The organism is Sphingorhabdus sp., from assembly GCF_041737645.1.
Classification (GTDB): domain Bacteria; phylum Pseudomonadota; class Alphaproteobacteria; order Sphingomonadales; family Sphingomonadaceae; genus Sphingorhabdus_B.
The window spans coordinates 1-56,115 of the sequence record NZ_JBGSRI010000052.1 but is presented as its reverse complement, the minus strand read 5'-3'; the positions used below and the strand labels follow the sequence as shown (position 1 = coordinate 56,115).

At 56.8% G+C, this 56,115-nt stretch carries 59 protein-coding genes and 1 tRNA gene (1 of these 60 only partly in view); 36 read left to right on the top strand and 24 right to left on the bottom strand.

What is annotated here, in order from left to right:
• The 6 genes in view from ACEW72_RS09625 to ACEW72_RS09600 are tightly spaced (at most 40 nt apart) and all read left to right on the top strand, a layout consistent with a single transcriptional unit that may run on beyond the window.
• Positions 1-184, top strand: partial view of an XrtA/PEP-CTERM system-associated ATPase gene (locus tag ACEW72_RS09625; protein ID WP_373476157.1) — the end only. The gene continues 968 nt to the left of window position 1, outside the view; the window shows 184 of its 1,152 coding nt (coding positions 969-1,152); its start codon lies off the left edge, out of view; it ends in the stop codon at positions 182-184.
• 40 nt (positions 185-224) lie between these two features.
• On the top strand, positions 225-1,073 hold the full coding sequence (locus ACEW72_RS09620) for an XrtA system polysaccharide deacetylase (RefSeq protein ID WP_373476156.1): 849 nt from the start codon (positions 225-227) through the stop codon (positions 1,071-1,073).
• Positions 1,070-2,140 (top strand): FemAB family XrtA/PEP-CTERM system-associated protein, encoded by a 1,071-nt coding sequence (locus ACEW72_RS09615; protein WP_373476155.1) that lies wholly within the window; start codon positions 1,070-1,072, stop codon positions 2,138-2,140. The genes ACEW72_RS09620 and ACEW72_RS09615 overlap by 4 nt, the downstream gene beginning before the upstream one ends.
• A complete protein-coding gene (locus tag ACEW72_RS09610; protein WP_373476177.1) occupies positions 2,137-3,348 on the top strand; it encodes a TIGR03087 family PEP-CTERM/XrtA system glycosyltransferase in 1,212 nt (403 codons plus the stop codon). Before ACEW72_RS09615 ends, ACEW72_RS09610 begins: the two co-directional genes overlap by 4 nt.
• Positions 3,345-4,874: an exosortase A gene (gene xrtA, locus ACEW72_RS09605; protein WP_373476154.1), complete on the top strand. Its 1,530-nt coding sequence runs from the start codon at positions 3,345-3,347 to the stop codon at positions 4,872-4,874. The genes ACEW72_RS09610 and xrtA overlap by 4 nt, the downstream gene beginning before the upstream one ends.
• A 10-nt stretch (positions 4,875-4,884) precedes the next feature.
• Positions 4,885-6,777, top strand: coding sequence for an XrtA/PEP-CTERM system amidotransferase (locus tag ACEW72_RS09600; RefSeq protein ID WP_373476153.1), 1,893 nt, complete (start codon positions 4,885-4,887; stop codon positions 6,775-6,777).
• 33 nt (positions 6,778-6,810) lie between these two features.
• Here the strand turns inward: ACEW72_RS09600 and truA are convergent, their stop codons facing one another.
• Together truA and fmt are read right to left on the bottom strand one after the other, a co-directional pair.
• Positions 6,811-7,563 carry a tRNA pseudouridine(38-40) synthase TruA gene (gene truA, locus ACEW72_RS09595; protein ID WP_373476152.1) on the bottom strand — a complete coding sequence of 251 codons (753 nt, stop codon included), beginning with the start codon at positions 7,561-7,563 and terminating at the stop codon, positions 6,811-6,813.
• A complete protein-coding gene (gene fmt, locus ACEW72_RS09590) occupies positions 7,560-8,468 on the bottom strand; it encodes a methionyl-tRNA formyltransferase (RefSeq protein ID WP_373476151.1) in 909 nt (302 codons plus the stop codon). The genes truA and fmt overlap by 4 nt, the downstream gene beginning before the upstream one ends.
• A 42-nt stretch (positions 8,469-8,510) precedes the next feature.
• Here fmt and recR point away from each other — a divergent pair, with 42 nt between their 5' ends.
• A complete protein-coding gene (gene recR / locus ACEW72_RS09585) occupies positions 8,511-9,107 on the top strand; it encodes a recombination mediator RecR (protein ID WP_373476150.1) in 597 nt (198 codons plus the stop codon).
• A gap of 31 nt (positions 9,108-9,138) precedes the next feature.
• Positions 9,139-9,693 (top strand): peptide deformylase, encoded by a 555-nt coding sequence (gene def / locus ACEW72_RS09580; RefSeq protein ID WP_373476149.1) that lies wholly within the window; start codon positions 9,139-9,141, stop codon positions 9,691-9,693.
• A 60-nt stretch (positions 9,694-9,753) separates the two neighbouring features.
• Here the strand turns inward: def and ACEW72_RS09575 are convergent, their stop codons facing one another.
• A complete protein-coding gene (locus tag ACEW72_RS09575) occupies positions 9,754-10,923 on the bottom strand; it encodes a penicillin-binding protein activator (protein WP_373476148.1) in 1,170 nt (389 codons plus the stop codon).
• Positions 10,924-10,953: 30 nt separating this feature from the next.
• Between ACEW72_RS09575 and rsmI the strand changes: the two genes are divergently transcribed.
• From rsmI to ACEW72_RS09555, 4 genes are read left to right on the top strand one after another with little or no spacing between them, the layout of a single operon-like run.
• On the top strand, positions 10,954-11,787 hold the full coding sequence (rsmI, locus tag ACEW72_RS09570; RefSeq protein WP_373476147.1) for a 16S rRNA (cytidine(1402)-2'-O)-methyltransferase: 834 nt from the start codon (positions 10,954-10,956) through the stop codon (positions 11,785-11,787).
• On the top strand, positions 11,784-12,134 hold the full coding sequence (locus ACEW72_RS09565) for a YraN family protein (protein WP_373476146.1): 351 nt from the start codon (positions 11,784-11,786) through the stop codon (positions 12,132-12,134). Before rsmI ends, ACEW72_RS09565 begins: the two co-directional genes overlap by 4 nt.
• 11 nt (positions 12,135-12,145) lie before the next feature.
• Positions 12,146-13,099, top strand: a complete 954-nt coding sequence (gshB, locus tag ACEW72_RS09560) for a glutathione synthase (protein WP_373476145.1) — start codon at positions 12,146-12,148, stop codon at positions 13,097-13,099.
• A gap of 7 nt (positions 13,100-13,106) precedes the next feature.
• Entirely contained in the window at positions 13,107-13,703 is a 597-nt protein-coding gene (locus ACEW72_RS09555) for a DedA family protein (RefSeq protein WP_373476144.1), read from the top strand.
• 63 nt (positions 13,704-13,766) lie between these two features.
• Here ACEW72_RS09555 and grpE read toward each other — a convergent pair whose 3' ends face one another.
• Both grpE and hrcA read right to left on the bottom strand, forming a co-directional pair.
• Positions 13,767-14,345, bottom strand: a complete 579-nt coding sequence (gene grpE / locus ACEW72_RS09550; RefSeq protein ID WP_373476143.1) for a nucleotide exchange factor GrpE — start codon at positions 14,343-14,345, stop codon at positions 13,767-13,769.
• Positions 14,346-14,459: 114 nt separating this feature from the next.
• Entirely contained in the window at positions 14,460-15,503 is a 1,044-nt protein-coding gene (gene hrcA / locus ACEW72_RS09545; RefSeq protein WP_373476142.1) for a heat-inducible transcriptional repressor HrcA, read from the bottom strand.
• An 81-nt stretch (positions 15,504-15,584) separates the two neighbouring features.
• On the opposite strand from hrcA, the gene rph reads away from it, so the two are divergent.
• The 5 genes from rph to ACEW72_RS09520 all read left to right on the top strand — a co-directional run bounded on the left by rph (position 15,585) and on the right by ACEW72_RS09520 (position 20,465).
• Positions 15,585-16,298 carry a ribonuclease PH gene (rph, locus tag ACEW72_RS09540; protein ID WP_373476141.1) on the top strand — a complete coding sequence of 238 codons (714 nt, stop codon included), beginning with the start codon at positions 15,585-15,587 and terminating at the stop codon, positions 16,296-16,298.
• A gap of 4 nt (positions 16,299-16,302) precedes the next feature.
• A complete protein-coding gene (gene rdgB / locus ACEW72_RS09535; protein ID WP_373476140.1) occupies positions 16,303-16,929 on the top strand; it encodes an RdgB/HAM1 family non-canonical purine NTP pyrophosphatase in 627 nt (208 codons plus the stop codon).
• Complete coding sequence (hemW, locus tag ACEW72_RS09530) at positions 16,926-18,086, top strand: radical SAM family heme chaperone HemW (RefSeq protein ID WP_373476139.1); 1,161 nt, start codon at positions 16,926-16,928, stop codon at positions 18,084-18,086. Before rdgB ends, hemW begins: the two co-directional genes overlap by 4 nt.
• Before the next feature lie 13 nt (positions 18,087-18,099).
• On the top strand, positions 18,100-18,993 hold the full coding sequence (locus ACEW72_RS09525) for a tyrosine recombinase XerC (protein ID WP_373476176.1): 894 nt from the start codon (positions 18,100-18,102) through the stop codon (positions 18,991-18,993).
• Positions 18,994-19,067: 74 nt separating this feature from the next.
• Positions 19,068-20,465 carry an MATE family efflux transporter gene (locus ACEW72_RS09520; RefSeq protein WP_373476138.1) on the top strand — a complete coding sequence of 466 codons (1,398 nt, stop codon included), beginning with the start codon at positions 19,068-19,070 and terminating at the stop codon, positions 20,463-20,465.
• Here the strand turns inward: ACEW72_RS09520 and ACEW72_RS09515 are convergent.
• Together ACEW72_RS09515 and ACEW72_RS09510 are read right to left on the bottom strand one after the other, a co-directional pair.
• A complete protein-coding gene (locus ACEW72_RS09515; protein WP_373476137.1) occupies positions 20,454-20,918 on the bottom strand; it encodes a vgr related protein in 465 nt (154 codons plus the stop codon). The two genes, ACEW72_RS09520 and ACEW72_RS09515, sit on opposite strands and share 12 nt — an antisense overlap.
• Before the next feature lie 2 nt (positions 20,919-20,920).
• Positions 20,921-21,394 (bottom strand): copper chaperone PCu(A)C, encoded by a 474-nt coding sequence (locus ACEW72_RS09510; protein WP_373476136.1) that lies wholly within the window; start codon positions 21,392-21,394, stop codon positions 20,921-20,923.
• 215 nt (positions 21,395-21,609) lie between these two features.
• Between ACEW72_RS09510 and dnaK the strand changes: the two genes are divergently transcribed.
• From dnaK to ACEW72_RS09495, 3 genes are all read left to right on the top strand, one after another.
• Positions 21,610-23,520, top strand: a complete 1,911-nt coding sequence (gene dnaK / locus ACEW72_RS09505; protein WP_373476135.1) for a molecular chaperone DnaK — start codon at positions 21,610-21,612, stop codon at positions 23,518-23,520.
• A gap of 67 nt (positions 23,521-23,587) precedes the next feature.
• Positions 23,588-24,709, top strand: coding sequence for a molecular chaperone DnaJ (gene dnaJ / locus ACEW72_RS09500; protein ID WP_373476134.1), 1,122 nt, complete (start codon positions 23,588-23,590; stop codon positions 24,707-24,709).
• A gap of 89 nt (positions 24,710-24,798) precedes the next feature.
• Entirely contained in the window at positions 24,799-25,689 is an 891-nt protein-coding gene (locus ACEW72_RS09495; RefSeq protein ID WP_373476133.1) for an MBL fold metallo-hydrolase, read from the top strand.
• A gap of 31 nt (positions 25,690-25,720) precedes the next feature.
• Here the strand turns inward: ACEW72_RS09495 and ACEW72_RS09490 are convergent, their stop codons facing one another.
• Positions 25,721-28,078, bottom strand: a complete 2,358-nt coding sequence (locus tag ACEW72_RS09490; RefSeq protein WP_373476175.1) for a patatin-like protein — start codon at positions 28,076-28,078, stop codon at positions 25,721-25,723.
• Between the two features lie 93 nt (positions 28,079-28,171).
• Between ACEW72_RS09490 and radA the strand changes: the two genes are divergently transcribed.
• The 4 genes from radA (at position 28,172) to ACEW72_RS09470 (ending at position 32,389) form a co-directional block, all read left to right on the top strand.
• Positions 28,172-29,536 (top strand): DNA repair protein RadA, encoded by a 1,365-nt coding sequence (gene radA / locus ACEW72_RS09485; RefSeq protein WP_373476132.1) that lies wholly within the window; start codon positions 28,172-28,174, stop codon positions 29,534-29,536.
• 122 nt (positions 29,537-29,658) lie between these two features.
• Positions 29,659-30,177: a CvpA family protein gene (locus ACEW72_RS09480; RefSeq protein WP_373476131.1), complete on the top strand. Its 519-nt coding sequence runs from the start codon at positions 29,659-29,661 to the stop codon at positions 30,175-30,177.
• Positions 30,177-30,608 carry an iron-sulfur cluster assembly scaffold protein gene (locus ACEW72_RS09475; protein ID WP_373476130.1) on the top strand — a complete coding sequence of 144 codons (432 nt, stop codon included), beginning with the start codon at positions 30,177-30,179 and terminating at the stop codon, positions 30,606-30,608. Before ACEW72_RS09480 ends, ACEW72_RS09475 begins: the two co-directional genes overlap by 1 nt.
• Positions 30,608-32,389: a monovalent cation:proton antiporter-2 (CPA2) family protein gene (locus ACEW72_RS09470; RefSeq protein WP_373476129.1), complete on the top strand. Its 1,782-nt coding sequence runs from the start codon at positions 30,608-30,610 to the stop codon at positions 32,387-32,389. The genes ACEW72_RS09475 and ACEW72_RS09470 overlap by 1 nt, the downstream gene beginning before the upstream one ends.
• On the opposite strand, the gene aroB is transcribed toward ACEW72_RS09470, so the two are convergent.
• Both aroB and ACEW72_RS09460 read right to left on the bottom strand, forming a co-directional pair.
• Positions 32,386-33,504, bottom strand: coding sequence for a 3-dehydroquinate synthase (aroB, locus tag ACEW72_RS09465; RefSeq protein ID WP_373476128.1), 1,119 nt, complete (start codon positions 33,502-33,504; stop codon positions 32,386-32,388). The two genes, ACEW72_RS09470 and aroB, sit on opposite strands and share 4 nt — an antisense overlap.
• Positions 33,501-34,040, bottom strand: coding sequence for a shikimate kinase (locus tag ACEW72_RS09460; RefSeq protein WP_373476174.1), 540 nt, complete (start codon positions 34,038-34,040; stop codon positions 33,501-33,503). The genes aroB and ACEW72_RS09460 overlap by 4 nt, the downstream gene beginning before the upstream one ends.
• A 190-nt stretch (positions 34,041-34,230) precedes the next feature.
• Here ACEW72_RS09460 and ACEW72_RS09455 point away from each other — a divergent pair, with 190 nt between their 5' ends.
• From ACEW72_RS09455 to ACEW72_RS09440, 4 genes are all read left to right on the top strand, one after another.
• Positions 34,231-36,003 (top strand): hypothetical protein, encoded by a 1,773-nt coding sequence (locus tag ACEW72_RS09455; protein WP_373476127.1) that lies wholly within the window; start codon positions 34,231-34,233, stop codon positions 36,001-36,003.
• An 11-nt stretch (positions 36,004-36,014) separates the two neighbouring features.
• Positions 36,015-36,941, top strand: a complete 927-nt coding sequence (locus ACEW72_RS09450; RefSeq protein ID WP_373476126.1) for a tyrosine recombinase — start codon at positions 36,015-36,017, stop codon at positions 36,939-36,941.
• The gene (locus tag ACEW72_RS09445; RefSeq protein WP_373476125.1) at positions 36,938-37,882 is read left to right on the top strand and encodes an acetyl-CoA carboxylase carboxyltransferase subunit alpha; all 945 of its coding nucleotides are present in this window, start codon (positions 36,938-36,940) and stop codon (positions 37,880-37,882) included. Before ACEW72_RS09450 ends, ACEW72_RS09445 begins: the two co-directional genes overlap by 4 nt.
• 90 nt (positions 37,883-37,972) lie before the next feature.
• A complete protein-coding gene (locus ACEW72_RS09440; RefSeq protein ID WP_373476124.1) occupies positions 37,973-39,469 on the top strand; it encodes a M48 family metalloprotease in 1,497 nt (498 codons plus the stop codon).
• 81 nt (positions 39,470-39,550) lie between these two features.
• On the opposite strand, the gene ACEW72_RS09435 is transcribed toward ACEW72_RS09440, so the two are convergent.
• The gene (locus ACEW72_RS09435; protein ID WP_143774979.1) at positions 39,551-39,709 is read right to left on the bottom strand and encodes a Flp family type IVb pilin; all 159 of its coding nucleotides are present in this window, start codon (positions 39,707-39,709) and stop codon (positions 39,551-39,553) included.
• 113 nt (positions 39,710-39,822) lie between these two features.
• Positions 39,823-39,996, bottom strand: coding sequence for a Flp family type IVb pilin (locus ACEW72_RS09430; protein WP_158899786.1), 174 nt, complete (start codon positions 39,994-39,996; stop codon positions 39,823-39,825).
• Positions 39,997-40,080: 84 nt separating this feature from the next.
• Between ACEW72_RS09430 and ACEW72_RS09425 the strand changes: the two genes are divergently transcribed.
• The gene (locus ACEW72_RS09425) at positions 40,081-40,491 is read left to right on the top strand and encodes a (deoxy)nucleoside triphosphate pyrophosphohydrolase (RefSeq protein WP_158899784.1); all 411 of its coding nucleotides are present in this window, start codon (positions 40,081-40,083) and stop codon (positions 40,489-40,491) included.
• Here ACEW72_RS09425 and ACEW72_RS09420 read toward each other — a convergent pair.
• Entirely contained in the window at positions 40,488-41,345 is an 858-nt protein-coding gene (locus ACEW72_RS09420) for a methyltransferase domain-containing protein (protein ID WP_373476123.1), read from the bottom strand. The genes ACEW72_RS09425 and ACEW72_RS09420 overlap by 4 nt on opposite strands.
• A gap of 15 nt (positions 41,346-41,360) precedes the next feature.
• On the opposite strand from ACEW72_RS09420, the gene ACEW72_RS09415 reads away from it, so the two are divergent.
• From ACEW72_RS09415 to ACEW72_RS09400, 4 genes are all read left to right on the top strand, one after another.
• Complete coding sequence (locus ACEW72_RS09415; protein ID WP_373476122.1) at positions 41,361-42,155, top strand: double zinc ribbon domain-containing protein; 795 nt, start codon at positions 41,361-41,363, stop codon at positions 42,153-42,155.
• A 31-nt stretch (positions 42,156-42,186) separates the two neighbouring features.
• The gene (gene grxC, locus ACEW72_RS09410; RefSeq protein ID WP_373476121.1) at positions 42,187-42,456 is read left to right on the top strand and encodes a glutaredoxin 3; all 270 of its coding nucleotides are present in this window, start codon (positions 42,187-42,189) and stop codon (positions 42,454-42,456) included.
• A 6-nt stretch (positions 42,457-42,462) separates the two neighbouring features.
• A complete protein-coding gene (locus ACEW72_RS09405) occupies positions 42,463-42,951 on the top strand; it encodes a DUF1178 family protein (RefSeq protein WP_373476120.1) in 489 nt (162 codons plus the stop codon).
• 35 nt (positions 42,952-42,986) lie between these two features.
• Positions 42,987-43,063, top strand: a tRNA-Arg gene (locus ACEW72_RS09400).
• Between the two features lie 27 nt (positions 43,064-43,090).
• Here the strand turns inward: ACEW72_RS09400 and virB11 are convergent.
• Genes virB11 through ACEW72_RS09360 form a run of 8 tightly spaced genes read right to left on the bottom strand, consistent with a single transcriptional unit; the run spans position 43,091 to position 50,854 of the window.
• A complete protein-coding gene (gene virB11 / locus ACEW72_RS09395) occupies positions 43,091-44,083 on the bottom strand; it encodes a P-type DNA transfer ATPase VirB11 (RefSeq protein ID WP_158899776.1) in 993 nt (330 codons plus the stop codon).
• Positions 44,083-45,189, bottom strand: coding sequence for a type IV secretion system protein VirB10 (gene virB10, locus ACEW72_RS09390; RefSeq protein ID WP_373476119.1), 1,107 nt, complete (start codon positions 45,187-45,189; stop codon positions 44,083-44,085). Before virB10 ends, virB11 begins: the two co-directional genes overlap by 1 nt.
• A complete protein-coding gene (locus ACEW72_RS09385) occupies positions 45,186-45,998 on the bottom strand; it encodes a TrbG/VirB9 family P-type conjugative transfer protein (protein WP_373476118.1) in 813 nt (270 codons plus the stop codon). Before ACEW72_RS09385 ends, virB10 begins: the two co-directional genes overlap by 4 nt.
• Complete coding sequence (locus ACEW72_RS09380) at positions 45,995-47,242, bottom strand: type IV secretion system protein (RefSeq protein WP_373476117.1); 1,248 nt, start codon at positions 47,240-47,242, stop codon at positions 45,995-45,997. The genes ACEW72_RS09385 and ACEW72_RS09380 overlap by 4 nt, the downstream gene beginning before the upstream one ends.
• On the bottom strand, positions 47,242-49,668 hold the full coding sequence (locus tag ACEW72_RS09375) for a VirB4 family type IV secretion/conjugal transfer ATPase (protein ID WP_373476116.1): 2,427 nt from the start codon (positions 49,666-49,668) through the stop codon (positions 47,242-47,244). Before ACEW72_RS09375 ends, ACEW72_RS09380 begins: the two co-directional genes overlap by 1 nt.
• Before the next feature lie 3 nt (positions 49,669-49,671).
• Positions 49,672-49,956, bottom strand: a complete 285-nt coding sequence (locus ACEW72_RS09370) for a type IV secretion system protein VirB3 (protein ID WP_143774990.1) — start codon at positions 49,954-49,956, stop codon at positions 49,672-49,674.
• 3 nt (positions 49,957-49,959) lie between these two features.
• Positions 49,960-50,277 carry a TrbC/VirB2 family protein gene (locus tag ACEW72_RS09365; RefSeq protein WP_158903209.1) on the bottom strand — a complete coding sequence of 106 codons (318 nt, stop codon included), beginning with the start codon at positions 50,275-50,277 and terminating at the stop codon, positions 49,960-49,962.
• 13 nt (positions 50,278-50,290) lie between these two features.
• Positions 50,291-50,854, bottom strand: a complete 564-nt coding sequence (locus tag ACEW72_RS09360; RefSeq protein WP_373476115.1) for a lytic transglycosylase domain-containing protein — start codon at positions 50,852-50,854, stop codon at positions 50,291-50,293.
• Between the two features lie 243 nt (positions 50,855-51,097).
• Between ACEW72_RS09360 and ACEW72_RS09355 the strand changes: the two genes are divergently transcribed.
• A complete protein-coding gene (locus tag ACEW72_RS09355; RefSeq protein ID WP_373476114.1) occupies positions 51,098-52,927 on the top strand; it encodes a DUF1800 family protein in 1,830 nt (609 codons plus the stop codon).
• 11 nt (positions 52,928-52,938) lie between these two features.
• Entirely contained in the window at positions 52,939-54,372 is a 1,434-nt protein-coding gene (locus ACEW72_RS09350) for a DUF1501 domain-containing protein (protein WP_373476113.1), read from the top strand.
• 74 nt (positions 54,373-54,446) lie between these two features.
• Here the strand turns inward: ACEW72_RS09350 and ACEW72_RS09345 are convergent, their stop codons facing one another.
• The 3 genes from ACEW72_RS09345 to ACEW72_RS09335 form a co-directional block, all read right to left on the bottom strand.
• Entirely contained in the window at positions 54,447-54,743 is a 297-nt protein-coding gene (locus ACEW72_RS09345; protein WP_158899761.1) for a hypothetical protein, read from the bottom strand.
• Between the two features lie 71 nt (positions 54,744-54,814).
• Positions 54,815-55,228 (bottom strand): holin family protein, encoded by a 414-nt coding sequence (locus ACEW72_RS09340; RefSeq protein WP_158899759.1) that lies wholly within the window; start codon positions 55,226-55,228, stop codon positions 54,815-54,817.
• 22 nt (positions 55,229-55,250) lie between these two features.
• Positions 55,251-55,799 carry a glycoside hydrolase family 108 protein gene (locus ACEW72_RS09335; protein WP_158899757.1) on the bottom strand — a complete coding sequence of 183 codons (549 nt, stop codon included), beginning with the start codon at positions 55,797-55,799 and terminating at the stop codon, positions 55,251-55,253.
• A gap of 119 nt (positions 55,800-55,918) precedes the next feature.
• Between ACEW72_RS09335 and ACEW72_RS09330 the strand changes: the two genes are divergently transcribed.
• On the top strand, positions 55,919-56,115 hold a 197-nt coding region (locus tag ACEW72_RS09330; RefSeq protein ID WP_373476112.1), incomplete at its 3' end, for a hypothetical protein.

Genomic DNA, 56,115 nt, shown 5'->3' with positions numbered 1-56,115 from the left:
GGCCGTGATTACACCCATTTCCAATGCGGAAATACAAGCGTTGGCCTCTCGTGTGGCATTGCTGGAGCAGCGGGTTACGGAACAAGAGGCGGCTTTGCGTCGCGTGCTTTCCATGATGATCGAATGGATGGATCGGGAAAGCAGCCTCGAATCGCGATTTATCCAAAACAACCGCGCCGCGTAAAACGGACAGCAAATTTGGGTGTTGAAGGAGTCACAACCCGGTGCGAAACGCCCTATCTGTTGATATTGAAGACTGGTTTCAGGTCGGGGCGTTTGAAACCGTCATCGACCGAAATAGCTGGAATTCGCGTGAATGCAGGGTCGAGAAAAACACCGACAATGTGTTGGCGTTGTTCGATGACGCCAATGTAAAAGGCACATTCTTCACACTCGGCTGGGTGGCCGAACGCTATCCTGAATTGATCCGCCGTATTGTGGATGCGGGTCATGAAATTGCCAGTCACGGCTATGGGCATGACCGCGTTTTCAATTTTACGCCCGGACAATTTGCCGATGATCTTGAACGATCGCGCAAATTGATCGAAGATGCGGCGGGCGTTGCGGTGACTGGCTATCGTGCGCCGAGCTTCTCTATCGACCAGCGGACGCCTTGGGCGCATGAAATACTGGCGGAACAGGGCTATACCTATTCGTCCAGTGTTGCTCCCATAAAGCATGACCATTATGGTTGGGCCGAAGCCCCGCGCTTTGCCTTTTTTCCGGTCGCGGGCAGTGATTTCCTTGAAATTCCGGTCACCACGGCGCAGTTTGGGCCTAAGCGCCTGGCGGCAGGTGGCGGGGGTTTTTTCCGGCTTTTGCCTTATGCGTTTTCACATTGGGCCATCAATCAGGTCAACCGGCGCGATGGCCGCCCGGCGGTGATATATTTTCACCCTTGGGAAATTGATCCTGACCAGCCTCGCGTTGCCAATGCACCGATAAAATCGAAAATTCGACATTATACAAAGCTGGGCGTGATGGCCGAAAAGCTGCGCCGCTTGCCTCGCGATTTTCAATGGGAGCGCCTGGACAGCGTTGTGGCGCGCGAAAAACTAAGGCTGGCCGGATGAACGCGCCGATGCTGCGCTCCCGATTGAATGTGCGTTTAGCCGATCTGGGTGACGCCAATGACGTGGCACGACTTGATGCGTGGGTGATGGCAACGGAAAATGGCCTGCCATTTCACCGCCCCAAATGGTTGTTGGCCATCGAAACCGGTACAGGCCAGATAGCCCACTGTCTGGTCGCTGAACGTGCGGGAAGCATCGCGGGCATATTGCCATTTCACGTCGTGCACTCTGCGTTATTCGGCAGGGCGCTGGTTTCCTCTGCATTCGCGGTAGGCGGCGGAATTTTGTCGACCAGTGCAGCCACGACCCGGCGGCTGGCGGCGGAAATTTGCGACTTGGCTGAAAAATGGAGTTGCCCGACGATCGAATTGCGCGGTGGGTCGATGCCCGGTGGCGGCTGGATTGAAAAGCGCGATTCCCATGCCAATTTTCTGAAACCACTGCAAATAGACGATGGTGCGGAGCTTTTGGCCATTCCTAGAAAACAGCGGGCAGAAGTTCGCAAGGGATTGGAAAATGAACTGAGCATATTAACGGGAAGGGCCGAGCATGATTTGGACCGGCATTACCCAATTTTCGCTGAAAGCGTGCACAATCTGGGTACGCCGGTTTTCCCTAAATCGCTGATGTCAGCGGTGTTGCAGGACTTTGGCGATGATGCTGATATCCTGACTGTGTTGCATCGCAATGTACCCGTCGCCAGCGTTTTGAGCCTGTATCACAAAGGTGTTGTCATGCCTTATTGGGGCGGCGGTATCTGGGATGCGCGAAGGCTTCGGGCGAATGATGTGATGTATTATGCCCTTATGAACCATGCACGAAAGCGGGGCTGCACCCATTTCGATTTCGGCCGTTCGAAGACCGAATCGGGCGCCTATTTTTTCAAGAAGAACTGGGGTTTTGAACCGGAGCCTATGGCATATGCGGTGCACACCGCCGATGGTCAGGAGCCGCGCGACATCAATCCCAATAGCCCGAAATACAAAGCCAAAATTGCTTTATGGCAAAAGCTGCCTTTGTCTGTTGCCAATCGACTGGGGCCATGGATCGCCAAAGGTTTGGGCTGATGCGCGAAATCCTTTTTCTTGCCCACCGGATTCCGTGGCCGGCCGACCGGGGCGATAAAATCCGGTCGCATCATATTCTGAAACGGCTTTGCGAAATGGCGCCGGTCCATGTCGGTGCCTTTGCTGATGATGACCGCGACATGGGCTTTGCAAAGGCTATGGACGATCTGGTTGCCTCGCATCACATCGAACTCCGTCGCAAACCCCAATGGCAGGCGGGCCTCGAATCGCTAGCCACAGGCCAACCCGTTTCGGTTCGCAGCTTCGCCAGCCCGGCCATGCAAAACTGGGTGGATTCAAAGTTGGCAACCGGCCGCATTAGCCACATCTTTTGCTTTTCAGGGCAAATGGCACAATATGTTCCTGCGGAATTTGATGGCCATTTCGTCATGGACTTTGTCGATGTCGATAGTGCCAAATTTGAAAGCTATAGCGGCGAAGGCAGCATGTTTATACGCTGGGTTAACGGCCGTGAAGGTCGACTGCTGCGTGATTTTGAATCCGGTGTTGCTGGCCGCGCAGACGCCAGTCTTCTCGTCAGTGAAAACGAAGCGGCATTATTTCGCAGTCGGACATCGGCGGTCAATGTGTCGGCGCTCGGGAACGGCATCGACACACTATATTATGACCCCGGCGCGGCATATAAAAAGCTGCATCCCCCGTTTCCCGATCCGTTGATCGTCTTCACCGGCCAGATGGATTATCGACCCAATATTGAAGCGGTTTCGGACTTTGCGCGCCATGCCATGCCGATGATACGCACGCGCCACCCGGAAACAACTTTTGCGATTGTGGGGCGAAACCCGACGCAAGCCGTGTCCGATTTGTCGATGTTGCCCGGCGTTCAGGTGACGGGCGCGGTTGAGGATGTGCGGACTTGGCTGGCGGCGGCCGATGTGGTGGTTGCACCGTTGCGGATCGCACGCGGCATACAGAACAAGGTTCTTGAGGCGATGGCAATGGCGCGGCCTGTGGTTGTGTCGCCTGCGGCGGCAGAAGGCATCATCGCGGTGCACGAGCAACATTTTTATATAGAACGCGATGTCCGCGCCGAAGCGGAACGGGTTTGTGCGCTTCTTTCCGAAACCAGCGCGGGTATGGCGGTCGGCAAGGCCGCACGCGCCCATGTTATCGCGCATTATGAATGGCAAAGCCAGCTTGCACCCTTTGGTCCTATAATGGACGCGACACGTGAAGTGTCGCGATGAACGAGGCAGACCCTCCGCTTCCAGCCCGTCCGCCAGCATCGGTTCCAGAATGGCAAAAACCACTGCAATTCCTCGCTGCTGCGTGGGCAGGCTTATTGTTATTATTCTGGCGCGACGCAGCCGATATGGTGGCCATTTGGTGGAACAGTTCGACCTTTAACCATTGTCTTTTAATCGTACCGATCCTTGTTTGGCTGGTGATGCAGCGCAAGGAATTGCTGGCCAAACTTACGCCGGAGCCTTGGTCGCCCGCGTTGCTATATGTTGCGGCTGGTGCGTGCGGGTGGTTGCTTGGCGATGCCGCGGGCCTTGCAGTGGCTCGGCAGCTGGGTCTGGTTATGATGATGCAAGGGAGCGTTGTCGCGCTGCTTGGTCCCAATGTTGCTAGAGGTCTGCTGTTCCCCCTATTTTATATGTTTTTCCTTGTTCCCATCGGCGAGGAGATTGTCCCTGCATTGCAAACATTGACCGCAACAATGTGTATGACCTTGCTGGGTTGGGCCGGAATTCCCGCGCATATCGACGGGATATTCATCACCACTCCCACAGGCTATTTCCGGGTTGCCGAAGCGTGTTCGGGGGTCAAATTCCTTATCGCGATGGTCGCTTACGGTGCGCTGGTTGCCAATCTGTGTTTCAGCCGCTGGCCACGCCGGTTGGCTTTTTTGACGGCGTGCGTTGTTGTGCCAATCCTTGCCAATGGTCTGCGCGCATTCGGAACCATCTTCATTGCCCATCACAGCAGCAACGACTTTGCATCCAGTTTTGACCATGTGTTCTACGGCTGGATATTTTTCGGACTTGTGATTGGTCTTGTCATGGCATCAGGCTGGCCATTTTTTGACAAACGGGCCGATGCTCCGGCTTTTGATCCAACGCTTTTGCAGACCTCGGCAAAGCACTCCACAACCAAATTGAAAGCGGTCATTACGATTTTTATCGTCGCCGGATTTTCTTTTGGCTGGTCGACTTATACCGCGGCCAAAACTTCTTCCACGCCGGATCGCATAGTCCTACCGCAAGTCCAAGGCTGGACGACAATAGCCTATAAGCCGAAAGTACACTGGACCCCGCGCTTCGTAGGTGGCAGCCATTATCTGTCTGGCCGTTATCGCAACGCGGCAGGGCAAGGCGTGGACATGTTCGTGGTTGTGTATGACCGGCAGAGTGAAGGCCGCGAATTGGTCGGGTTCGGGCAAGGGGCGATTGATCCGGATGGCTTTTGGTCATGGACAGCCAACACGCCAGCACCCCCAAATGGGAAAGCCGAGCGCATCAAGACGCAAGGTGCGGCGCGCGAAGTGGTGAGTTTTTATCGGGTAAACGGGGTGACCAGCGGGTCGGCGGCACGTATCAAGCTGGCGACGTTGCAAGCGCGTCTCTTGGCAGGCAATCAGCAGGCCGTGGCAATTCTGATATCTTCCGAGCAAGAGGGAGATCAGTCGCCACGCCCTGCCATCGATGCCTTTGTCAAATCCCTGGGTGATATCGATAAAGTGGCTGACCGCTTCGCCGGTTTGCGATAGGGACCGCCCCATGTGCGGCATTGCGGGTATTTTTCACATCGAAACGGCCAAGCCGGTTGACCCCAACCGGGTAAAGCGGATGACGGATGCCATAGCGCACCGAGGCCCAGATGGTGCGGGTGTATGGACCGCGCCGGGCGTTGGGCTGGGCCATCGGCGGCTGTCGATCATCGATCTGGAAGGCGGGGCGCAGCCCATGCATTCCGACGATGGGGCACTGACGCTGACCTTCAATGGTGAAATCTACAATTTCCGGGAATTGCGTAAAGAACTGGAAGCCGCCGGGTATAGCTTTTCCACCCAAAGCGACAGTGAAGTCATACTGCATGGTTGGCGCCATTGGGGGCCAGCCTGTGTTTCGCATTTTCATGGCATGTTTGTCTTTGCCATCCACGATGCCCGCACCAAACAGCTTTTTCTCGCACGGGATCGTCTCGGGGTAAAACCGCTTTTTTACGCCGCCATTCCCGATGGTAGCATTTTGTTCGGGTCGGAACTTAAAGCGCTGACCGCGCATCCTGCCTTGCGCCGCGAAATTGATCTTTCCGCAGTCGATGATTATCTCGCTTTTGGCTATGTGCCTGACCATAATTGCATCTTGCGTGGCGTCAAAAAGCTGGCTGCCGGTCATTATCTGTTGCTTCAACTCGGTCACCCCATCCCGCCGCCAAAACAATATTGGGATCTGGATTTCAGCAAGCGGACACGCGGCAGTCAGCGCGATTTGTCCGAAGAGTTGCTGCGCCTGATGCGGCAGGGCGTGACCTCGCGTATGGTCGCGGACGTGCCGTTGGGGGCCTTTCTATCCGGCGGTGTCGACAGCAGCAGCGTTGTCGCGCTGATGGCCGAAGCATCACGTCAACCGATCAAGACCTGTTCCATTGGCTTTGATGAAGGCGCGCTTGATGAAAGCGAATATGCCGAAACCATTGCCCGCCGCTTTGCCACCGACCATCGCAGCCGCAAGGTTGCAGCCGATGATTTTGGTCTGATCGACAAGCTGGCCCATCATTTTGACGAACCTTTTGCAGATGCATCCGCATTGCCGACCTATCGGGTATGCGAGCTGGCGCGCGAACAGGTCACAGTGGCTTTGTCGGGTGATGGGCCAGATGAGGCGCTTGCCGGTTATCGGCGGCAAGTGTTTCACCGCAAGGAAGAACAATTGCGCGGTCTCTTGCCACAAAATGTGCGCGGGCCGCTGTTCGGGTCTTTGGGTAAATATTACCCGAAGGCCGATTGGGCACCGCGTCCGTTGCGCGCGAAATCAACCTTGCTGTCGCTCGCGCGTACAGGGCCTGAGGGATATACCGACGCCGTCAGCGTTACCAATCAGAACCAGCGACACGCTTTATATTCGCAAAAGATGCGTGGCGCACTGGGTGGGTACCGCGCCGAAACCTATATGGAAAAGCTAATGGTGGACGCACCTGCGCGAAGCGGCCTCGATCAGGCGCAATATGCCGACATGAAGATGTGGCTTCCCGGAGATATCCTCACCAAGGTTGACCGCACCAGCATGGCCGTGGGCCTGGAAGCGCGCGAGCCTTTATTGGACCACCGCCTGCTGGAATTTGCCGCCAGCCTGCCTGAGCGAATGCGTGTCCGCGGCGGACAGGGCAAATGGTTGATGAAGAAAACTATGGAAGGATACCTTCCGCAAGATATTCTCTACCGGCCGAAAATGGGTTTTGTGACGCCGATTGACCAATGGTTTCGCGGGCCCTTGGCCGCCGAAGCACGGGCGCTGTCAACCAGCAGGACTTTTTCAAAAATGGACCTGTTCGACAATGGCGTCATTACCAAGGCCGCGGAAGATCATATCGCCGGACGGGTCAATAACGGGCGGCTATTGTGGCAGCTGGTGATGCTGGAAAAATCGCTGGCCGGACTTTTTGGCTGACCGCCAGCCGTTAATAAGATGCGGTGGCGCCTATCAAGCCGTAACTTCCGGATAAGTGGCGCGCACGAAATACAGCCCTTCGGGCGGAGCGTTCTCGGCGAGTGCGCTTCGGTTTCGGGCTTCTAGCGCGGCGTGGAGGTCATTTGCTGTCCAGCGACCTAACCCTACCGCAGCCAGACATCCGACCATCGAACGAACCTGATGATGCAGGAACGACAGCGCGGCAGCCTCGATAATGATATGGTCGCCTTCGCGCCGCACAGTCAGCCGGTCGAGTGTTTTTACAGGGCTGGCCGATTGGCAGGCGGTTGACCGGAACGTGGTGAAATCATGCAGGCCGACTAGCAGTTGCGCCGCTTCGTGCATCGCGGCGGCATCCAATTCAGGCCCGATACGCCAAACTCGACCCCTTTCCAAAGTCAGCGAAGCACGCCGGTTGCAGATCCGATATTCATAGGCGCGGCCGATGCACGAATAACGGGCGTGCCAGTCGGCGGGGACTTCTTCGCACGCCAGAATCGCGATGGGATGTGGCCGCAAATGCGCGTTTATTGCTTCCATCAGTCGAAAGGGAGCCAATGGCTTTTCAACATCGACATGTGCCCGCATTCCCAAGGCATGAACACCAGCATCGGTTCGACCTGCGCTGTAGACGAGCGTTTTTTCCCCCGTCGTTTTGAAAATAGCCTCTTCAACGGCACCCTGAACCGAAGGGCCGTGGTCTTGCCATTGCCAGCCCATATACGGACCGCCGTCAAATTCGATAGTGAGTGCCAAGCGGGTCATGAAAGGATGGTGCCCTGCGGGATCGGCTTGCCGCGCAAGAATTCCTGGGTTGCCATTGCAGGCTTCCCGGCGCGCTGGATCAGCATGGGGCGGATAGCACCCGTGGTGCAGGCGATGGTGAGTTGGCCGTCCAAAACTTCGCCCGCATTATGTGGCTCTGCCGGGAGGATGTGCGCGGATAATATCCGATAGCGCTCACTTTCATATTCAAACCAGGCACCCGGCGCGGGGTTAAATGCGCGGATTTGGCGCTCAACCTGCTCGGCAGAATGGGTAAAATCGATGCGGGTTTCAGCCTTGTCGATTTTGGCCGCATAGGTCACGCCTTCTTCAGGTTGCGCCACTGCCGGATGCGCGGCCATGTCCTGCAATACGATAACCATCAATTCCGCGCCGAGTTCGGCCAGTTCGGACGTCAACTCGCCCGTCGATCTGTGGCCGATCTCGATTTCGGTGGTCGCGCGAACCGGGCCCGTATCCAGCCCTGCCTCCATCTGCATGACCATGACGCCGGTTTTTTCATCGCCTGCCAGAATCGCCCGCTGCACCGGCGCGGCCCCGCGCCAGCGGGGGAGCAGGGAGCCGTGGACGTTGAGGCAGCCATGTTTTGGCGCGTCCAAAATCGCCTGGGGCAGGATGAGGCCATAGGCCGCGACGACCGCGACATCGAGGTCGAGCGCGGCAAATTCCGCCTGTGCTTCGGCATTGCGGAGCGATAGCGGGGTGTAGACGGGCAAGCCGAGTTCTTCCGCCCGTTGCTGCACCGCAGAAGGCGTGAGCTTTTTGCCCCGATTGGCGGGACGCGGCGGCTGTGTATAGACGGCCACAACCTCATGCCCTGCTGCGACAAGAGCATCGAGACTTGGAACCGCAAATTCCGGTGTTCCCATGAAGGCAAGGCGCATCGTGACTTTTCCTTTGTTTGAAAGCCCCCTAAGACGTGGTGGATGGCATCGCAAGAAATAGACGTATTGGCACAAGCCTTGTCCAAATTGCCCGGGCTAGGACCGCGCTCGGCACGGCGTGTTGTCCTGCACCTGATGAAAAAGCGCGAAACGGTTTTGAAGCCGCTTCTGCGCGCCTTGGAACAGGTCGAACAACGGCTTGTCGTGTGCGATATCTGCGGCAATATCGATACGGGAAACCCGTGCGGTATCTGCGTCGATCCACGCCGCGATACCCGCTCCATTTGTGTGGTAGAAGATGTGCCTGATTTGTGGGCGCTCGACCGGTCGCGGCTTTTCCCCGGGAAATATCATATCTTAGGCGGCAAACTGTCTGCGCTGGACGGTGTCCGGCCGGAAGATTTGAATATCGACGGCCTGATTGCCCGCGTTGCAGCGGGCGGCGTGGATGAAGTGGTGTTGGCGATGAACGCCACTTTGGAAGGGCAAACGACCGCCCACTATCTGGCCGAACGGCTGGAATCCTTTCCCATCCGCCTAACCCAATTGGCGCATGGTGTGCCGGTGGGCGGAGAGTTGGACTATCTGGATGACGGGACATTGGCGCAGGCGTTGCGGGCGCGGCGACCGGTCGGTTGATTTATGCCGCGGCCATGCCTATTTGCGATTCATGGCCATATTACCAATTCTTGAAGTGCCCGATCCGCGGCTGAAAACCATCTCCACACCCGTGGAAAGCTTTGATGCTGACTTGAAAAAGCTTGTCGATGACATGTTTGAAACCATGTACGCTGCCCCCGGCATCGGCCTTGCCGCAATTCAGGTTGGGGTACCCAAGCGCCTTTTGGTCATTGACCTGCAGGACGAAGGCCCTGACGGCGAGAGCGTCCGTAACCCCCGCATATTTGTAAATCCTGAAATCCTGGACCCTTCTGTAGAACATTCGGTTTACAGTGAAGGCTGCCTTTCGGTTCCTGACCAATATGCCGAAGTCGAGCGCCCTGCGAAAATCCGCGCCCGCTGGCAGGATCTGGATGGCAAGCTACATGAAGAAACCATGGACGATTTGATGGCCACCTGTTTGCAGCATGAAATGGATCATCTGGAGGGCATATTGTTTATCGACCATCTGTCACGTCTGAAGCGGCAGATGGTGTTGAAGAAAATCGAAAAAGCCCGGAAGCTGGGCGGCGGCCATGTCCATGGAGAACATTGCAACCATTAAGGTTGGGCGACAGTCCTGACCTTAGTCAAAGCTTTAGCGGGGATTCCACACCCCGCCCCGTTATTTCGCAAACGACATAGGGGCAGCATCGACGGTGACGAATTTACCCGCCTGAATTTCCTGCACCTCCAGCATCCGTTCCGTCAAGCCGTTGCTCATGAAGCGGAACGCGCCGTCCACGCCGATAAAGCCTTGCGGGTCGATGAGCTGTGTTACCGGAAATTTAGTGCCCGGACGCCAGTCGCGGGCGACGCGGACGACGAGCAATACCGAATCATAGCCAAGGCTGGACAAACGCAGTGGGGCTTTACCGTATCGGGCGCGATATTTGGCCGCATATTGGTTATACAGCGTGTCCGAAACACTCGCAAACCAAGCGCCGTAAATAGGCGAGCTGCTTGCCAGCGAACCGTCGATATTCCATAAATCCGTACCCAATATCTTGGCACTCCGCAAACCGTTGCGGCGCAATGCGGGAACCGCAACGACTGCGGCGCGACCGCTGTCAGCAATCAAAACCGCGTCAATCTGTCCCATTTGGGCAAGGCGGCGGGCGGCTGCATCTGCGGCGGCAGGGGTGCCATCGGATTGTTGAACGCCGACGAGGATGCCGCCGGCACTGCGAACCGAATTTACCAGATTTGCTTGCGCCCGTTGGCCATAAACGCTGTTCGAAACCACACCGGCAAAACGGTTGAGTCCCTTCGCCTTTGCATGGCGTACGACGCGGTCAATCGACTGGTTGGGCAAATGCCCGAGCAGAAAGACATTCTGGCCAGCGATCCCGATATCGTTGGAAAAGCTGATGATTGGAACACCTGCCGGGCGAGCGATGGCGGCGGCTTCGGTCACGTTTTCACCGCGCAACGGTCCCAGTATCAACTTGTTGCCGTCGGCCACCGCGCGCTTTGTCGCCGCGGCAACGCCCTGCGCGGTGTCATAGGTAATCAGGCGGATGTTGGTTGCCTTTGTGTCGGCAAGGGCCAGCGCAGTAGCGTTGGCAATGGACAGGCCGACATCCCCATCGGGGCCGGTAACCGGCAAAAGCAACGCGACACGGTGCAAACTATCCAGCGGATCGGGCGTTACGACTGGCGGAGGACCTTCGGCGCCACGTGGCACGGCGGCGCACGCGGCCAGAAGGGTAAGCATCGCCAGCGCCAACAGGCGTTTTAATCCGCTCACTATGGCTTGCGGCTGCGCGCCGGTTGCTGCAATGGTTGCGCTCATGATAGGGTCCTCAGCGAATAGCTTATATTTATGATGTCGTTCGAATCGGGCTTATATGTCGTTGCGACCCCCATCGGCAACCTTGCAGATATGTCACAACGGGCCATCGCTGTTCTGGATGCGGCAGAAATCGTCGCGGTAGAGGACAGCCGCGTTACAGGTAAATTGTTGCATCATCTTGGTCTTAAAAAGAAAATGCGCCGCTATAATGACCACAGTAGTACAAGCGATCGCGACAGCCTGATTGCTGCCGCCCGCGACGGCGTGGTGGCCTTGGTGTCCGATGCCGGTACCCCGTTGATTTCCGACCCGGGTTATAAACTTGTCCGCGCGGCGCGCGAGGTGGGGGTGCCGGTCTATACGATACCGGGGGCGAGCGCCGTGATTGCAGCACTGTCGATTTGCGGCCTGCCGACGGACCGTTTTCTCTTTTCGGGGTTTTTGCCCAACAAGGCAAAAGCGCGGACGGATGCGCTTTTAGAGCTAGCGAGCATCAAGGCGACGCTAGTTTTCTATGAAAGCGGCCCGCGCCTTGCCGCTTCGCTTGCCACCATAGCCGAACTTTATGGTGACCGCGAAGTGGCGGTAGCACGTGAGCTGACTAAGAAATTTGAGGAGGTCGTTACAGGCACTGCTGCTGAACTGGCGGCCCGCTATGTCACGCAGGAACCCAAGGGTGAAATCGTCCTGATCATCGGGCCGCCACAAGAGGATGACAGTGTGGACGAGGGGGATGTCGATGTGGCCTTACGCGAGGCGCTGCAAAGCATGTCCGCAGCTAAGGCTGCAGGCGCGATTGCCAAAAGATTTGGGTTGGAACGGGCTATCCTTTATGCACGCGCGACGGAGATCAAGGCACAATGAACCGCGCCATCGCTGAGAAACGCGGGCGCCGGGGCGAAGCGATGGCGGCATGGTTTTTACGTCTTCAGGGCTGGCGGATTGTTGGCGAACGCGTGAAAACGCCACGCGGCGAAGTGGATCTGATTGCGCGACGCGGTAAAACTGTTGCTTTTGTCGAAGTCAAAATGCGGCGCAGGGCGCTCGACCTTGCAACTGCCATTGACGCCTATCGCCTGCGCCGGGTTGCGGCAGCGGCGGAAATTCTGTTGCCAAAATATGGCAAAGGCACCGAAAATATGCAGATTGACGTAATATTGGTTGCACCTTGGCGGTGGCCTCACCATCTGCGAAACGTCTGGCACGGTTAGGGACCCCAAGAATGACAATCAAAATCGCAGTCCAGATGGACCCGATGGATGGAATAAACATTCACGGCGATTCAAGTTTTGCGCTGATGCTCTCGGCACAAGCGCGGGGCCATGAGACATGGCATTATGATGTCGGAACATTGACGTTGGATGCGGGCGACCGGCTTACGGCTTGGGCGCGCCCCGTCCACGATGTGCAGCGGGTCGAAGGCGCGCATTATCGTTTTGGTGCGCCCAAACGGATTGATCTGGGTTCAGACATTGATGTCGTCCTGATGCGCCAGGACCCGCCTTTTCATGTCGGTTACATCACAGCGACGCATCTTCTGGAGCGGATCGAAAAGGACACTCTTGTCGTCAATAATCCGGCGAGTGTCCGCAACGCGCCTGAAAAGGTAATGGTGCTGGATTATCGTCGATTCATGCCGCCCACATTGATTACCCGTTCGACCGAAGAAATCCGTGATTTCCAGAAAGAGCATGGCGCTGTGGTTATCAAGCCGCTGCATGGCAATGGCGGAAAGGCGATCTTCCGCGTTCCGGCTGAAGGCGACAATCTGGGTGCCTTGCTGGAGGTGTTCAACGGCACCTGGCCCGAACCGCACATGGTACAGCCATTCCTGCCCGATGTGGCGAAGGGCGACAAGCGCATCGTTCTGATTGACGGTGTGGTGGCAGGGGCCATCAACCGGCGGCCGGGCGAAGGTGAGTTCCGCTCCAACCTTGCTGTGGGCGGCAGCGCCGAGGCGACCATACTCACCCCACGAGAGCAGGAAATATGCGCCGCGATGGGCCCACGGCTGAAGGAACTGGGCCTGATTTTTGTCGGCATCGACGTCATTGGTGGCGAATGGCTGACGGAAATCAATGTGACGTCGCCAACGGGAATTGTCGCTATCGACCGGTTTAACGGCACGGATACCGCAGGGATGATCTGGGACGCGATTGAAACCCGGATAGCTTAATACAGCCATGGATGACTGGATAATCCGGCTGGTAAACGAAGGCGGCTATTGGGGCGTTGCCCTTCTCATGTTTTTTGAAACCGTATTTCCGCCTGTCCCATCGGAAGTCATCATGACCGTTGCGGGCGTATCTGCGTCGCGGGGCAATATGACGTTTACCGGCGTGGTCGGGGCAGGAACTGCGGGCGCCATGTTGGGCAATTACCTCTGGTTCTGGCTTGCGATAAAGTTCGGTTCGGACAGATTGCACCGTTTTGCGGACCGCTATGGTCGCTGGCTCACGCTGAACTGGAAAGAGATCGAACGTGGGCAACAGCTGTTTCAAAAACATGGTTCGATCATTGTGCTGATAGCCAGAATGCTGCCGACATTTCGCTCGCTGATTTCCATACCGGCGGGAATATTCGGCATGTCACACCGCCGGTTTTTGGTGTTTTCAACGATTGGAACCGCCGGATGGAGCGCCGCGCTCGCCGGAGCTGGCTATGCGCTCGGGTCACAATTTGCAGATGTGGAAAAGATATTGGGACCGCTGTCGACAGCAATCATCATTCTGATTGTGCTGGGATATTTCTGGCGGCTGGTCCTTTGGAAACCTGAATAGAGGGGAGGGGAACCGTCACTCCCTTTTTCACGCTTTGGTGTGTTCGAGTGCACCCAAAAGCCCTCAATCCCCAGATTTGGCGACCCCAACCAGCGCAGGCCGCAACAGGCGATCTTTAATCATATATCCCGCCTGCATCTCGGCAACGATAGTTCCTGCTGCAGTATCAGGGGTCGGAATCTCGACCATCGCCTGATGCAAGTTCGGGTCGAGCGGCATGCCCATTGCAGCGATGCGGGTTATGCCGTTTTTGGCAAAAACGCTTTCCAATTCGCGGCCGGTTGCTTCCAGCCCAGTCACCAGCGGCTTCATCTTTTCATTTTCGCGCAGTTCGGCCGGAATAGCATCCAGCGCGCGCGTCAAATTGTCGGAGACCGAGAGGATGTCGCGCGCAAAATTGGTGGCGGCATAAGCGCGCGCATCGGTTGCTTCTTTTTCCATCCGGCGGCGCACATTTTGCGTATCAGCCTGGGCATACAGCACATCCTGTTTGGCCGCAGCCAGCTGTTCTTCAAGCATTGCAATGCGTTCTGCATCTGCGTTCGCGGCAGGTTCATCGCCGCCTTCGCGCAAATGCTCTGGCACGCCTTCCATTTCTTTTGCGGCTGCGTTGTCGTCAGCTTCGTTTTTCTTTTGTGTCATAGCCTGCTTCTATCTGTTCTTTTGGCAACCGTTACTGCCGCATCTTAGCGAAGCGCATATAGGCAGTCGGACAGAATCATCAAGCGGTGCTGTCGTTTATCCTTGGAAACTGACTTACTTCATTAACCGGCTGAGTGCCTTTGCCGTGAAATCTACCATGGGAACAACACGCGCATAGTTAAGCCGGGTTGGGCCAATAACGCCCACGACGCCGACGACCTTTCCGCCGACGTCGCGATAGGGTGCCGCGATCACGGACGATCCGGACAGCGAGAACAGATTATTTTCGGATCCGATGAAAATTCGGGTTGATTGCGCTTCACGTGCACTATCGACTAGCCTCGCGATTTCCTCTTTGCTCTCCAGCTCGTCCAGCAATTGGCGAACCCGGTCAAGGTCAGCCGCAGCGGCTTCGTCAATCAGGTTGGATTGGCCGCGAACGATCAGCACTGGCCGGTCGTTGGCATCCAGTGTCCATATGACGAGACCATCGCGCACCAGCTTTTCACTCGTGACATCCAGCTCGGCTTTTTCGGCGCGAATTTCGCTGTCAAGGCGCGTGAGTGCTTCGGATAAAGTCAAACCGGCCAGGCGTGCCGAAATATAATTTGATGCCTCTATCAACACGCTGTCGCCTACCGCAGGGTCGATGCCGACGACGCGATTTTCGATAGTATTGTCGGTGCCGACCATTATGGCGAGCGCCTGTGTCGCGGATAATCGCGCAAAGCTGAAGGTTTTCAATACCGAATCGCGTTTCGGAACCAACACCACACCGGCGCATGCCGACAAGCCGGACAAGACCGATGTTGCTGCCGCAAGCGCGACTTCAATAGGTCCATCGCCGGTTATTTGGGATTCGATTGCGCGGCGTTCCTCAGCCGATGGCTCCGCCGCTTGCATCATGCCGTCAACAAACAGGCGCAAACCGCTCTCGGTGGGCATGCGTCCAGCGCTGGTATGCGGGGCGGCCAATAATCCGGCTTCTTCCAGGTCCTGCATTACATTACGAATTGAGGCAGGGGACAGGTTTAAGCCCGCAAATTTTGAAATCGTCCGCGACCCCACGGGGGCGCCGCTGTCCAGATAGCTTTCCACGACCATCCGAAAAATGGTGCGCGTGCGGTCGTTCAGTTCGTTGATCGGGGTTTGACTCACAGTTTCGGGTTTAGCGCAGCACGCTTGCAAAGCAAGCGGAGGAAGCTATGGCGGCGCAGTACCCGTTATCAGGAGAATATTATGCGTCCATCCGGCCGTGCGCCCGACGAAATGCGTCCCATTTCAATAGAAACCCATTTTACCAAACATGCCGAGGGCAGTTGCCTTATCGGATTTGGCGACACACGCGTTCTCGTCACCGCCAGTGTTGAAGACCGTCTGCCACCATGGTTGCGCGGTAAGGGTGAAGGTTGGGTGACCGCAGAATATTCTATGCTGCCCCGCGCGACCCATACCCGCAGCCAGCGTGAAGCTGCCAAGGGCAAGCAGTCCGGGCGGACACAGGAAATCCAGCGTCTTATCGGGCGTTCTTTACGCGCGGTCGTCGATCTCAAAAAACTGGGCGAACATCAAATAACACTCGACTGCGATGTGTTGCAGGCCGACGGCGGCACGCGCACAGCGGCGATTTCCGGTGCTTGGGTCGCTTTGCGATTGGCTGTGGATGGCTTGATGCACTCTGGCGCGATCAAGGAAGATCCGATCAGCAGCCGCGTCGCGGCGATCAGTTGCGGCATTTATAACGGCACACCTGTTCTGGACCTTGATTATATTGAAGATTCAGCCGCGGATGCAGACGCTAATTTCGTGCTGATCGAAGGCGGGCAAATTGCCGAAGTGCAGGCCACCGCCGAAGGTGCGACTTATGATGAAGAGAGCCTGCTGCGCCTGCTGCGGCTCGCGCGCATGGGCACCGACCGGATATTCGCGGTGCAGGCCGACGCGGTGAAGTAAAACCATGGCGCATCGCAAACTCCTGCCCGGAAAGCTGGTCATCGCCAGCCACAATGCGGGTAAGGTGCGGGAAATCCGCGCCCTTCTTGCACCTTTCGGCATAGAACCGGTTTCGGCGGGCGAGCTTGGCTTGCCCGAGCCGGAGGAGACGGGAACGACATTTGCCGAGAACGCGCTGTTGAAAGCACATGCCTCCGCCCAAGGATCGGGCTTGCCGGCTTTGGCCGACGACAGCGGCCTGTGCGTGGCGGCGCTTGGGGGAGCGCCGGGCGTGTACACGGCTGACTGGGCCGAAAAGCAGGTCTTTGAATATGGCCCGGGACGCGACTGGTATATGGCGATGGGCAAGGTTGAGGGAAAGCTGGCCGAACAGGGACCGGCCACCGACCGCAGCGCCTATTTCATCTGCACCCTCGCGCTTGTCTGGCCAGACGGCCATGAAGAGGTTTTTGAAGGACGCGTGCAAGGCAACCTGACCTGGCCGCCGCGCGGTACATTGGGCTTCGGCTATGATCCGGTGTTTGTTCCTTCAGGCGGGTCGCAGACCTTTGCCGAACTGGATCCGGCGGAAAAACATGCCATGAGCCACCGGGCGGATGCCTTTCGCAAACTGGTCGAGGCGGTCTTTTGAGCGAACCCCTCGCCCTTTATATCCACTGGCCTTTTTGCATTTCCAAATGCCCTTATTGCGATTTTAACAGCCATGTCCGCGAAAGCGTCGATCAGGATGCATGGCGAACCGCTCTTCTTTCCGACATGGCGCATGAAGCCGGGTTGACCAAGGATCGCCCGCTGACTTCGATTTTCTTCGGCGGTGGTACGCCGTCATTGATGCCACCCGCAACAGTTGCCGCTTTGATTGAAGCCGCACAGGCGCATTGGGGCTTTGCTGACGACATCGAAATCACACTCGAGGCCAATCCGTCTTCGGTCGAGGCAGCGCGTTTTAAAGATCTCGCAAAGGCAGGCGTGAACCGGGTTTCCCTAGGGCTTCAGTCCTTGGACGATGCCGCGCTCGCTTTCCTGGGACGCGCGCACAGCGTTTCCGAAAGCCTTGATGCACTAGCGATCGCACAGCAGCATTTCGCACGCGTCAATATCGACCTGATTTACGCCCGTCCCGACCAGACAGAGGATCAATGGGAAGCGGAATTGCGTCAGGCTTTGTCTTTTGGCACGGACCATATGTCGCTTTATCAGCTGACCATTGAACCGGGCACACGATTTGAAACCATGGTCCGCACCGGCCAGTTTATTCCGGCGGACAATGACGAGGCGGCAACGCTTTACGAACTGACTCAATCGGTAACAGCGGCCGCCAGATTGCCCGCCTATGAGATCAGCAACCATGCCAGGCCAGGCTCCGAAAGCCGACACAATCTGTGCTATTGGCGCTATGATGACTATATCGGCATCGGGCCGGGCGCACATGGAAGGCGACTGAACAGAGCAACCCAACGCCATAAAAAACCCGAGAATTTCAGCGCGGCCATCGACAGAAACGCGCACGCGATCGCCAGCGAAGATCTACTCGATCCAACCTCCCGCGCGATCGAAGCCCTGTTGATGGGTTTACGTCTCGCCGAAGGGATTTGCCTCAACCGCCTGTCGCAAAAAACCGGCATCGCGGCGGACGCGCTGCTCGATGCACGGGCTGTCGAACGCATCGCCAGGTTGGGCCTCATCCACCGCAATGGCAGCAAGGTGACCGTCACACCGAAGGGTATGCCGCTATTGGATGCAATCCTGCCCGAGATAGTAGCGGTTGAGGCAAGTGCACCTGCCTGATAAGGTTGCGGTGATGGCTTCACTCCTCGCCGAATATTTGTCTTTCCTGACCCACAACCGGCGAATGTCGCCGCACAGCGTGCGTGCCTATCAGGCAACGGCGGAGCGCTTGAGCAGCTTTCTGGAGCGACATTGGGGTGAACAGGTGGATCGCGTCGCGCTTACTAAAATCAGCGCGGCTGATTTGCGCGCCTTTCTTGCCGACCGGCGCGGTGATGGATTGACCAACCGGTCGACGGCGCGCGAACTGTCCGCCGTCCGGCATTTTCTTCGTTTTGCGCTGGGCGATACCGCAAGCTTGCCCGCACTGAAGGGTCCCCGCGTGCAACGTAGCTTGCCACGTCCAGTCAATCCCGATGACGTAATCGCTCTCGCCGAAGATGCCGCCGGTTCGGCGCGGGACAATTGGGTGGGGGCTCGCGACTGGGCGGTGCTGTTGTTGCTCTATGGCAGCGGTTTGCGCGTAAGCGAGGCAACGGGGCTGATGGGCGATGTCTTGCCCTTGGGCGCAACTCTGCGCGTCACCGGCAAGCGCAACAAGACCCGGATTGTTCCTCTATTGGAGCAGGTTAAGGCGGCAATTGAAGATTATATCTCACTTTGCCCTTACCCACCAACGCGCGATGTACCTTTATTTCGTGGATCGCGCGGCGGGCCATTATCGCCGGCACTGATCCGGCGTGCTGTGCAAGGTGCGCGCGGGCGACTGGGCCTGTCGGAACGCACAACGCCGCATGCTTTGCGTCACAGCTTTGCCACGCACCTGTTGGCAGGCGGGGCCGATTTGCGGAGTTTGCAGGAATTGTTGGGCCATGCCAGCCTGTCGTCGACACAGGTTTACACGGCGGTCGATACCGCCATGTTGCTTGACGAATATTTCAATGCCCATCCACGGGCGACGGGTTAATACCACTTTCCTGCAACGCTATAACCAAACACCCCCTAGCCGCACTTCACGCATTCCGCTAACGCGCTCGTCCCATGACAGCGATCTCATCCTCCTTTGACGTGCAGTCCCCATGGCGCGACGAGTTTCGGGCGACGCTGGCGCTTGCGTGGCCGCTTATTCTTACCAACGTAACGATGGTCCTCATCAATTCGACTGACGTTTTTCTGCTCGCGCGACTTAGTCCGGATGCGTTGGCGGCTTCGGCATTGGGTTCCGGGATTGTGATCGCAATCCTGCTTTTCGGGATTGGCGTCATCACCGCCGCATCGCCGCTGATAGCGGCGGAGATCGGGCGCAAGTCGCACTCGGTTCGCGATGTGCGCCGCACCGTGCGTCAGGCGTTGTGGGCGTCGGTCGCGGTCTGCGTGCCGCTGTGGGCGATCTTATGGTTTACGGGATCTTTTCTGGTCTGGGCGGGTCAGCCTGCGCAACTTGCGCAAGACACGGGGCTGTTCGTGCGTTCGCTGCAATGGATGATTCTGCCGACACTAGGCGTTGTCGTGTTGCGGTCGTTCATGGCGGCACTCGAAAAGCCGAACTGGGCAATGGCCGCCGGGATTGCCGCGGTCATCGTCAATGCCGTCGTCAATTATGGCCTGATTTTCGGACATTTTGGTTTGCCGCGTCTCGAACTGGTCGGCGCGGGGATCGGTAGTTCGCTGGTCGCTTTGTTCCAGTTTCTGTTTCTGGCCGCAGTCGTGATGCGGCACAGGAAATTCCGCCGGTACCATTTGTTTGGCCGCTGGTGGCGCGCCGATTGGCCGCGGTTTTTTACGATCTGGCGGCTGGGTTTTCCTATCGGTCTGCACATGGGTTTCGAGGCTATGGTGTTTGCCGCTGCGGTATTCCTGATGGGTTACATCAACACCGTGTCGGTTGCGGCACACGCCGTCGCCATTCAGATTGCGTCGATGACGTTCATGGTACCGATGGGGCTGGGGCAAGCGGCAACTGTTCGCGTCGGACTGGGCTTTGGCAAGGGCGACAGTGACGCGATCCGTCGGGCAGGATGGGCGGCATATGTCTTGGGTGTTGGTTTCATGACGGCCATGGCGCTGGTCATGTGGCTGATCCCCTCCACACTCGCCGGGTTCTTTCTGGATCCCGAACTGAAAGGAAATGTCGAGGTCCTCAACCTGGCCGTGTCGTTCCTGTTGGTGGCAGCTGTGTTCCAGATTGTCGACGGCGCGCAGGTCGTCGGCACAGGAATGCTGCGCGGATTGCAGGATACGACATGGCCTATGCTGTTTGCAGCGCTTGGTTATTGGGTGATTGGCATCGGCTTTGGCTGCTGGCTTGCCTTTTACCGGGGCTGGGACGGGGTCGGAATCTGGGTTGGTCTTGCGGTCGGGTTAGGCATCGTGGCCGGGTTGGTGCTCACGCGCTGGTCGATGCGCGAACGGCTCGGTCTGTTGCCGTCAAAAGGGTAGTATCCCGTCATATTGTGAAAGCGGCGGCGCGCCAGCAACCCTTGCCCCGTTTTTCAGCAGGAATATGTGGCGGACAATCTCAGCCTGCTGTTCGATGCCATAGCGTTCGAGGTTCCAGCCGGGCTTGAGGCTATAGTCATAGCGGCAAAACGGATGGCGTTTCAGCGGCAGGAATATCCCTTGCTGATGTTGCCAGACATGCACCAGCTCGTGAATGAAAAGCCCCTGTAGTCCAATGTCACGGTCGCAGAAATCATCGCAAAACAGGGTATTCTTGGGGTGGAACCAGAGATGCCCATCGGGGGCCATGGTAATCCGCCTTGGTTGAAACCACCAATATTTGCGATTGTGAATCCGGATACGGTCATAGTCCAGCGCCTGACCGAATATGGACTGCGCCAACGCGCGTTCGCGCGACGTCAGCGGCCTTCCGGATTTATGCGGACCGAACATGCTTAGTTATCGATGGCCTTTTTCTCGTCCGGGTCTGTGCCGTCGATTTCCTGGACCCGTGCCTCGACCAAAATCCGCTGGTTATTCGAAAAAAGGAACTCGACTTCAATCTCGCCAAGGCGGCGCGGGATGAGGTTTACACCCCACATCATCACATGCTTGCCCCCCTTTTTGAACTCGACCTTTTTGTCGGCGGGGATCAGCACGCGGTTCATTGGTGACATTGTAACTGCGCCGGTCTTGGCGTCGACCCCGACGTCGTGCATTTCGGTTCGGATGGCAGACGGCGTGCTGACACGCAAAAGATAGACGTCTTTTGGCCCGCCATAAACGTTGAAGTGGAAAGCGGACGGATTTTGGTCCACTGGAGAAAGCGTCAATACAGCTTCTTTTACTTTCAATTGCGGGGTTGGCCCGCACGACCCGAGCAATAAAGCCATAGCGGCGGTACTGATGATAAAAATTCGCCGGTTCATTTGCCTGCTCCATTAACTGCTTTTTCAAAACTGTCCAAAAGCGGGGCGGACGGTCACTTTTTGCCTATCTAGGTGCGCCCAAGCCTTGTGCCAAGCAAATTGGCACCTATATCGCCGCTACAGTGTCATTTTTTCGAAATAGGCCGGTGCCTGATAGGGCCGGTCCGGAAATTGGCATAATTGAGTTCAATTCTAGAATTTCGGGGTAAGTTTTTATGGCTAAAGTTATCGGTATCGACTTGGGCACGACAAACAGCTGCGTTGCGGTTATGGACGGTGGCAAGCCCAAGGTCATTGAGAATGCAGAAGGCGCACGTACGACGCCATCTATTGTGGCCTTCGCCAAGGATGGCGAGCGTCTGATCGGACAGCCCGCCAAGCGGCAGGCCGTCACCAATCCGGAAAGCACGGTTTTCGCCGTGAAGCGCCTTATCGGCCGCCGGTTTGATGATCCCATCACCAAGAAAGATACCGAGCTGGTGCCTTACAGCATCGTCAAGGGCAAGAATGGCGACGCCTGGGTCAAGGCAGGTGGCGACGATTATTCGCCTTCGCAGATCTCGGCATTCATTCTTCAGAAGATGAAGGAAACGGCGGAAGCCTATTTGGGCGAAACTGTCACTCAGGCGGTTATCACCGTTCCAGCCTATTTCAACGACGCCCAGCGTCAGGCAACCAAGGATGCGGGCCAGATTGCCGGCCTCGAAGTGTTGCGTATCATCAACGAACCAACGGCTGCTGCGCTTGCTTACGGTCTCGACAAGGACGAAAACAAGACCATCGCGGTTTATGACCTTGGCGGCGGTACGTTCGATATTTCGATCCTCGAAGTCGGTGACGGCGTATTCGAAGTGAAGTCGACCAACGGCGACACTTTCCTTGGCGGTGAAGATTTCGACAGCAAGCTAGTCCAGTTCCTCGCCGACGATTTCCAGAAGGCCGAAGGCATTGACCTGACCAAGGACAAGCTGGCGTTACAGCGTTTGAAGGAATCGGCTGAAAAGGCGAAGATCGAACTGTCTTCGACCCAGACGACCGAAGTCAACCTGCCGTTCATCACCGCTGACCAGAATGGTCCAAAGCATTTGGTGAAAAATATCACCCGTGCGGACCTCGAAAAGCTGGTTGATGACCTGATCAAGCGTACGCTGGAGCCATGCAAGAAGGCAATTGCCGACGCGGGTATCAAGGCCGACGCAATTGATGAAGTTGTGATGGTTGGTGGTATGACCCGCATGCCCAAGGTTCGCGAAGTTGTGAAGAACTTCTTCGGTAAAGAACCGCACACCGGTGTGAACCCTGACGAAGTTGTGGCCATGGGCGCTGCTATTCAGGCAGGCGTTCTGCAGGGCGACGTCAAGGATGTATTGCTGCTCGACGTAACTCCGTTGTCGCTCGGTATCGAAACGCTGGGTGGCGTGTTCACCCGGATGATCGATCGCAACACGACGATCCCGACCAAGAAGAGCCAGGTCTATTCGACTGCGGAAGACAACCAGAATGCGGTGACGATCCGCGTTTTCCAGGGCGAGCGTGAGATGGCTGCGGATAACAAGCTGCTCGGCAATTTCGACCTCGTCGGAATACCGCCAGCACCACGCGGCGTGCCGCAAGTTGAGGTGACCTTCGACATTGATGCCAACGGTTTGGTCAGCGTAACCGCCAAGGACAAGGGCACCGGCAAGGAACAGCAGATCAAGATTCAGGCCTCGGGCGGTTTGTCCGATGCCGACATCGATCAGATGGTCCGCGATGCCGAAGCCTTCGCCGAAGAAGACAAGAAGCGCCGCGAAGCAGCCGAAGCCAAGAACAATGCGGAAAGCCTAGTCCACACGACCGAGAAGCAGCTCGAAGAGCATGGCAGCAAAGTTGATGCCAGCCTGAAGGGCGAGATCGAAGCCGCTGTGGCCGAGACCAGGACCGCCATCGAAGGCGGCGATGTAGAAGCGATGAAGGAAAAGGCTGCGGCCCTTGCCCAAATCGCCATGAAGCTGGGCGAAGCGATTTACAAAGAGGAGCAGCAAGCTTCAGCCGGGTCAACAAACGACACGGCAGAAGAGGCACCGGCTGACGAAAATGTCGTTGATGCCGAGTTCTCCGAAGTCGAAGACGACAAGAAAGACTAAAGGTGAAAGTTTCCGACCGTCGCCTCCGAAACGCAGCGACGGTCGGGAAACGGGGGGTTAGTCGACCATGAGTCTCGACATTGATTATTACGAACTGCTGGAAGTCGAACGGACAGCGGATGAAAAAACACTGAAGTCGTCTTACCGGCGGATTGCGATGGAATGTCATCCGGATCGCAATCCGGGTTGCGACAAGTCCGAAGCAAAGTTTAAGGCCATCAGCGAAGCCTATGACGTGCTAAAGGATCCGCAAAAGCGGGCGGCATATGACCGTTTCGGTAAAGCCGCCTTTGAAAATGGTGGTGCGGGCGGCGGTCAAAATGGCGGCGCTGGTTTTGGCGACTTTTCCGATATTTTCGAAAGCTTTTTCGGCGATGCCTTTGGTGGCCGTCAACGTGGCCCGGCGCGTGGTGCCGACTTGCGTTACGATCTTGAAATCTCTCTCGACGAAGCATTCCACGGCAAAGAGGCAGAAATCACCATCGACGTAGCATCGGCGTGCGGCACATGCGAAGGAACGGGCGCAACTCCAGGTTCGGGCAAGCGCCGCTGCAATCTGTGCGGTGGTCATGGCAAAGTTCGCGCGCAGCAGGGCTTTTTTGTCGTCGAACGAACCTGCCCGACCTGTCACGGACGTGGCGAGGTTATCGAAGACCCATGCAAAGTCTGCCGCGGTGAAGGGCGGGTGGACGAACGCAAGGCAATCTCGGTCAGCATCCCCCCTGGCGTTGATGAAGGCACACGCATTCGTGTTGCTGGCAAAGGCGAGGCTGGACCTTATGGGGCGGCTGCGGGAGATCTCTATATGTTCATCCATCTGGCGCGGCACAAGGTTTTTGAACGGGACGGCACAACCCTGTTTTGCCGTGCGCCGGTGAGTTTCACGACGGCATCGCTCGGCGGTCAAATCCGGATACCCGGGCTTGATGGCGCGGAACATATCATCCTTGTTCCTGAAGGTATTCAGTCAGGTAAGCAATTGCGCCAACGCGGGGCGGGTATGCCGGTTTTGCAAGGGCGCGGTCGCGGGGACATGGTCATCCAGATCGATGTCGAAACACCGACACGACTCACCGCGCGGCAAAAGGAATTGCTGCGTGAATTCCGGGAAACGGAAACCGGCGCAGAAAGCCCGCAATCCGCCGGTTTTTTTGACAAGCTCAAGGGTATTTGGGACGATTTGACTTAACAGGTTGTTCGTTGTGCCGGTGATTGGGCTGTTCATCGGAGTTTTAGAAGCTTATCGTGTCGTCGGAATTTGTTTTGGAGACTACCCCAATGAAAATGCTTTCGTCCCTTTTTGCGTTTGCAATGGTCGCTATCCCGGCTTCTGCGTTGGCCCAGAATGATTTCAGCAAAGTTGAAATCAAGTCGCAACAGCTGGCCCCTGGCGTCGCCGTGCTTTTTGGCGCGGGCGGGAATATCGGGGTGTCCTATGGCGAAGATGGCACTATCCTGATTGATGACCAGTTTGCGCCGTTGACCGCGAAAATTCAGGCAGCCGTGGCCACTCTTGGCGCGCAGCCGGTGAAGTTTCTTATCAATACGCATTGGCATTATGACCATAGCGGCGGCAATGAAAATCTAGGGAAGGCCGGTGCCACAATCATGGCGCACGATAATGTCCGCGTCCGGATGGCGGCTGGCGCGACCGTTGCCGGAAATGTTGTGCCACCTGCGGCGAAGGTCGCTTTGCCCGTCATAACCTATGCCGATGGTCTAAAACTCCATTTGAATGGCGAAGAAGTTCGGGTGATTCATATGCCCGCCGGACATACTGATGGCGATTCGATCATCCACTGGACAAAATCGAATGTCATCCACATGGGCGACCTGTTCATGTTGCAAATCAGCTTTCCTTTTGTGGATGTGGGCAGTGGCGGTAATGTGCGGGGTTTTCTCGCTGCGGCTGACAAGGTGCTGGCCATCGCGAATGACCAGACGAAAATCATTCCTGGCCATGGCGTGATCGCGACCAAGGCGGATTTGCAAAACCACCGCAACATGATTGCAACGGTCATTGCTAAGGTCGAAACCGGCATCAAAGAAGGCAAAACGCTTGACCAGATCAAGGCTTCTCGGCCAGCCGACGGGTTCGGCGTAAAAACGGATGGTTTCATCACCGCAGACGGTTTTGTCGAGACGGTTTATGCACAGTTGAAGGGGTGATCGGGACAGGGGGTTAGGTACCGCATCATCATTAAGGTGCGGTTCCACCCAGACTTTCGATTTCTGAGCGGAGCGATACGATGAGCGGCTTGATTTTGGTCAGTCGGGGTTCCTCCTGATCCAAAATCGCTTCGAACGCCTCGCGCTTGAAATTGTGAACGTCCAAATCGTCAATGTTAACTCCGGGTGGAATTGCAGACAAGATGATGTCGATCAATCGTTCCGCGCCGTGCAGGCGGCCCCAGAGATAGTCGTTCTCACGATAGGAACGACTGAAAAAGGCGCCAAAATTGTTGAATTCTATGCCTTTCAAGGACGTGGCCGCTCCGCCGGTTCTGATGCTGTTGCAATCTTCGGGCGAAATGCGGTCTACCTTGACAGGATCGAACTCATCCAGTCCTTCGCCCTGAAGAAGCGGCAAGGTTGCGATATCGTACAGTGGATATCCAATGTACCCGAGCAGCATGACGCGTCGACTTTCCTCCGGCATTTGTAGCAACGCATCGCATAATAGACTGTCCGCCAGTCGGTCAGCCTCTACAAGCTCGAGGCGCTCGGCAAGCGTGTCGAGCAATTTTGCGGGCTCCGATAAGCCTTTCGCAACATAGATTCCAAAATCGGCACCCATATATTGCGACGTTTCGCGCTCTAAAAACAGGGATAAGCATGCATATATGTTATCATGCATCGACTTTGTCCCGACATCTTCCCGGCCATAATCTGCTTCGATTTCGTGGGCCAACCGGCGGGCGAGGAAGCGCAAGCGGCGGATACGGAAGCGGATATCATGCTCTTTGAAAAACTCGATCGATTCCCTGGTCGCGCCGATGCCTTTGTCATGAGCCATCGCGTCCAAGCCGCGTTCGCGAATTTCATTCCGGATTGCGCTGCGTAAATTCCTGAAATGCAGGGCATCGCCCTCCGGATAGCTTCTACGTGCAATTGCAATAATATCGTCGACGACACCTGCCATTTTCAAATGACCATAAGCCGGGTAACTGTAACCGGCGGCTTGCGCGCCTTTTTCGTTCGCGGTCGAGCGCCACTTGTTAAGCCGTTCCGGCGTCGGTTGTGACAGAAACCATGTCTTGCCGAGCAGCTTTTCAATCGTGCCTTCAACTTCAAGACGTAAACTGTCGGTAATTTGCCGCATCCGTTCAATCCGTTCGGTACGGCCTTCCAGTTTTTCAAGGCTGTCGCGTATCGGTTGTTCGCGCGGGATGTTCGATGTGGCACCAAATATCGTAGAAAAGAAACCCGGCGGTTTCATGCTGATGCCATCTTTGGCATTCGTTCCGCCGCGTTTGCCAAAGCGGAAACTGGGGCGCCCTGGCTTGGGATCGATATAGACAAAACGCCGGTCAACTTCGCGACGTGCCGGTCGATTGCGTAGGGCTTCGATAGCCTGATTAAACGGTGCGTTAGCGAGAACTGATCCGTCAATCAACATGGTGTCGGCAGCCACGCCGGCTGCAAATTGTTGCGGCAAAATCCGTTGCAGAAAATTGTCGCGCTCGGCCCAATCTATCCCGCGTGCTTTGACCTGCGCGTCAAGTTCATGTGCGGAAAATGGCGGGAAAGCACCGGGAAAGCTTGCCGTTGCACGGGCGGCGAAAACCAGTTCGGGAATAGCTGCGATATCCATTCCTCTGCGCGCGCGTGTTGAAAAGCTGATCGTGATACGGTGTTCTGATTCAACGACCATCGATGGACTGTTCAACATGAGAATCTGGTCATGACCCGCAAAGTCAGTGACAGTCACAAACAGGTCAAGTGGCTGGTGTTGCGGCAATAATGCCTTGTCTGTCATACCCTTCGCCATTTCATCAAATGCGTCAAGCAGCAGTCCGGAAAAGACCTGTCCACCAAAGGGCGGCGCAAACCATCTTGCCCTGACAAATCGCGATAATTTGGTGGCGACCTCTTCCTTGGCTTCATCGGCGACCATGCGGTCAATGGCACCGCCCTTGCGCCTCAATATCATCCACGCAATCGGTATCGCCCAGAATTTCGAGAAACGCGAAAGTGGGCGTGCATCTGGGTCGAGTAGAATTTCGACATCGGCTTTTTCAAGCCAGAGGTCCGTAAGCGGTGCAAGTGACTGGCCGGTTACGATGGCTTGCGAGAGGAATACGCCGTTGATTCCACCGGCGCTTGAACCTGCGATAATGTCAGTGAACACCCGCAATTTTGTGCCAGCAACCGCTTCGATTTTTGCCAACAGGTCGAAATAGATGGCTTCGCTGCCGCCCGGTGTTTCATCACCATCATGATAAGCGCGGCTGGCGCGGATCAGATGCCAGATTTCCCGGGTCACACCGTGCATATAGATCGCCAGACTAACACCGCCGTAGCAGATAAGCGCCAGTCTGAGTTCCTTTTCCCGCATTGGAATGATGTGACACTGCTTATTATGTCGCGCAAGCAAAGAAGCGACCAGTTTGATACTTGAGTTCATGATATGTTCTGTTATTAACCCGATATGGCAAAAGCAAAACGCAGATATGTGTGTCAGGCCTGCGGGTCCGAGGCGACCCGTTGGCAGGGGCAATGTGATGATTGCGGAGAGTGGAATACGCTCGCCGAAGAAGCGGGTGCCACCGTTTTCGAAATGAAGCATCATTTGCGGTCTGGCGGACGTTCGGTCGAGCTGTCTGGCCTTGATAGTGATATCAAGCTGCCCGAGCGGGCGTCGACCGGAATTGCGGAATTTGACCGGGCGTTGGGCGGGGGGCTAGTGCCCGGATCGGCAACGTTGTTGGGGGGTGATCCGGGAATCGGAAAATCGACTTTGCTGTTGCAGGCTGCGGCCAACCTTGCGCGGCGGGGGCTATCTGTTGCCTATATTTCGGGCGAAGAAGCGGTCGATCAGGTGCGGTTGCGCGCGCGGCGGCTCGGGCTTGGCGATGCGCCGGTGCAATTGGCGGCGGCAACTTCGGTGCGTGATATCTTGACGACGCTGGGCAAAGGCGCACCCCCTGCGTTGCTGGTCATCGATTCCATCCAGACCATGCACAGCGACCTGATTGAAGGTGCGCCGGGTACGGTCAGTCAGGTGCGGGCATCGGCGCAGGAACTGATCCGCTTTGCCAAGGAACGCGGGTCAGCGTTGATGCTGGTCGGGCATGTCACCAAGGACGGTAGTATTGCCGGCCCACGCGTGCTGGAACATATGGTGGATACGGTGTTGGCGTTTGAAGGCGAGCGAAGCCATCAGTACCGGATTCTGCGCGCGTCCAAGAACCGTTTTGGCGGCACCGATGAAATCGGAGTGTTCGCCATGCAAGAGGAAGGCCTTGCCGAGGTTGGTAACCCGAGTGCGTTGTTCCTGACCGACAGGGCCGAGCAAGTGACAGGCGCAACGGTGTTTCCGGCATTAGAAGGAACACGGCCTGTTCTGGTGGAAATTCAGGCGCTGGTGGTGCGGCTATCAAGCGGTGCCACACCGCGGCGCGCGGTTGTGGGATGGGATAGCGGACGGCTCGCCATGATATTGGCGGTGTTGGAGGCGCGCTGCGGCCTCAGCTTTTCAACCGCCGAAGTGTATCTGAACATTGCGGGTGGTTACCGGATTTCTGACCCGGCTGCCGATCTTGCGGTGGCGGCGGCTTTGGTGTCGGCGCTTTCTGAGCGGCCATTGCCTTCGGACGCGGTGTTGTTTGGCGAGGTAGCGCTTTCCGGCGAAATCCGTCCGGTGGCGCATGGCGCTTTGCGGTTGAAGGAATCCGCAAAGCTCGGATTTGGACGGGCGATGGTGCCTCCATCGGTAAAAGGGCAGGCAGGAATATCGACCCAGGAATTTCGAACGCTGGCCAATTTAGTCAATTATATGCTTGAGCGCGGTTGAGTGCAGGTAGCTGATTGTTGACCCGAAAAAACTGTTTTAGTCGCCTTTTTTGCGTGCTTCGATATGCTTGATTATCATTCTCACCCTTGTCTTTGTGACCTTGCGCCCTTAGCAACTGCCTTATGACTGCACTCGATGTTATTGTTCTGTTTTTGATTGGCAGTGGAGCTGTATTCGGGTTTTTGCGCGGCTTTGTGCAAGAGGCTTTGTCCCTGATCGCGTGGTTATTGATTATCGCGGCAGTGCGGGTGTTTCATGCGCCAGCTTCTGCGGCGCTCAGCGAACCAATTGGGACGGATGCGGGTGCTGCAGTGTTGGCATTTCTTGCCATCGTCATTGTTACTTATGCCCTTGGCAAATGGATTTCCAAAACAATCGGGAAGAAATCCCGGAAGTCCGTGCTAGGCCCTATTGATCGTGTGTTGGGCTTTGGTTTCGGAATAATAAAGGGGTTGATCTTGGCAACGCTTGTATTCTTGTTACTGGCTATGGGGTACGAAACATTATTCGGTTTGGAAGAACCGCGCCCCGACTGGATGGTCAAATCACGGACCTATCCCTTGTTGAACGCCAGCGGAAATGCGATGTCGGAATTTGTGCGCGAACAGCGCGCAACCCTTGAATCCGACACGGCGGAATAATGGATTCGGCCCTTTATAACCGGGATATTTTGCGCCTAGCCTCAGCTTTGGAGGCCGGGGATCGCCTGCAGAATCCGGACGGAACAGCGGAGAGCCGTTCCCCCATTTGTGGCAGCCGGATTGCAGCCGATGTAAATCTGAAGGATAACGGTGTTATTGCCGAAATTGCATTGCGCGCCAATGCGTGCGCGCTTGGACAGGCTTCTGCGGCGATCCTGCGGTTGAACGCTGTCGGGGTGGATATGGCCTCTATCGCAAATATTCGAGACGATATCGAAATGGCCCTAAAAAAGCAGCGCGATATGCCGCAGGCATGGCATGACCTTGCTATCTTGACCCCCGCGCGTGAATATCCGTCGCGTCATGCCGCGATTTTATTGCCGTATGACGCATTGCTGGCTGCGGCCGAACACATCAAACCCGCCAGCTGATGGAGGAAGGCGCCCATAATCTGGTGGCCGACGTCATGTTGGGCGGGGTAGTACTTTTAGGGGCTGCTCTGATCTCGGTGTTGATTTTCCGTCGCCTTGGGTTAGGCGCCGTTCTTGGTTATCTTGTTGCGGGTATTGCAATCGGTCCCGATGGTTTGGGATTGATTGGAGAAGCGGAAACCATTCTCGCTTATTCGGAAATTGGCATCATTTTGCTGCTTTTTCTCGTCGGCCTCGAATTGTCACCGAGGCGGCTGTGGCTGATGCGCCGCGATGTTTTGCTCTTTGGACCACTGCAAGTGATCTTGTGCGGGTTGGCAATGTTTGGCGTTATCCAATTGGTAATGCCCAATTTCAGTTGGGAGGCGGCGCTTGTTCTTGGCCTGCCACTGGCACTTTCTTCCACCGCGCAAGTCTTGCCGCTGTTGCAATCCCGCGGCCGAATGAAAACCGATTATGGGGAGAAAAGCTTTTCGATCCTGTTGTTTCAGGATTTGTCGATTGTCCCGTTGCTGACAATCGTCGCTGCATTATCTCGCGCGCCCGCCGAAGAAGGCGCGGTTGGCGGATGGTTGCTGGTTATTTACGCTTTGCTTGCAATCATCGGCCTTGTGCTCGCTGGCCGTTTCCTGCTTTCCCCCCTGCTGAAACTGGTCGGAAAGATTTCGGAACGGGAACTGTTCATCGTCACGGGCCTTTTCACCGTTTGCGCCAGTTCTGCAGTGATGCAAATGATCGGCGTGTCGGCGGCGTTGGGGGCTTTTGTCGCTGGGGTCATGCTGGCCGAATCCCCCTATCGGCATGAGCTGGAGGCCGATATCGACCCGTTCCGTTCGATCTTGCTCGGGCTGTTTTTTCTGGCCGTGGGTATGTTGCTTGACCTTGATGTCATTGCAGCGCAGCCTTTGCTTGTGCTGGGTCTTGCGGTCGCGCTTATCTGCGTAAAGACTGGCGTGATATTCCTGCTCGCGCGTTTTTTCGGGCTCAGCAGCAGCGCATCGATCATCGCGGCCTTGCTTTTGAGTCAGGGCGGTGAATTCGGCTTTGTGTTATTTGCCGCCGCGCAAGGGGCCTTGTTGATCGAACCGGCGGCGGCCAGTCTGTTCGGCGCCGTTGTCACTCTGTCGATGGCATCGACGCCGTTTTTGATGATACTCGCAGGCAAACTTGCGTCCCGTAAACACACAAGTGAGGTCCAGCTTGATGATCCTGAATTAGCCGAGCAGGCAAATGTTATCGTTGTCGGGCACGGCAGATTTGGCCAGCAAGTGTCGCAAATCATGGTCGCTGCCGGGCGCAGCGTAACACTTATTGATATAAATCCTGAAACAATCGACCTGAGCGGCGAATTTGGGCGGAAAGTTTTTTACGGGGATGGTACGCGTATCGACCTGTTGCAAAGGGCAGGGGGCGACAAAAGCTGTGCCATTTTCTTTTGCATAAATGATCGTGATCTGGACGCAGAAACATTGACTCCTGTCCGGCAGGCTTTTCCGAAAGCAAAAATATTCGCCCGCGCCTATAACCGGCGGCAAGCCCTGAAATTGATGCGAGATGCGGAAATTACGATTGTGCGTGAGGTGTTTGAATCGTCAATCAAATTGGCGGTTGAAGGGCTAAAGGCGCTTGGGCTGGCCAAACCACAGATCCAGAATATCGTAAGTGAATTTCGTGCGCGTGACCGGAGCCGGCTGACGGCGCAATTCGAAAGCGGGGATATGCACGCGGGTCAAAGACACAGCTTTGGCGGCGACGACTCCGACGATTTCCTGTTTGATTAGGCCGCGAACTCCGCGGAATGCTGGGCATCCAGAAATGCTGCGACATCGGCCAGATCAACGTCTTTAGACAGAAACGTCTTCCCGATACCGCGTGCCAACAGAAACGGCAATTTCCCGCCCGCCATCTTCTTGTCGTGCATCATATAATCGACAAGCTTTGCACCGTCGGCGCCGACCCCGGCATCGGCGAGCGTTACCGGCAGTCCTGCATTATGCAGCAATTTTGCTGTTCGGTTCGCGTCGTCGGCGCTGCATAGCCCAAGCTTCGACGAATAGCGGAAGGCCAATACCATTCCCGCCGCAACTGCTTCGCCGTGGAACAGCCTGTCCGAAAAACCTGTATCTGCCTCCAACGCATGGCCAAATGTGTGACCGAGATTTAACAGCGCACGAGTTCCGGTCAGCTCCTTTTCATCGGCCGCGACAATGCGCGCCTTGGCCTTTACAGAATGCTCAATTGCATAATGGCGGGCCGCTGCATCACCGGCAAAAAAGGCGTCGAGATTGGTTTCGCACCAGTCAAAAAAATCGAGATCGTCAATAAGGCCATATTTGACCACTTCGGCGAATCCCGCGGCCAGTTGGCGTCTTGGAAGGCTTTCAAGAACATCTGGATCGATCAACACAATTGCGGGCTGGTGAAACGCGCCGACCAGATTTTTCCCGGCTCGGCTGTTAATCGCGGTTTTACCGCCGACGCTGCTGTCAACCTGCGCCAGCAAAGTCGTTGGAATCTGGATAAACGAACAGCCACGCTTTACGATATGTGCGGCAAATCCAGTGATATCACCAACAACACCGCCTCCCAGCGCAATAATATGGTCGCTGCGTTCGATATGATGTTCAAGAAGCCAGTCGGTAAGCTTTTCAAGCTCCGCCCAGCTTTTCCCAATTTCGCCAGCGGGCAGGATAAATATCTCGGCGGCAAGATCCGCTTGCGACAAATGGTTCCGCATCGCGGGCCATATATGATGCGCTACATTTGCGTCGCTGATAACCAGAAACCGCCCCGAACGTGAATAGGGCGATAAAAAATTTGCGACATTCCAAAGTAATCCGGCTTCGATATGAATGTCATAGGGATGATCTGCCAAATCGACGGTAACAACGCTCATCGGGAAATCGCTTTCAGGATATTTTCGACAGTACGGGCATGGGGCGAAGCATCGCTGCGGATATGGATGTTGGCTGCCGCATATAGCGGGTTGCGAACCTTGCCAAGTTCGGTGAGAACTTCAACCGGGTCCTTCCCTTTTAATAGCGGACGGTTGTTTCTGCGGGCGACGCGCTCCGCCAAAACTGCGATGTCGGCATCAAGCCAAATTGAAACAGCTTGCGCCAATATCAAGGCCCGTGTGCTATCGTTGATAAATGCGCCCCCGCCGGTTGCGATGACTTTGGGTTCGCCTTCGATCAATCGGGCGACAACACGGCGTTCGCCGTCGCGGAAATAGGGCTCCCCGAACTTTGAGAATATTTCAGGAATAGGCATGCCAGCGGCGCGTTCGATTTCTTCGTCTGCATCGACAAAGTCGCAACCCAAACGTGCAGCCAGACGTTTTCCGATGCTCGTTTTTCCAACGCCCATCATGCCGACAAGTACGATGGACCGGTCAAGTGACGGTTGCCCTGCCTTATCTTTCGGCTGGATATCCAAATGATCATATGTGCCCATTGCGACTGGTCCTATATATCGGCTAGGCTTTGCCGGAAAGCTATTTGCCGTGGCATATTCGGCGATAGCAAAATATAGAGACCCCGGTGCACCTATCGGAAACAAAAGCGGATCTGCCCAATTGACCAATTCGACACCAAAAAGAGTTTTATTATCAGCCAGCGTTTTGGCGCTGGTTTTCGCTCTGCCCGCCTTGGGACAGCAGGGACCAGAATCCCTGTTACCCGAAGGTTTCGGTGTTCCAACACCGCCGCCTGCGAGCAACAGGCCTTCGACATCCGGACCTGCCCCAACCGGGACGCCGCCCTCCGCCCGTCCGGCGACACCAGGGGATCAGGCGACAGACACCACGGCGGCGGCGGACGCTGACGAAGAGATCGAAGAAGAGGAAGAAGACGAGAGCGAAGATGAGCTGGTCATTCGCTATGATGTTCCACCTGCTGCGCGGCGCTCGATGTCTGCTGTGGGCATTATTTCCTCAGCATCTGGCGGTTTTGCCGCAGAAGCTTTTGGAACAACCGACGGGAATTTTTTGAAGCAGGTCGTTAATCGGACGACCGGACCGCTGGCATCACGTTGGGGAACCATATTGGGGCGGCGCTTGTTGGCGAGCCGGACAAATACGCCCGCGGGCGTAAATGGCGCAGATTGGACCGCCGAACGGGCCTGGCTTTTGCTAAGGATGGGCGATTCTGTCGTTGCACGGCAGTTGGTGCAAGAAGTTGACGCCGGGAATTACACAAAAAGAATGCACGAGGTCGCGTTGCAAGTTCTTTTGGCGAACGGTGACTTGTCGGGATTGTGTCCCCTTGTGGAAAGCGGCGTAAGCATGGTCAACGACGGGCGCTGGAAAATGGCGCGCGCGATCTGTGCGTCGCTCGCGGGCGAACAAGGGAGCGCCACTGCATTTATCAATCAGGGTCGTTATCAGGGTTGGGTGAGAGGTGTAGATTTCCGGCTTGCTGAAAAGGCCGTCGGTGCAGGCGTGAATGGCAGGCGGTCGGTCAAGATCGAATGGGATGGTGTGGACGGAATGAATCCGTGGCGCTTTGGCCTTTCGGCGGCAACGGGTTTGGAACCGCCTGAAAAACTGTTCGAAAAAAGCGGACGGCAATTGGCTGGCTGGCAAGTCCAACTTCCCATGTTTGCCGCCGCCACTCGCGCGAAATATGCATCGCACGCCGCAGCGTTGGGCGTTTATTCTAATCGGGATATCGTTGATTTATTCGGTCAGGTGCTCGACGATACAGAAGCGCCCGACAATTTGCGAAATAACGCCGAAGCGTTGCAGCAAGCCTATATTGCAACGGGCGACGCCGCGCGTGTTACGGCGATGTCGACAATTTGGAGCGGTGCGACAAAAGGTGCCGACTATCATGGCAAGCTGATTATGACCGCGCGCGCGGCGGCATTAATCGCCCCTGACACCGCGCATTTGGCATCGGCTGATGGCTTGATAGCATCCATGTTGACCGCTGGTCTTGATCGTAATGCTGCAGCGTGGGCCAATATTGTCGATAATGGGTCGCTTGGATGGGCGCTGATCGCGCTGGGTTCTCCGGGTAACATACAGCCTGTGGAATATGACCCGCTGGACGACTTTTATGGAAATGATAACAGCGAAAAAGGACAGAGATCGGCATTGCTCTTGGCCGGTCTGGCAGGGCTTGGCCGGATTGATTCCGGCGCGCGGTCGGATTTTGAAGGTGAATTGAACGTAAATATCGCCCGTGAAACGAACTGGACCCGTGCGATATCATCGGCGGCACAAAGGGGCGAGCAGGGCACCGTTGCATTGATGGCGATAGCTGGAATGCAGGCACCGGGCTGGTCGGTCGTGCCGGCAAACCACTTATATTATATCGTACGCTCACTTCGGCAGGTCGGCTTAGAGGCAGAAGCACGCATGATTGCGGCTGAAGCTGTTACATTCAGTTAACACAAGCGGGCATGTCCACGACCGACCTTAGCCTTATTGACCGCTTTCTCGAAATGATGGCTGCAGAGCGCGGGGTCGCGAGGAATACTATCCTTGCTTACCAGAGCGATCTCGTCTCGGCTTCGCATTTAACAGGCGGAAGGCTGGGCGATGCGGATGCCAATATGTTGGCGCAATTGGCGGGTCAATGGAGTGACCTGGCAAGCAGTTCGGTTGCACGCAAAGTTTCTGCTTTACGGCGCTTTTTCTCTTTCTTGCACGACGAAGGTTTGCGCGGCGATAACCCATCGTCGGGGCTTCCCAAACCGGCACGGGCAAGGGGTCTGCCTAAAATTCTCGACAAGGATCAAGTCGACCTGTTGTTTCAAACCATTGAAGCGGAACTGGCCGATGCGCGGCCATCGGCCGCGGCGTTCCGGCTTTCGGCATTGGTTGAGTTGCTGTATGGTTCAGGTTTGCGGGCATCGGAGCTGGTATCATTGCCAAGGACAGCCATTGTGGGTGACCGGCCTTTCATCATATTGACCGGAAAAGGTGACAAGGAACGGCTGGTGCCCATTTCCGACAGGGCCCGTCATGCGGTGGGCAAATGGCTGGAATTTGTGCCCAGAGAGGCGCGATATCTATTTCCGTCACGCGGGGGCCATATCAGCCGGATAAGATTATATCAGATCATAAAATCATTGGCCGCAAAGTCCGGATTGGACCCCGAAAAGCTGAGCCCCCATGTCCTACGCCACGCCTTTGCGACGCATCTTTTGGCAGGCGGAGCCAATCTGCGCGCCTTGCAAGCAATGCTGGGCCACGCCGATATTGCAACCACCCAAATTTACACCCATGTGGATGCCAGCCGCCTTGTCGAACTTGTGAACAAGCGGCACCCTATGGCAAACCGCACGTTGACCCGCACGCCAACAGGTTCTAACCCGCTGCCATGACCGTATATCTGGACTTTGAGAAGCCCGTCGCTGCATTGGAAGCGCGCATCATCGAATTGCAGGAGGCTGCAGATGAGAGCGAAGTCGATGTGGATGCGGAAATTAGCAAACTACGCGACAAGGCCGACAAGCAACTAAAAGATACCTATAGCAAATTGACAGCGTGGCAAAAAACGCAAGTTGCAAGGCATCCCGAGCGACCGCATTTCAAGCATTTCATAGCATCGATGTTTGAAGACTTCATGCCACTGGCGGGTGATCGTGCGTTTGCCGATGATCAGGCAATATTGGGCGGTCTGGCGCGGCTTCATGACCGGAAAATCATGGTGATCGGCCATGAAAAGGGCGACGATACGCAAAGCCGCCTGCATCACAATTTCGGCATGGGCAAACCGGAAGGCTATCGTAAAGCAATCCGTCTGATGGAACTGGCCGACCGGTTCGGTTTACCTGTGGTCAGCTTGGTTGACACGTCGGGTGCGTTTCCCGGTATTCAGGCCGAAGAGCGCGGGCAGGCAGAAGCTATCGCCCGATCCACCGAAAAATGCTTGCAATTGGGCGTGCCGATGATCGCGTGCATAGTGGGTGAGGGTGGTTCTGGCGGTGCGGTTGCGTTGGCAGCGGCTGACCGCATTTTAATGTTCGAATACGCGGTATATTCCGTCATTTCTCCGGAAGGCTGTGCTTCGATTTTGTGGCGCACGGGCGACAAGGCGGCCGATGCGGCCCAGGCAATGAAAGTTACTGCCGAAGACTTGAAGTCACTGGGCGTAATTGACCGCATCGTTAAGGAACCAATGGGTGGCGCGCATCGCGATCACGCACTTGCGGCGGCTTCGCTTGGTAAGGCGATTGGTGAAGAAATCGATGCCCTTGGCGGTTTTAGTCGTAAGGAGTTGCTGCAACAGCGTCGGAATAAGTTCCTCGCCATGGGGGCTTAAAATCAAAAGCCGGTCGTCGCAATTTTAGATTTTACGCGTGCCGGACAAAAGTTATGTTATGCGAACTGCGATGATCCGAGGAGAGCGCAAATGCATATAAGCAAAAAATTACTCGTCATGGGCGGCGCAACATTATCTTTTGCAGCGGTAAACATGGCGGTGCCAGTGGCGGCGCAAAAGAAGCAGGCGGCCTCTGTTCCAAAACCATTTACCGCGCAGGAAAAATCGGATGGGGCGAAATATCACCCGGAGATCATGAAAGAATTTGGCGGTGCAATGCAAAGCCCGCAAACGGCTTATGTCGTGCGCGTTGGCAAATCGATTGCGGTACAATCGGGACTGGGAAATGCAGAAAGCGATTTTACAGTCACGCTGCTGAATTCACCTGTGAATAACGCCTTCGCGATTCCCGGCGGATATGTTTACATTACCAGGCAGCTTGTAGCGCTTTGTAATAGCGAGGCAGAAATGGCTGGCGTCCTTGGCCATGAGGTCGGACATACTGCCGCACGGCACAGCCAAAAACGTCAAAAGAGCACGACTATTGCCAACATTTTTGGGGTAGGTGGTGCGATACTGGGGTCGGTTCTTGGGGACAATGGTGGGTTGCTGGGGGCTATCGGCGGTGGACTGAAGCAATATTCGGGCGCTGCGGCCCAATTGTTGAGCTTGCGTTATTCGCGTCGCCAGGAAGAAGAAGCCGATGATCTGGGTATCCGCTATTTGAGCAAAGCGGGCTATGACCCGACTGCGCTATCTGCGATGCTGAATTCGTTGGCTATGCAAACTGCGGTTGATGCACGGGTTTCCGGAATGGGCCAAAAAGCGGTGCCCGAATGGGCTAGCACCCATCCTGATCCAGCGAAGCGCGTGGTGCGGGCCGCCACAGGTGCCAAGGCTTTTCCGGCGAATGCTACGCGCAAGCCGGATTCCCATCTTACCGCTATAAATGGGATGCTATACGGCGACGATCCCGCACAAGGTGTCGTCGAAGGGCAGGATTTTATACACCCCGATATCAGAATGAAGTTCAGCGCGCCGACCGGATTTGGCATACAAAATGGCACGGATGCGGTTTCGATCAACGGCAATAGCGGCAAAGCGATATTTCGACAGGGCGCATTCAACGGTGACCGGTCGGCTTATGTTGCCGCCGCATTCAAAACGGTTGCGGGTCAGAATATGTCGATCCCGGTCGGCGATGTCCGCCAAACAACGGTCAATGGCATTCCTGCCTTTTATTCATCAACCGTCGTCAACACACAACAGGGCGCCCGAGAGGTTACGGTATTTGCTTATGAATGGGGTGGCGGCATTGCCTATCATTTCATCACGATAACCGCTGCAAATAGCAGCCCGTTCAACGGCATGTTCAATAGCATGGCCCGGCTTAACGACAATCAGGTTGCGGCCATCAAGCCGCGGAAGTTGCGTGTGGTAACCGTGGCCAAAGGGGATAGCGTGGCGTTACTTGCATCGCGCATGGCCTACACTTCTTTGCAGGCCGAACGTTTCCGTGCACTCAATGGCTTTGGCGCCAATCAGAATGTGACACAGGGTCAGAAAGTTAAAATTGTAACTTATTAAAACCAAATAAAAAGGGCGGCAACCGAAGTTACCGCCCTTTAATTCTGTCAGGCATTGGATGCCCGATCAGCTAAGCTTCTATTAGAGGCTGTTGCTGACTTCAGTAAAGGTGTTCGACAGGTTGTTGCCGAGGCTGCCCATTGCAGTGATTGCTGCAACTGCGATAAGAGCGGCGATCAGGCCGTATTCGATTGCAGTCGCGCCGTCTTCGTTCTTGAAGAGTTTCTTGATAACTTTCATTTTAGGTCTCCTGTTGCTTGTTCAATTCACCCGAGCGGATATTTTTATTACTTATAAAACTATCCGACTTTGGCCTGATTATTCCTAAATCTATACCAAATCGTTAACGTCACTCAGCTTGCATTAATTATTTTATTCGACACGCTGTTCCACATACTTGTGGAACCTTCACCGAATTCACCAAGCGATGCCACGATTGCGATAACAATCAGTGAAACAATCAAACCATACTCCACAGCCGTCGCCCCCTGTTCGCATCGCGTGATACGACGAATTAGATCCAACATATTTGGCCCCACTTCTTTCCCTGGTTGCGAGCAGTCAGGATTTCCCACAGAAGCGTTAACAAAAACTTGCAAGGCGATGAGAAAATGGAAAAAAATCCGACAATGCTGTTTGTGGTTGCCGCTGCGTTAACCAACGAAGTGGGTGAAATATTGCTGCAAAAGCGGCCCGAGGGTCGTCAAATGGCAGGGCTGTGGGAGTTCCCTGGCGGCAAGGTCGAAAGCGGCGAATCACCCGAATCAGCATTGGTTCGCGAGCTGAAAGAAGAATTGGGCATCGATGTTGCCGGTCCGGATCTGATTCCTTTGACCTTTGCCAGTGCACAAAATGGGGACCGTTATATGGTCCTGCTCCTATATCGCTGCACAAGCTGGCAGGGGCAGCCGACCGCTTTGGAAAGTCCGGAGCTCTGTTGGCTTAAACCTGCCGACATGCATGCCCTACCAATGCCACCCGCCGATGAACCACTGGTGCACTTTTTGGAAAATTGGCCTTAGCCCTTGTCGGCAGGCCGCAAGATCGACGCCAAGGAAACCTCACCGCTTCCACGCCGGGCAGGTTTGGGTTGATTCGCGGACGGCGACCATCCGCTCAGGAACAGGTGCATAAATTGTTCTTCGCCGCGCCCGCTTGGATCGGCACCCGCCTGCCATGCGCGGTCCAGCCTCGCCATATAGTCGCGCCCCAGATAGCGCCGGGGTCCCGTCAGTGCGTTCCCGATCCCTGCATCCCGCAGATCGCGAACGAGCGTGCGCCAATCGCCATAGCGTACCGGCAACATATCGCCGTCTGCCACCGGCAGGGTAAATCCCGCGCGCGACAAAAGATCAGCGGCGCTGCGCAAATCAATCTGCGGATGGATATGGGGTGTCGCCACAGGCGCTTCCGCCGCCACCATTCGGGATTTCAGGGTGGCGAGCGAGCCCGCACCAAACATATGCCCCAGAAACAGTCCATCGGGCTTGAGAATATGCCGGATCTGAATGAGGGCACCCGGCAGATCGTTCACGCTGTCCAGCACACCGGCCGATACCACCAGATCAAAGCTGTGCTGCTTATAGGATAGCCTGTCTTCCTCCGCCCGCACCATCGAGGGCAGGGTCGGGTCGACTATATCGACGATGTGCACGGCGCAGCTCCGGTCCCCGAGAATTTCCCCGGCAAAGGCCGCGATGGGGCCGATCAAGAGCACATCCTGAAGCTCGCGGGTCACAAGGGCGAGCCGCTCCTTCAACTCCTGCGCTATATATTGCCAGAGAAAGGCGCGCGCCGCATGGCGATGCGCACGTTGCCGCATCGCGTACCGCCGTTTCCGGTCGAATATCTCGGGGGGTGCTTCAGAAGACTGCATTTCTGTCTTGTGGAGATGTCCGCATTATCCGACAAGAGGGCGATGCGGTTGGTGCTCAAAATAGCGAAGCCAGTGTTTGACTATGCGCTGCCCGAACGTTGTCCTTCCTGCGGAGAGATATCGACCGACGGAACCAATTTTTGCGCCAAATGCTGGCCGCACATCAGGTTCCTCAATCCTCCCTGGTGCGATAGCTGCGCGCTTCCTTTCGACTATGAACAGCCGGCAGGCGCGCGATGCGCCGCTTGTCTCGCCGATCCACCGATCCATGACGGTATCCGCGCCGCCGTCGCCTATGATGGCACGACCCGTAAAATTGCCCTGCGCCTCAAATATGGAGGCAGGATCGGACTCGCCAAATTGATCGCGCGCCATCTGGTACGCCATCTGCCCGCCGACCGTACCGGCATGATCGTCGTGCCGGTTCCGTTACACTGGACACGGCTGTGGTCGCGCAGTTTCAACCAGTCGGCATTGATTGCGCAGGAATTGGCTCGTCTGGGCGGGCTGGTCTATGCCCCGGATGTGCTTTTGCGGATAAAACGCACACCGAGTTTGCGCGGGCTTTCCGGAAAAGAACGGCGCAAGGCGGTCGCGCGCGTTTTTCGTATCAATCCGGCTAAAGCCCATGTGCTGTCGGGTGCCCGGGTGATTCTGGTCGACGATGTTTTGACGACCGGCGCGACAAGCGATGGCTGCATCAAGACCTTGAAAAAGTCGGGTGCCAATTGGGTGCAACTCTTCTGCTGGGCACGCGCCTTGCGGGATAATGGGCACACGCCGCCCCACTTTGAAGCGGGTGATGCTTGACTTGGCCGCGCAGGCACACCATTTCACGTTTATGACAGCAAAAGTTGAAATCTACACCAAGTTCGGCTGCCCCTATTGTGTGCGGGCGATGTACCTGCTCGACACCAAGGGCGTGGCCTATAGCGAATATGATGTGACCATGGGTGGCGCAAAGCGCGACGAAATGGTTGCGCGTGCGCCGGGTGCCCGGACCGTGCCGCAGATTTTCATTAATGATGTCGCGATCGGAGGCAGCGATGACCTTCGGGAGCTGGATTATGAAGGTAAGCTGGATTCATTGCTTGCCGTTGCCGGCAATTAACACCGAATGATCGCTTTTGATTTGAAGTGCGGTTCCGGCCATAGCTTTGAAGGCTGGTTCGCATCGTCACAGGACTTTGATGCGCAGAGGTCAGGTGGGCTGATTGTCTGCCCGCTGTGCAACACCGCCAATGTTGAAAAGGCGTTGTCGGTTCCAAATGTCGGACGCAAATCGAATCAGGGAAGCACCCTGCCGGCCGAACGGCCCGTCACCGCTGAACCGGTTACAGGCGAAGTGATGAACGCGCCGGCCTTGTCCCCCGCCATGGTGGAGATGATGCAGAAGCTGGCGGTCGCCCAATCCGAAATGTTGAAAGAATCCCAGTGGGTCGGCCGCGATTTTGCCGATACCGCACGCGCGATCCATTATGGGGAAGAGAATGAACGTCTGATCCACGGCGAAACCAGCGCCGACGAAGCTGCCGCGCTCGCCGACGAAGGAATCGCGGTCGCGCCACTACCCTTTCCTGTCGTGCCCCCTTCCGCAAAAAATTGACCCGCCAAAATCGCACAGCTATGGAAATCCCCGGCGCACCCATAGCTCAGCAGGATAGAGCATCAGATTCCTAATCTGGGGGCCACTGGTTCGAATCCAGTTGGGTGCACCATTATTTCCACAATAAAGACAGACTGGCTCAATCGCCCTTGAACTGGATATCCGCGATGGAACGTTGCCCGTTCTTCCGGTCAAGTTGCACGATGATGTCGATCATGGACCGTGCATAATCAATGGTCTCGTTACGGCCGAGGCCGAGGTCGGCCTGCATGCACATCAGCGCCAGTTGTTCGAACGCGCCTTCCGTTGTGCTCGCATGGATGGTACTGATCGAGCCGGGATGGCCAGTGTTTATGGCGCGCAGGAAAGTGACCGTTTCGGCACCTCGTAGCTCGCCTACGATCAACCGGTCCGGACGCATGCGCAAGGAAGCGCGCATCAGTTCTTCGATGGTCACCCGCGCTTCGCCCTGATCGCCCGATACCGCGACGAGGCCGATGGAATTGTTGCGGCCGAGCTTGATCTCGGGGGTGTCTTCGATGGCGATGACACGCTCGTTTTGCGGGATTTCCTTCAGCAGGGCGTTGAGGAGGGTGGTTTTCCCCGACGACGTTCCGCCTGACAGCAAGATGGTTTTGCGCATGGCCACCGCCTTCTTCAGGAAGGTGGATACATCGCCTTTTTCGAGCAACGCCGATAAGGACAGTTCGGATTTCGCTGCGTTCAGCGAACCCGTGCGGCATTGCGCCAGATATCCGTCGACGGTCATATCATGCAGCACATGTTTGCGGATCGCTATCGCGACCGATCCTCGTGTGGCGGGTGGCAGGACAATCTGGATACGCGCGCCACCCGGCAGGATGGCCGCCAAAAGGGGGCTTTCGCGGTTGATGCCCTGATGGCTTATCCGTGCCACCTGTTGCGCAAGGCGTTCGAGCAGCTGCGCATCGATGGCGGGTGCGTCATGGCACTCCATCTCGTCCGCGCCCATGCGCTCGACCCAGACTTCGTGCGGTTGGTTGACCAAAATCTCGGTGACATCGTCCGCCGCCAGCCACGCCTCGAAAGGCGCGAGGTAGCTGTTGAGGTAGACATTGCCGCCACTCCCCGAAAGCGGGGTCATCATGTTCATTACGAACCGCCGTCCGTGCCGGAGAAATCGAGATCGCGGGCAATGAAAATGCGGATCGCGGTGCCTTGGGCCACTTTGACCGTGGGCGGGATGCTGATGTCGCGCTGTAATGCGATACCGGCGACGCTTTTCGCATCATCCGCAGTGCGCACGACGACATCATTGCCGCCGCGCTGCAACAGACCGAGGCCGGATTGCACGACCGAGAGCAGAATGGCCGAACCGAAGCGTTTGAGGAAATGGCTGTCCACCTTGCCGCCCAGACCGGCACGGCCCAGCGGGTCGGTGACGGGCGATCCCAGCGATACGGTGACGCCGTCCGGGCGAGTCAGACGAGTCCAGACAATGAAGGCGCGCGATTGACCCGCTGCGAGGCCAGAACGATATTGGCCGATCAGGCGGCTGCCACTGGGGATCAGCACCCGGCGTCCGTCAAAGCCCATGACATCGCGGCTGACCACCGCGCGCACATAGCCCGGAAGGTCGGAGTTGATGGCGGTTTCCAGAACACCGGCGATGATTGCGCCCTGCGGCACGGTATAGCTGCTGTTGGAAATGCGGACTGCGCGCGCTGGCGCATTTTCTGCGGCAGCGACGCGGTCGGCGAATTTGTCGTCGGCGCTGAGGTCGTCATTCTTTACGCCCGCCAGTCCCGGTGTCGGCGGTAGGGCAGCCGCGCCGCCCTTGGTCAGATCGACGACGACGCCGGGCGACATCAGGCGGTTGGCACCCGGGGCCTGCGACGCAACAACGCCCATGACCGGAGCCGTTACGTCCAGTGGCGGCGGGATCAGCGTGGGGGGCGGCAGCTCGGGCGGGCCGGGAAGCAGAACAGGCTTGGGAACCACGCCGCCTACCGGCATGACACTGGCCGTCACGGGCAGGGCCGGATTGGCGCCTGCTTGTGTTGCGTCACCCCGGCTGGAGGCCAGGGTCGTGAAGGTGAGGATACCGAGCAGGCCGATACCCACAAAGCCGAGCTTCATACCGGGCGACAATCCGGCCGGCATGGCAACCGGCGACAAGCCCGGCGCATTGGCATCTTCCAGCGCGCCCGCCTCCATAGAGGTGCGGGGATCGGTCCCTTCGGGTTTCAGAACACTCATGGTTTTGCCTCCCGTGATTTGCAGCCGAACAGGCCGCACTTCTTTTTGGCCCGTTCACGCGGAGCATCCGCGCCGGGGGTTGGTGCGGCGTAGGCATCGTTGAAAATGATGGTCACTTCCTTGCCGTGCCGCAGGACGAATTGCGGGGCGACCTGTTCGACCACCACATAGGGGCCGCGCACCGCAAAGTTCACAATGCTTTCGCCCGCATCGGGGGTGATGCTGAAAATGGCGGGGGTAGCCGCGCCCGCAGCGAAGCGGAAATAGGTGGCTTTGCCGTCGTCAAAGACCTGATCGGGCACATTGGCCTTTGCGCCATCATAGCTGTAGGCGCGGTTCCACAATTCAGGGGGTGTCGCGATCAGCGGCGCTGCGGCGGCGTTGGCGGCTTCGTCCACCGGCTTTTGCGGATAGGTGAACCGCACGGCATAGGTCACCTGGCTCGGCGCGACCTTCAGACCGGATTTTGCCACCAGTTCAAGATTGTAGCGGCGCATGTTCGTAATGATCGACATGTTGGTGGTGCGCGGAATGCCCACAGGCTTCAGGAACATGACAGTGCCGGACCCGTTGGGCGTCACCTGCCAGCCGGAAGAATCGCCAAGGCCGACCGTTTCGATCCGTTCGCCCACGTCGAATTCCAGCGTCATCTGATAGCCGGTATGTCCGGTCAGGCGGACCACGCTATTGGGGTCGTAATGGACATAGCGGATATTGGGCGCGACCTTCACGGATTCCGTCGTCTGGGCCAATACGGGTGTTGCAAGGGGTAAGCTGGCGAACAGCAGGGCGAGATATTTGGCGGTCATGCGGCGTTCCTGACGGCTTTAATGGGGGCACGGACGGCGGTGACGCGTCCTCGGGTGATGCGGCGGTCAGCTTTCATTTCGGTCGCCCTTTGCGCGCTGCCTTCGGTTTCTACCCGATGTGGCAAAAGGATGGCGCGCTGGTTGGCAACGCTGCCGGGTGCGGTGACGCTTGCCGTCCGCTCGATGGCGCTGACCATGCTTTGCATGCGTTCATTGTAGATCATGGAAGGCGCAGAAGCCGTCGCGACGGTCTGTGTGCCTTGCGACTGCACAGTATCTGCGGCGCTATTTGAACGCAGGGACAGGGTCCATCCGCTGACGATGGTGCGGCCTATGCGGAACAACTGCACCGCCACCGCCACCGTGATCAGCACGATCACCAGGATCGTCAGCGCAGCGCGGAGCGAGAAGACGCCCTGATTTGCGGACACATACATGTCGGCCAAGACAGGCTCGATCAACGCGGTCGATCCGGCGGTCGTCATGATGGCCATGACAGGGACCAGCGCCATCAACACAGCGGCGCGCGCCCAGCCGAGCGTTAGGCCGCGTGTCACGGAGAACAGCCCCAGTACCGCAAAGAGCGGTCCGAGAAGAAGGAGAAGCCCCAATATTATCTTCGCCACCACCAGCACGCCTGCCGAAGCGAGCACCAGCAACAGCGCACTGAGCATCAGCATATTGGGGCCGAGCGAATCCTTGGGCGCGACGATCGCGGTAATCCCCGTTGCGGTCGGGGGAAGCGCTTCGGCCTCGTCCTTATCCTCGGTCGGCATGGCGGCGTCGGGCGCGGCATTTTCGGGGCGTGCGTCAAATTCGGTCCAGGCATCGGCAAGATCGACCATCCGCCCGGACAGCATATCCACGCGCTGGTTGACGCTGCTGCTCTGTCCGGCGGACGGATTGACGGCGCTGACAATTTCCTGCGGGCCGTCGGTGAGCACATCGTAGACAAGTATCTGGTAGGTTGCCCAATTGCTGGTCAGCGCGAGCACCGCGCCGATCAACAGCATCCGCGGCGCCATTTCGCCCATGCTGAGCGAGGAACGGCCGAAGATCAGGCGGTAGCCGACGATCGCGACGTAAATGGTAAGCGCGATTGTCAGCGCATAGCCGAACACGCTACCGGGGCCGAGCAAATTGGCGTAACCGGCCTGAACCGTCGACTGCATGTAGCAATCCACGGTGTTGACCATGGTTTCAGCCGAACCTGCTGTGGCGTTTATGGCAGCGCATTTCGCCATCAGCCGCGCGTTCCTGTCTTGGTGTTTTGCCACAAGGCCGACGGGCCTTCTTCGGCGGCCTGCAACAATTGCGGCATCCAGTCAGACGGCGCATCACCATGGGCATCGCGCAGTTCGTCCAATTTGCGGACGCTGCTTTCGCGGCCGGACAGGACGGTCATCGCATCGGGCATGTCACCCATATCGAGGCGGGCAACAACGCTGTTGCCGCTTTGCTTGACCAGCACGCAGCGCAAATGTTCGGGCAGCGAGCGGACGAGATCAAGCTCATGCTCGGTCAATCCGAAACCGTCGCAATAGTCCGAGGCTTGCGCCTTGGGATTGCTCATGAACAATTGCGTGGCCGATTGTTCGATGATGGTCGCGGCGATCTTGCTTTCGATAGCATCGCTCGCGCTCTGGGTTGCAAATCCGACCACGCCGTTGCGTTTCCGGATTGTCTTCATCCAGTCTTTCAGGCGGTGCACAAAGATTTCATCGTCCAGTGCCTTCCATCCTTCGTCGATAACGATCATCGAAGGTGTGCCGTCCAGACGTTCGTCCACGCGGTGGAACAGATACATCATCGCCGGGGTCCGCAGCACGGGATTGTCGAGCAGCGATGTCATGTCGAAACCGGCGGTACGGGTATCAAGGTTCAGCTCGTCCCGTACATTGTCGAACAGCCACGCATGCTCGCCTGCACCGTACCAGGGCGCAAGCCGCGACGCGAGGTCGCCACGCACAGGGCGTGCGCCACCGGCGAGAAGCTCTACGAGGTAGCGCAACTGGCGGTGCTCCATCGGCTGGTCAAAATTGGCCTCGACCGCGCTGGCAATGATCGCATTTTCATCGGCGGTCAGCTGGCCGCCCATCGGCGTCAGCATCTGCGACAACCATTGCCGCAAAAACGCCTGGTTGGCAGCGTTGCTTGGCAGTTGCAGCGGATTGAAACCCGTCGGCTTGCCCGGACGCAGCACATCATAATGGCCACCAATAGCGCGAATGAAGATTTCCGCACCCCGGTCTTTATCGAAGAAGAAAGTGCGCGGGTTGAACTTTTGCGACTGGGCGATCAGGAAATTCAGCACCACCGTCTTACCCGATCCCGATGGACCGATCAGTGTGAAGTTGCCCAGATCGCCGCTGTGCAAATTAAAGAAATAGGGCGTGCTTGATGTGGTTTCGAGCACGGTAATCGGCTCTCCCCATGGCCCGCCTGCTGGTGCGCCGATAGGAAATCCATGCAGGGAGATCAGCCCCGACAGATTGGCGGTCGAAACGAGCGCCTTGCGGGCGATAAATTCTGCATTGCCCGGAAACTGGCCCCAGAAGGCGCTTTCCAGATTGAGATCTTCGCGCACCGATACCGCACCAATGTCGGCGAGCGATGCCTGCACATCGGCAACCGCGGCGTCGAGCGCGGGCAGGCTGCCGGCGCGGACATGGACGCTTAAATGATGCTCGCCATAGGCGGCAGCGCCACCGGTCAGCTCATCTTTTGCACCCAGCAGGCCTTGCCGCAAAGTGGTGGTCTCATCGGATGCCGCCCGCAAACGGCGCAACGCCAATCCGATCCGTTCGTCGGCAATCTGCCGGTCCACAAAGGCAAAGCTTTCGGTCAGCGTCAGTTCGTGCGGCAGGCGCAGCAAATTGTCGAGCATGCCCGGGCTGGTCGTGGCGGGATAGTCCTTGATCGACACGATTGCGCCGAAGCGCGATGTCTCCGCACTTGATCCCTTCAGATGCAGCGCATCAAGGCCAAAGCTGATGCGCTTATAAGGCAGATACTGTCCGGCATCGCCCGTGGGTTCTAGCAATGGCTGCATTTCGCCATTGTACAATGCCGACAAAATTTCGAGTGGTTCAGAACAGATGCCGCTCGCACCCTGATAGCGTTCCAGAACGCGCGGGCCATAGCGGCTGAGTGCGGACAGAAGATTGGTGCGTGCGCTGTCCAGTTCACGTAGTTCGCGGGCCTGTTCGGCAAGCTTCTCTTCCGGCGAGCGCTTGCCGCTACCCCATTTGGTTAGCCGTTCGACAAAGCCGACCTTGCCACGGGCGGGTCGGCGGACCAGCATTAGAATGATGTCGTTGATATAAAGCTGTTTGCCGCGCAACCGCTCCTGCCATGCAGCGTCGAGGTCGCGGGCAAAGCCCTCGGGCTGGGGCGTCGTCAATTCGGCGGCCACACGGCGCCGGATGACATGGCAATAGAGCATCAAATTGGAATTGGCGATGCCGCGCATCACGACATCGCGCACGGCGGCCATGTGGTTCAGTGTTTCGCTATCGGCGGTTTCAAACGCGATACCGTCGATCTGGATCATCTGGATCAGCTCGCCATTGCGGGTGGCCAATGTATGGTCATTGACATGGCCGGCATAGGGCAAACGGTCCCCGGCGCGCGGGTCCAACTTGGCAAGTTTTTGCGAAGATAGCTTCATAGGTTAGGGCCGATAGCTGTTGCAGCGCCACAGATCGTGCGTACGCGTCCGGCCGCAACGGCTGACCTTGGTAATCCAGAGGTCAAAGATGCGGGGTTCGCGCAAACAGGCCATGTAGCCGATGGCGTGGATCAGGACGGCGGCGGGTATCGCCCAAAAGGACCCGCTGATGAGGAAGATTTCCGTCGTCACGATCAGGTTGATGATGAAATAGCTATAGGTCACGCCCGCAAACATCTGCGGCTGGGTCAGAGCGCGAAAAACAGGCGTGCGGTTTAGCGGAGTCATTGATTAGCCCCCGATTGCGGCGACACGGATCCCCGAAACAATGGCAGTCGCCCCGAACAGGACGAAGCAACCCACGATGACCGTTGTGCCAAAGCGCCAGTTCATCCGGCCAGTCAGCATCATCATGCCGACAACAGCGACCGCGATGACGGCTGCTGTAGTTGCCACATTGCCCAACAGAGTGCCTTGCATCCAGTTCAGGGCATTGACGATAGGGCCTGATCCTTGCGGATCGGCGACGGCGGTTTGCGCCAGTGCCGCTTGGGGTAAGGCAGCGGTCAATGCGGCTAGTGCGGAAAATTTTGCTTTGAACTTCGTCATCGACATGCTGGCCTCATTCATAGGAGTTACGCTGGAGCGAAATGGCAGACAGCCTGCGCATGATCTGGCGGACATAATTCTGCGTTTCGCGATAGGGCGGTATCCCGCCATATTTCATCACCGCGCCCGGTCCCGCATTATAAGCGGCGAGGGCGAGAGGGACGTTATTGCCAAAGCGTTCAAGCTGCTGACGGAGATAGGCTGTACCACCTGCGACATTCTGGCGGACGTCATGTGGGTTGGTTACGCCCAGCGTACGCGCAGTCCCGGGCATCAACTGCATCACGCCAATTGCCCCGGCGGAGGACCGAGCGCGTGGGTTATAGCGTGATTCCTGCCACGCGACCGCGTCGACCAGATCGCTGCTGATGCCATATTTGGCGGCGGCATGCTGGATATGCTGGCGTACGGTTCCCGTGGGCGGGGACGGCATTTGGGTCGGTGCGACGATTTCTGCGCCCACATAATCGGGCACCAACGTCGGTTCAGGCGTCCATGCCGGGCGCGAAATTTGGACAAAATTGCCATTGCTCGCCAGCTCGAACACTTCGGCTCGGGCAGCATGGGGTGTTGTCAAGGCTCCGCAAAGTACGAGAACCGTAGGAAGGATGCGACTTATGACCATGGCAAAAGGGGTAGATGCCACAGGTTGATAAATGGTTTATATTTACTAATCCATATCGTCGAAAAAACACGCTTAACGGGGATTTACCACTTCCCGAAACTATCTCTTGAGCAATGTCCCATAGCAGACCGTTAATGACGAAACCTGACGCGGCATTCTCGCCTCTCGCTTTCGTCAATTTGGCGAGGGCGGGATATGAAGGAAGCACTGCATCAGATTTGCCTTGAGGGGGCGTCAGAAATTGAAATGCCGGACGATGTTGTTCCGGCGTTGGCCGAGGTTCCGGCACAGACTTCACCCTATGTATATACGCTGCCTGCGGCATCATTGCTGGTGGCGGCGTGCGGTGGTGGTGGCGCGGGAGGTGGTTCATCCACAACCCCTCCGCCGACAGCACAAGTTCCAAAACCGTCCACCGACGCCCAAGCATCACGGTTCATTCTGAAATCCAGCCTATCCGTCAGCGAGGCGGAGATCACCAACATCAAATCAATCGGCTACGAACCCTGGCTAAACGCCCAGATGGATGCACCGATCAACCAGACCGGTGTGGCATGGCTGGCGTCGCGCGGCTATGATCAGGTTACCGCCGACAATTTCTTCGATAATGAATATCCCGGCGACTACATGATCTGGAACCAGCTCATGTCCGACGCAAACGGCGTCCGCAAACGCGTCGCGTTGGCGCTGTCCGAGTTTTTTGTCGTGTCGCTGACGGGACTGGACTTCAGTTGGCGCGCACAGGCAATTGCCTTTTTCTGGGATCAACTGAACTCCAACGCCTTTGGAAATTTCCGTAAATTGCTTGAGGATGTGACCCTCAATCCGGCAATGGGTTATTATCTCAGTACGCGCGGCAACCGGAAAGAAGATACACGTACCGGCCGCGTACCCGACGAAAATTATGCCCGTGAAGTCATGCAGCTGTTCACAATTGGTCTGTACCAGTTGAACAATGACGGCACACGCAAACTGGATGCCAACAACCAGCCGATCGAGACCTACACCAACAGCGACGTCACCAATCTGGCGCGTGTTTTTACGGGGTATAACTGGGACTTCACAGGGAATGTCAAAACGCCTGCGACTAATGATCCAACACGTCTGATCAACAGCACGGGCTATGTCCTGAAACCCATGACGATTGACCCCACCAAGTGGGAATTTCCGTCGACCACGAGCCAACATTCTGCATTGGAAGTAAACTTTCTCGGAACAAATATTCCGGCGAACACGGATGGAACGGTTGCGTTGAAGACAGCGCTTGATGCGCTGTTCAACCACGCCAATGTCGGACCCTTCTTCTCCAAGCAGATGATCCAGCGGTTGGTGACCAGTAACCCCAGCACTGCCTATGTCGACCGGGTTGCAAAGGTGTTCAACAACAATGGTTCCGGCACACGCGGCGATCTGCGCGCCGTGTTCAAGGCTATCCTGCTCGACGACGAAGCGATGAATGCTTCCGGCCTTACGGCCCCTACTTTCGGAAAAGTGCGCGAACCCATTCTCCGCTTCGTGCAATGGGGCCGGACTTTCGGCGCTGCGTCGACCAGTGGCAACTGGCGGATCGGCAATCTGTCCGATCTGGTCAGCGGGCTGGGGCAAAGCGCGTTGCGGTCCCCATCGGTTTTCAACTTCTTCCGGCCGGGTTATGTGCCCGCCAACACCGCCATTGCTACGAACTCGCTGGTTGCACCGGAATTCCAGCTCATCAATGAATCGAGCACGCCCGGTTATGTGAATTACATGACTTCGGCCATTGGCAGCACCAACGGGGTGGGGGGCGATGTGAAGGCCGCCTACACCAGCGAGCTTGCCATCGCGCATGACTCGACAGCTTTGCTCGACCGGATCTGCCTATTGCTGGCAGCGAACCAGATTTCGGACACAACCAAGGCAACGATCAAAACCGCGCTGGATGCAACAACAGTCACGCAAACCAGCACCACCGCCGAAAAGCAGCGCCGGGTCTATATGGCTGTGCTGCTCGTCATGGCCTCACCCGACTATCTCGTTCAGAAGTAAAGGCTTTCGCTATGCATATCGGTAAAGCAAACGAACTTTCGCGGCGTGCCTTTCTTCGTCGTTCGAAACAATTGGCGGTCGCGGGTTCTGCGTCGTCTTTCGCCCTTGGTCTCGCCGGGATTGGCGAAGCTGCGGCGTTCAGCGCGGGCAATGATTACAAGGCATTGGTCTGCATCTTCCTTTACGGCGGGAACGACCACAACAGCACGTTGATGCCCTTCGATTCCACCAACTATGATCTCTACAGCGCCATTCGCGGAGGGGGTGCGGGGCAGACGGCAGGCGGGATTACCCTGGCGCGCTCCAGCCTTGCAGCGACAGCTTTAACGCCAAGTGGCGGGCAGGTGCTGACGAACAATCTGCAATATGCGCTCGCACCGCAGATGACGCGGTTGAAGGCCTTGTTCGACGCCGGGCGGATGGCACCTTTGTTGAACGTCGGGCCCTTGGTCGCACCGTTGACGCTTGCGCAGTATAACAGCTCCAACCTGGTCGCGAACCCTCGCCCGGCGAAGCTGTTCTCGCACAATGACCAGCAGTCGACGTGGCAGTCCTCCAAACCGGAAGGCGCCACCGACGGCTGGGGTGGACGCATGGGCGACCTCGCCATGTCGAGCAACGCCAACGCCTTGTTCACCTGCATTTCGGCGACCGGCAATGCCGTGTTCCTGTCCGGCCAGCAGGCATTGACCTATCAGGTGTCGTCAAGCGGCGCGCTGGCGGTCAACGGGATCAAGAGCAACCTTTACGGATCGTCCGCCGGCAGCGCGGCCTTGCGCACCTTGATGACGCAGACCAGCAATAATGTGTTCGAGGCGGAATATAACCGCATCGCCAAACGCTCGATCGATGCCGAGGGCGTGGTGACCGCAGCGCTGCAGCCCATAACGCTGGCCACCTCGTTCCGGCCTGCCACCGGACGCAATGGCCTGGCCGAACAGCTGCAAGTCGTCGCCCGCCTCATTGCAGCCCGCCAACCGCTGGGTGCACGCAGACAGGTGTTCATGGTCAGCATGGGCGGTTTTGACCTGCACGACAATCTGATCAGCAATCAGGCCAATTTGATGGGGCAACTCGATTTCGCGATGGACGCTTTTTACCGGGCGACGGTGGAATTGGGCGTTGCGGATAAGGTCACCACCTTCACTGCGTCCGATTTCGGCCGGACGCTGCAATCCAATGGCGATGGTTCGGACCATGGCTGGGGATCGCACCACTTCATCATGGGTGGCGCCGTCAATGGCGGGCGCTTCTATGGTGTGGCGCCGCAAATCTCGGTCACCAGCCCCGATCAGGTCGGGCAGGGCCGCCTGTTGCCGAGTATCTCGGTTGACCAATATGCGTCGACGCTGGCAACCTGGTTCGGCGTATCGGCCAGCGAGTTGCCGAGCGTATCGCCCAATATTGGCCGGTTCTCGACCAGCAATCTGGGCTTCATGGCCTAAACGGGAGCCATTTCAGGCATAAAAAAGCCCGCCGCTGCGTATCGCAGGGCGGGCTTCTTTACAAAGAGCGCGATTTACTTCGCAGCTTCCTTCATGTCCTTGCCAGCTTCTTCGACAACGGCGCCAGCAGCGGCAGTTGCGTCCTTGGCAGCATCGGCGGTTGCGTCAGCAGCTTCGCCAGCGGCTTCTGCAGTCTTGTCTGCAGCGCCTTCAGCAGCTTCCATCGCGCCTTCAGCGCCAGCTTCAACAGCATTGCCGGTTGCTTCTGCAGCTTCCGTGGTTTCTTCAGCAGCCTTTTCGGCTTCCTGGCCACATGCGCCAAGAGCTACGGTGAATGCCAAAGCGGCGGCGGTTGCGACAAATTTCTTCATTTCTAATCTCCTATATCCCTATGGCCCCTCTCGGGGACTTCGGCCTAACGGAAGAATCGCGCTTTATGCAACTATTTTTCGTTGCCTTTGCCCTTTCCCCATTGGCGCGCGAGGGTGTATCCGAGATAGCCTGTCCCAAAGAGAGCATAAAGCGGCTCGGGCAAGCCGCCCAGATAGGCGTTCATTCCCGCCGCAATCTGCGCAGCCGCTTCGGGACGGACGGCGGCGATCAGGCCCATGGGTATGGCCCACAGGATCATCGCATACATGACATAGAGGAAACTCGGCCGCGCGCGGCTGGTCCATGGGTCGGGCGACTGCGCCTCTGCCAGCACCGCGGACAATTGGGTGCGCAGGCTTTCCATCTCCAGACTGCCCTGCAGCTTGATGAGTTCCAACTTCGCCGCATCGCGCGCCTTGGGGTCGGGAATGATCTTGTCGATCAGGCCCGCAATGGGGCCGATGATGTTTTCAATAAGCGCCATATTCTATCTCCATGTGATGAAATTATCCAATACGGTTCGCAATCCAGCCATAAGCGAACGCCTCCTGCGACGGGTTTGTTTCGGCAAGATGGATGTAGTGAACCCCTTGCAGGGCATCGATCGCTTTGCGTAAAACCTCTTCGCCCTCCGCGCCGCGCACCCGCAGAAAGCTATCCAGCGCGCCGAGCGTTAGCGGCCCGATATGCCGGTCCACCACCAGATCGGGAAAGTCGCGGCCGTTGCGGTTCAGGGCATTGAGCGCGCGCTGCAAAAATCCCGTAGCCACCGCAGGCCCCACATTCACGCCGCTGTCCAGCAGCTCGATTGCAAGGCGCGGTGACCGTGTTGCGACTTTATCGAACGTGGGAGCAGTCCAGTATAAATCCCGATAAATCGCTTCGGCCCTGGCGCGGGGGAGGCGACGCATGTCACCGGAATAGCCATTCTGCCGTGCCACGGCCTCGGTAATCCCCCACCGAGTTCGCCCTCCGCGGTCGGCGGGATGATCCACATAGCCGCCTTCGCGCGTAATCAGGGCGTCGATATAGGGACTTATATCACATATCGTCATTTCGTTCCTCACTTTCGCGAATCGAAATAACCGATATGGTTCGTTGTAGGAAAGCAGGGAATGTCGGGCACGCGAAACCCGAAGCCCGCGCAGAAAAGCCGCTTCTGCGGCGTTCTTATATGTTGGTAGAAAATTGGTCGGGACGACAGGATTGCAGTAAACAACTGGAATCAAATAATAAAAAAAGGTATAAACAGCTACACAGCACCTGCACAGCTATGGATTTCCGCGCCCCTGCGCAGCTAATCTACACAGATTCTGCACAGTGGAGCATCGCGATGGCCTTTATCACCGACAAGGAGAAGCTTAAATCAGG

Bases quoted from the DNA above. Each gene is read 5' to 3' on its own strand.
- ACEW72_RS09425 (WP_158899784.1), top strand. From the start codon at position 40,081: ATGGAAAAAAATCCGACAATGCTGTTTGTGGTTGCCGCTGCGTTAACC.
- dnaJ (WP_373476134.1), top strand. From the start codon at position 23,588: ATGAGTCTCGACATTGATTATTACGAACTGCTGGAAGTCGAACGGACA.
- radA (WP_373476132.1), top strand. From the start codon at position 28,172: ATGGCAAAAGCAAAACGCAGATATGTGTGTCAGGCCTGCGGGTCCGAG.
- ACEW72_RS09575 (WP_373476148.1), bottom strand. From the start codon at position 10,923: ATGAGCGCAACCATTGCAGCAACCGGCGCGCAGCCGCAAGCCATAGTG.
- ACEW72_RS09555 (WP_373476144.1), top strand. From the start codon at position 13,107: ATGGATGACTGGATAATCCGGCTGGTAAACGAAGGCGGCTATTGGGGC.
- fmt (WP_373476151.1), bottom strand. From the start codon at position 8,468: ATGCGCCTTGCCTTCATGGGAACACCGGAATTTGCGGTTCCAAGTCTC.
- ACEW72_RS09520 (WP_373476138.1), top strand. From the start codon at position 19,068: ATGACAGCGATCTCATCCTCCTTTGACGTGCAGTCCCCATGGCGCGAC.
- rph (WP_373476141.1), top strand. From the start codon at position 15,585: ATGCGTCCATCCGGCCGTGCGCCCGACGAAATGCGTCCCATTTCAATA.
- xrtA (WP_373476154.1), top strand. From the start codon at position 3,345: ATGAACGAGGCAGACCCTCCGCTTCCAGCCCGTCCGCCAGCATCGGTT.
- ACEW72_RS09375 (WP_373476116.1), bottom strand. From the start codon at position 49,668: ATGAAGCTATCTTCGCAAAAACTTGCCAAGTTGGACCCGCGCGCCGGG.
- ACEW72_RS09385 (WP_373476118.1), bottom strand. From the start codon at position 45,998: ATGACCGCCAAATATCTCGCCCTGCTGTTCGCCAGCTTACCCCTTGCA.
- ACEW72_RS09355 (WP_373476114.1), top strand. From the start codon at position 51,098: ATGAAGGAAGCACTGCATCAGATTTGCCTTGAGGGGGCGTCAGAAATT.
- ACEW72_RS09510 (WP_373476136.1), bottom strand. From the start codon at position 21,394: ATGAACCGGCGAATTTTTATCATCAGTACCGCCGCTATGGCTTTATTG.
- ACEW72_RS09405 (WP_373476120.1), top strand. From the start codon at position 42,463: ATGATCGCTTTTGATTTGAAGTGCGGTTCCGGCCATAGCTTTGAAGGC.
- ACEW72_RS09475 (WP_373476130.1), top strand. From the start codon at position 30,177: ATGGATTCGGCCCTTTATAACCGGGATATTTTGCGCCTAGCCTCAGCT.
- ACEW72_RS09525 (WP_373476176.1), top strand. From the start codon at position 18,100: ATGGCTTCACTCCTCGCCGAATATTTGTCTTTCCTGACCCACAACCGG.
- ACEW72_RS09480 (WP_373476131.1), top strand. From the start codon at position 29,659: ATGACTGCACTCGATGTTATTGTTCTGTTTTTGATTGGCAGTGGAGCT.
- ACEW72_RS09490 (WP_373476175.1), bottom strand. From the start codon at position 28,078: ATGCGGGAAAAGGAACTCAGACTGGCGCTTATCTGCTACGGCGGTGTT.
- ACEW72_RS09600 (WP_373476153.1), top strand. From the start codon at position 4,885: ATGTGCGGCATTGCGGGTATTTTTCACATCGAAACGGCCAAGCCGGTT.
- def (WP_373476149.1), top strand. From the start codon at position 9,139: ATGGCCATATTACCAATTCTTGAAGTGCCCGATCCGCGGCTGAAAACC.
- grxC (WP_373476121.1), top strand. From the start codon at position 42,187: ATGACAGCAAAAGTTGAAATCTACACCAAGTTCGGCTGCCCCTATTGT.
- ACEW72_RS09515 (WP_373476137.1), bottom strand. From the start codon at position 20,918: ATGTTCGGTCCGCATAAATCCGGAAGGCCGCTGACGTCGCGCGAACGC.
- ACEW72_RS09380 (WP_373476117.1), bottom strand. From the start codon at position 47,242: ATGGCGAAATGCGCTGCCATAAACGCCACAGCAGGTTCGGCTGAAACC.
- ACEW72_RS09340 (WP_158899759.1), bottom strand. From the start codon at position 55,228: ATGGCGCTTATTGAAAACATCATCGGCCCCATTGCGGGCCTGATCGAC.
- ACEW72_RS09495 (WP_373476133.1), top strand. From the start codon at position 24,799: ATGAAAATGCTTTCGTCCCTTTTTGCGTTTGCAATGGTCGCTATCCCG.
- aroB (WP_373476128.1), bottom strand. From the start codon at position 33,504: ATGAGCGTTGTTACCGTCGATTTGGCAGATCATCCCTATGACATTCAT.
- virB10 (WP_373476119.1), bottom strand. From the start codon at position 45,189: ATGAGTGTTCTGAAACCCGAAGGGACCGATCCCCGCACCTCTATGGAG.
- ACEW72_RS09430 (WP_158899786.1), bottom strand. From the start codon at position 39,996: ATGTTGGATCTAATTCGTCGTATCACGCGATGCGAACAGGGGGCGACG.
- gshB (WP_373476145.1), top strand. From the start codon at position 12,146: ATGACAATCAAAATCGCAGTCCAGATGGACCCGATGGATGGAATAAAC.
- ACEW72_RS09370 (WP_143774990.1), bottom strand. From the start codon at position 49,956: ATGACTCCGCTAAACCGCACGCCTGTTTTTCGCGCTCTGACCCAGCCG.
- ACEW72_RS09450 (WP_373476126.1), top strand. From the start codon at position 36,015: ATGTCCACGACCGACCTTAGCCTTATTGACCGCTTTCTCGAAATGATG.
- ACEW72_RS09440 (WP_373476124.1), top strand. From the start codon at position 37,973: ATGCATATAAGCAAAAAATTACTCGTCATGGGCGGCGCAACATTATCT.
- ACEW72_RS09335 (WP_158899757.1), bottom strand. From the start codon at position 55,799: ATGACGATATGTGATATAAGTCCCTATATCGACGCCCTGATTACGCGC.
- ACEW72_RS09345 (WP_158899761.1), bottom strand. From the start codon at position 54,743: ATGAAGAAATTTGTCGCAACCGCCGCCGCTTTGGCATTCACCGTAGCT.
- rdgB (WP_373476140.1), top strand. From the start codon at position 16,303: ATGGCGCATCGCAAACTCCTGCCCGGAAAGCTGGTCATCGCCAGCCAC.
- dnaK (WP_373476135.1), top strand. From the start codon at position 21,610: ATGGCTAAAGTTATCGGTATCGACTTGGGCACGACAAACAGCTGCGTT.
- truA (WP_373476152.1), bottom strand. From the start codon at position 7,563: ATGACCCGCTTGGCACTCACTATCGAATTTGACGGCGGTCCGTATATG.
- recR (WP_373476150.1), top strand. From the start codon at position 8,511: ATGGCATCGCAAGAAATAGACGTATTGGCACAAGCCTTGTCCAAATTG.
- virB11 (WP_158899776.1), bottom strand. From the start codon at position 44,083: ATGAACATGATGACCCCGCTTTCGGGGAGTGGCGGCAATGTCTACCTC.
- rsmI (WP_373476147.1), top strand. From the start codon at position 10,954: ATGATGTCGTTCGAATCGGGCTTATATGTCGTTGCGACCCCCATCGGC.
- ACEW72_RS09435 (WP_143774979.1), bottom strand. From the start codon at position 39,709: ATGAAAGTTATCAAGAAACTCTTCAAGAACGAAGACGGCGCGACTGCA.
- ACEW72_RS09420 (WP_373476123.1), bottom strand. From the start codon at position 41,345: ATGCAGTCTTCTGAAGCACCCCCCGAGATATTCGACCGGAAACGGCGG.
- ACEW72_RS09415 (WP_373476122.1), top strand. From the start codon at position 41,361: ATGTCCGCATTATCCGACAAGAGGGCGATGCGGTTGGTGCTCAAAATA.
- ACEW72_RS09470 (WP_373476129.1), top strand. From the start codon at position 30,608: ATGGAGGAAGGCGCCCATAATCTGGTGGCCGACGTCATGTTGGGCGGG.
- ACEW72_RS09445 (WP_373476125.1), top strand. From the start codon at position 36,938: ATGACCGTATATCTGGACTTTGAGAAGCCCGTCGCTGCATTGGAAGCG.
- grpE (WP_373476143.1), bottom strand. From the start codon at position 14,345: ATGACACAAAAGAAAAACGAAGCTGACGACAACGCAGCCGCAAAAGAA.
- ACEW72_RS09615 (WP_373476155.1), top strand. From the start codon at position 1,070: ATGAACGCGCCGATGCTGCGCTCCCGATTGAATGTGCGTTTAGCCGAT.
- ACEW72_RS09350 (WP_373476113.1), top strand. From the start codon at position 52,939: ATGCATATCGGTAAAGCAAACGAACTTTCGCGGCGTGCCTTTCTTCGT.
- ACEW72_RS09365 (WP_158903209.1), bottom strand. From the start codon at position 50,277: ATGACGAAGTTCAAAGCAAAATTTTCCGCACTAGCCGCATTGACCGCT.
- ACEW72_RS09565 (WP_373476146.1), top strand. From the start codon at position 11,784: ATGAACCGCGCCATCGCTGAGAAACGCGGGCGCCGGGGCGAAGCGATG.